Source organism: Dietzia timorensis (assembly GCF_020742175.1).
Lineage (GTDB): Bacteria > Actinomycetota > Actinomycetes > Mycobacteriales > Mycobacteriaceae > Dietzia > Dietzia timorensis_A.
Map to the genome: position 1 here is coordinate 1 of NZ_DYXM01000276.1, position 57,671 is coordinate 57,671.

The 57,671-nt window shown below is 65.1% G+C and carries 53 protein-coding genes (1 of these 53 running past the window's edge); 50 read left to right on the forward strand and 3 right to left on the reverse strand.

Going from position 1 to position 57,671, the window contains the following annotated elements; all coding sequences use genetic code 11:
- The 12 genes from K8V11_RS14190 to K8V11_RS14245 form a co-directional block, all read left to right on the forward strand.
- A partial coding sequence (locus tag K8V11_RS14190; RefSeq protein ID WP_303915657.1) for a pyridoxal 5'-phosphate synthase lyase subunit PdxS occupies window positions 1–642 on the forward strand: 642 nt, incomplete at its 5' end.
- Between the two features lie 18 nt (window positions 643–660).
- A complete protein-coding gene (locus tag K8V11_RS14195) occupies window positions 661–1,482 on the forward strand; it encodes an acyl-CoA thioesterase II (protein WP_303915659.1) in 822 nt (273 codons plus the stop codon).
- Between the two features lie 40 nt (window positions 1,483–1,522).
- The gene (gene pdxT, locus K8V11_RS14200) at window positions 1,523–2,161 is read left to right on the forward strand and encodes a pyridoxal 5'-phosphate synthase glutaminase subunit PdxT (protein WP_303915662.1); all 639 of its coding nucleotides are present in this window, start codon (window positions 1,523–1,525) and stop codon (window positions 2,159–2,161) included.
- A 149-nt stretch (window positions 2,162–2,310) separates the two neighbouring features.
- On the forward strand, window positions 2,311–3,063 hold the full coding sequence (locus K8V11_RS14205; RefSeq protein ID WP_303915666.1) for a YebC/PmpR family DNA-binding transcriptional regulator: 753 nt from the start codon (window positions 2,311–2,313) through the stop codon (window positions 3,061–3,063).
- Between the two features lie 30 nt (window positions 3,064–3,093).
- The gene (ruvC, locus tag K8V11_RS14210) at window positions 3,094–3,708 is read left to right on the forward strand and encodes a crossover junction endodeoxyribonuclease RuvC (protein WP_303915669.1); all 615 of its coding nucleotides are present in this window, start codon (window positions 3,094–3,096) and stop codon (window positions 3,706–3,708) included.
- A 55-nt stretch (window positions 3,709–3,763) separates the two neighbouring features.
- Window positions 3,764–4,375: a Holliday junction branch migration protein RuvA gene (ruvA, locus tag K8V11_RS14215; RefSeq protein ID WP_303915672.1), complete on the forward strand. Its 612-nt coding sequence runs from the start codon at window positions 3,764–3,766 to the stop codon at window positions 4,373–4,375.
- 8 nt (window positions 4,376–4,383) lie between these two features.
- On the forward strand, window positions 4,384–5,484 hold the full coding sequence (gene ruvB, locus K8V11_RS14220) for a Holliday junction branch migration DNA helicase RuvB (RefSeq protein WP_303915676.1): 1,101 nt from the start codon (window positions 4,384–4,386) through the stop codon (window positions 5,482–5,484).
- 97 nt (window positions 5,485–5,581) lie between these two features.
- A complete protein-coding gene (yajC, locus tag K8V11_RS14225; protein WP_303915680.1) occupies window positions 5,582–5,920 on the forward strand; it encodes a preprotein translocase subunit YajC in 339 nt (112 codons plus the stop codon).
- Between the two features lie 312 nt (window positions 5,921–6,232).
- On the forward strand, window positions 6,233–7,795 hold the full coding sequence (gene secD / locus K8V11_RS14230) for a protein translocase subunit SecD (RefSeq protein WP_303915684.1): 1,563 nt from the start codon (window positions 6,233–6,235) through the stop codon (window positions 7,793–7,795).
- Window positions 7,795–8,868 (forward strand): protein translocase subunit SecF, encoded by a 1,074-nt coding sequence (gene secF, locus K8V11_RS14235; protein ID WP_303915686.1) that lies wholly within the window; start codon window positions 7,795–7,797, stop codon window positions 8,866–8,868. The genes secD and secF overlap by 1 nt, the downstream gene beginning before the upstream one ends.
- 50 nt (window positions 8,869–8,918) lie before the next feature.
- The gene (locus tag K8V11_RS14240) at window positions 8,919–9,452 is read left to right on the forward strand and encodes an adenine phosphoribosyltransferase (RefSeq protein WP_303915689.1); all 534 of its coding nucleotides are present in this window, start codon (window positions 8,919–8,921) and stop codon (window positions 9,450–9,452) included.
- A gap of 40 nt (window positions 9,453–9,492) precedes the next feature.
- Window positions 9,493–11,823 carry a bifunctional (p)ppGpp synthetase/guanosine-3',5'-bis(diphosphate) 3'-pyrophosphohydrolase gene (locus K8V11_RS14245; RefSeq protein ID WP_303915692.1) on the forward strand — a complete coding sequence of 777 codons (2,331 nt, stop codon included), beginning with the start codon at window positions 9,493–9,495 and terminating at the stop codon, window positions 11,821–11,823.
- Between the two features lie 90 nt (window positions 11,824–11,913).
- On the opposite strand, the gene K8V11_RS14250 is transcribed toward K8V11_RS14245, so the two are convergent.
- Entirely contained in the window at window positions 11,914–12,939 is a 1,026-nt protein-coding gene (locus K8V11_RS14250; RefSeq protein WP_303915694.1) for a peptidylprolyl isomerase, read from the reverse strand.
- Between the two features lie 212 nt (window positions 12,940–13,151).
- Between K8V11_RS14250 and K8V11_RS14255 the strand changes: the two genes are divergently transcribed.
- Together K8V11_RS14255 and hisS are read left to right on the forward strand one after the other, a co-directional pair.
- On the forward strand, window positions 13,152–13,835 hold the full coding sequence (locus K8V11_RS14255) for an MBL fold metallo-hydrolase (RefSeq protein WP_303915697.1): 684 nt from the start codon (window positions 13,152–13,154) through the stop codon (window positions 13,833–13,835).
- A gap of 83 nt (window positions 13,836–13,918) precedes the next feature.
- Window positions 13,919–15,196: a histidine--tRNA ligase gene (gene hisS / locus K8V11_RS14260; RefSeq protein ID WP_303915699.1), complete on the forward strand. Its 1,278-nt coding sequence runs from the start codon at window positions 13,919–13,921 to the stop codon at window positions 15,194–15,196.
- Here the strand turns inward: hisS and K8V11_RS14265 are convergent.
- Window positions 15,193–16,107, reverse strand: a complete 915-nt coding sequence (locus K8V11_RS14265) for a neutral zinc metallopeptidase (protein ID WP_303915702.1) — start codon at window positions 16,105–16,107, stop codon at window positions 15,193–15,195. The two genes, hisS and K8V11_RS14265, sit on opposite strands and share 4 nt — an antisense overlap.
- A gap of 267 nt (window positions 16,108–16,374) precedes the next feature.
- Here K8V11_RS14265 and aspS point away from each other — a divergent pair, with 267 nt between their 5' ends.
- Window positions 16,375–18,213: an aspartate--tRNA ligase gene (gene aspS, locus K8V11_RS14270; protein WP_303915705.1), complete on the forward strand. Its 1,839-nt coding sequence runs from the start codon at window positions 16,375–16,377 to the stop codon at window positions 18,211–18,213.
- 108 nt (window positions 18,214–18,321) lie between these two features.
- Here the strand turns inward: aspS and K8V11_RS14275 are convergent, their stop codons facing one another.
- On the reverse strand, window positions 18,322–19,695 hold the full coding sequence (locus K8V11_RS14275) for an alkaline phosphatase family protein (RefSeq protein ID WP_303915708.1): 1,374 nt from the start codon (window positions 19,693–19,695) through the stop codon (window positions 18,322–18,324).
- A 187-nt stretch (window positions 19,696–19,882) separates the two neighbouring features.
- On the opposite strand from K8V11_RS14275, the gene K8V11_RS14280 reads away from it, so the two are divergent.
- From K8V11_RS14280 to uvrC, 35 genes are all read left to right on the forward strand, one after another.
- Window positions 19,883–21,298, forward strand: a complete 1,416-nt coding sequence (locus K8V11_RS14280) for a replication-associated recombination protein A (protein ID WP_303915712.1) — start codon at window positions 19,883–19,885, stop codon at window positions 21,296–21,298.
- A 109-nt stretch (window positions 21,299–21,407) separates the two neighbouring features.
- Entirely contained in the window at window positions 21,408–24,068 is a 2,661-nt protein-coding gene (gene alaS, locus K8V11_RS14285; RefSeq protein WP_303915714.1) for an alanine--tRNA ligase, read from the forward strand.
- Window positions 24,069–24,074: 6 nt separating this feature from the next.
- Window positions 24,075–24,551, forward strand: a complete 477-nt coding sequence (gene ruvX / locus K8V11_RS14290; RefSeq protein ID WP_303915716.1) for a Holliday junction resolvase RuvX — start codon at window positions 24,075–24,077, stop codon at window positions 24,549–24,551.
- Window positions 24,552–24,616: 65 nt separating this feature from the next.
- Window positions 24,617–25,786 (forward strand): endolytic transglycosylase MltG, encoded by a 1,170-nt coding sequence (gene mltG, locus K8V11_RS14295; RefSeq protein ID WP_303915718.1) that lies wholly within the window; start codon window positions 24,617–24,619, stop codon window positions 25,784–25,786.
- A gap of 4 nt (window positions 25,787–25,790) precedes the next feature.
- Window positions 25,791–26,633, forward strand: a complete 843-nt coding sequence (locus K8V11_RS14300) for a shikimate dehydrogenase (RefSeq protein WP_303915720.1) — start codon at window positions 25,791–25,793, stop codon at window positions 26,631–26,633.
- Between the two features lie 39 nt (window positions 26,634–26,672).
- The gene (locus tag K8V11_RS14305) at window positions 26,673–27,137 is read left to right on the forward strand and encodes a prepilin peptidase (protein WP_303915723.1); all 465 of its coding nucleotides are present in this window, start codon (window positions 26,673–26,675) and stop codon (window positions 27,135–27,137) included.
- Window positions 27,138–27,183: 46 nt separating this feature from the next.
- Complete coding sequence (gene aroC / locus K8V11_RS14310; RefSeq protein WP_303915855.1) at window positions 27,184–28,392, forward strand: chorismate synthase; 1,209 nt, start codon at window positions 27,184–27,186, stop codon at window positions 28,390–28,392.
- 20 nt (window positions 28,393–28,412) lie between these two features.
- Window positions 28,413–29,006, forward strand: a complete 594-nt coding sequence (locus K8V11_RS14315; protein ID WP_303915727.1) for a shikimate kinase — start codon at window positions 28,413–28,415, stop codon at window positions 29,004–29,006.
- Between the two features lie 70 nt (window positions 29,007–29,076).
- Window positions 29,077–30,138, forward strand: a complete 1,062-nt coding sequence (gene aroB / locus K8V11_RS14320) for a 3-dehydroquinate synthase (protein WP_303915729.1) — start codon at window positions 29,077–29,079, stop codon at window positions 30,136–30,138.
- Entirely contained in the window at window positions 30,135–31,256 is a 1,122-nt protein-coding gene (locus K8V11_RS14325; protein WP_303915732.1) for a Xaa-Pro peptidase family protein, read from the forward strand. Before aroB ends, K8V11_RS14325 begins: the two co-directional genes overlap by 4 nt.
- Window positions 31,257–31,319: 63 nt before the next feature.
- The gene (gene efp / locus K8V11_RS14330) at window positions 31,320–31,883 is read left to right on the forward strand and encodes an elongation factor P (RefSeq protein WP_303915735.1); all 564 of its coding nucleotides are present in this window, start codon (window positions 31,320–31,322) and stop codon (window positions 31,881–31,883) included.
- A 2-nt stretch (window positions 31,884–31,885) separates the two neighbouring features.
- The gene (nusB, locus tag K8V11_RS14335) at window positions 31,886–32,479 is read left to right on the forward strand and encodes a transcription antitermination factor NusB (protein ID WP_303915738.1); all 594 of its coding nucleotides are present in this window, start codon (window positions 31,886–31,888) and stop codon (window positions 32,477–32,479) included.
- 93 nt (window positions 32,480–32,572) lie between these two features.
- Window positions 32,573–33,148 carry a bifunctional pyr operon transcriptional regulator/uracil phosphoribosyltransferase PyrR gene (gene pyrR / locus K8V11_RS14340; protein WP_303915741.1) on the forward strand — a complete coding sequence of 192 codons (576 nt, stop codon included), beginning with the start codon at window positions 32,573–32,575 and terminating at the stop codon, window positions 33,146–33,148.
- A complete protein-coding gene (locus K8V11_RS14345; RefSeq protein ID WP_303915742.1) occupies window positions 33,145–34,083 on the forward strand; it encodes an aspartate carbamoyltransferase catalytic subunit in 939 nt (312 codons plus the stop codon). The genes pyrR and K8V11_RS14345 overlap by 4 nt, the downstream gene beginning before the upstream one ends.
- Window positions 34,084–35,406: a dihydroorotase gene (locus K8V11_RS14350; protein ID WP_303915745.1), complete on the forward strand. Its 1,323-nt coding sequence runs from the start codon at window positions 34,084–34,086 to the stop codon at window positions 35,404–35,406.
- Complete coding sequence (locus K8V11_RS14355; RefSeq protein WP_303915747.1) at window positions 35,403–35,900, forward strand: hypothetical protein; 498 nt, start codon at window positions 35,403–35,405, stop codon at window positions 35,898–35,900. Before K8V11_RS14350 ends, K8V11_RS14355 begins: the two co-directional genes overlap by 4 nt.
- Window positions 35,897–37,108 carry a glutamine-hydrolyzing carbamoyl-phosphate synthase small subunit gene (gene carA, locus K8V11_RS14360; protein ID WP_303915750.1) on the forward strand — a complete coding sequence of 404 codons (1,212 nt, stop codon included), beginning with the start codon at window positions 35,897–35,899 and terminating at the stop codon, window positions 37,106–37,108. The genes K8V11_RS14355 and carA overlap by 4 nt, the downstream gene beginning before the upstream one ends.
- Window positions 37,109–40,474, forward strand: a complete 3,366-nt coding sequence (carB, locus tag K8V11_RS14365) for a carbamoyl-phosphate synthase large subunit (RefSeq protein WP_303915753.1) — start codon at window positions 37,109–37,111, stop codon at window positions 40,472–40,474.
- Window positions 40,471–41,346 carry an orotidine-5'-phosphate decarboxylase gene (gene pyrF, locus K8V11_RS14370; RefSeq protein WP_303915756.1) on the forward strand — a complete coding sequence of 292 codons (876 nt, stop codon included), beginning with the start codon at window positions 40,471–40,473 and terminating at the stop codon, window positions 41,344–41,346. The genes carB and pyrF overlap by 4 nt, the downstream gene beginning before the upstream one ends.
- Before the next feature lie 214 nt (window positions 41,347–41,560).
- A complete protein-coding gene (mihF, locus tag K8V11_RS14375; protein WP_067471040.1) occupies window positions 41,561–41,884 on the forward strand; it encodes an integration host factor, actinobacterial type in 324 nt (107 codons plus the stop codon).
- Between the two features lie 141 nt (window positions 41,885–42,025).
- The gene (gene gmk / locus K8V11_RS14380) at window positions 42,026–42,637 is read left to right on the forward strand and encodes a guanylate kinase (protein ID WP_303915761.1); all 612 of its coding nucleotides are present in this window, start codon (window positions 42,026–42,028) and stop codon (window positions 42,635–42,637) included.
- 17 nt (window positions 42,638–42,654) lie between these two features.
- Window positions 42,655–42,945: a DNA-directed RNA polymerase subunit omega gene (gene rpoZ, locus K8V11_RS14385; protein WP_303915764.1), complete on the forward strand. Its 291-nt coding sequence runs from the start codon at window positions 42,655–42,657 to the stop codon at window positions 42,943–42,945.
- A gap of 5 nt (window positions 42,946–42,950) precedes the next feature.
- Window positions 42,951–44,237, forward strand: coding sequence for a bifunctional phosphopantothenoylcysteine decarboxylase/phosphopantothenate--cysteine ligase CoaBC (coaBC, locus tag K8V11_RS14390; protein ID WP_303915767.1), 1,287 nt, complete (start codon window positions 42,951–42,953; stop codon window positions 44,235–44,237).
- 120 nt (window positions 44,238–44,357) lie between these two features.
- Window positions 44,358–45,569 (forward strand): methionine adenosyltransferase, encoded by a 1,212-nt coding sequence (gene metK, locus K8V11_RS14395; RefSeq protein ID WP_303915770.1) that lies wholly within the window; start codon window positions 44,358–44,360, stop codon window positions 45,567–45,569.
- A 47-nt stretch (window positions 45,570–45,616) separates the two neighbouring features.
- Window positions 45,617–47,695 (forward strand): primosomal protein N', encoded by a 2,079-nt coding sequence (locus K8V11_RS14400; RefSeq protein ID WP_303915773.1) that lies wholly within the window; start codon window positions 45,617–45,619, stop codon window positions 47,693–47,695.
- Between the two features lie 123 nt (window positions 47,696–47,818).
- Window positions 47,819–48,409 carry a peptide deformylase gene (gene def, locus K8V11_RS14405; protein ID WP_303915776.1) on the forward strand — a complete coding sequence of 197 codons (591 nt, stop codon included), beginning with the start codon at window positions 47,819–47,821 and terminating at the stop codon, window positions 48,407–48,409.
- 4 nt (window positions 48,410–48,413) lie between these two features.
- Window positions 48,414–49,361, forward strand: coding sequence for a methionyl-tRNA formyltransferase (gene fmt / locus K8V11_RS14410; RefSeq protein ID WP_303915779.1), 948 nt, complete (start codon window positions 48,414–48,416; stop codon window positions 49,359–49,361).
- Complete coding sequence (locus tag K8V11_RS14415; RefSeq protein WP_303915782.1) at window positions 49,358–50,890, forward strand: RsmB/NOP family class I SAM-dependent RNA methyltransferase; 1,533 nt, start codon at window positions 49,358–49,360, stop codon at window positions 50,888–50,890. Before fmt ends, K8V11_RS14415 begins: the two co-directional genes overlap by 4 nt.
- A 17-nt stretch (window positions 50,891–50,907) precedes the next feature.
- A complete protein-coding gene (gene rpe / locus K8V11_RS14420; protein ID WP_303915785.1) occupies window positions 50,908–51,567 on the forward strand; it encodes a ribulose-phosphate 3-epimerase in 660 nt (219 codons plus the stop codon).
- Between the two features lie 29 nt (window positions 51,568–51,596).
- A complete protein-coding gene (gene ribD, locus K8V11_RS14425) occupies window positions 51,597–52,667 on the forward strand; it encodes a bifunctional diaminohydroxyphosphoribosylaminopyrimidine deaminase/5-amino-6-(5-phosphoribosylamino)uracil reductase RibD (RefSeq protein WP_303915787.1) in 1,071 nt (356 codons plus the stop codon).
- A 5-nt stretch (window positions 52,668–52,672) separates the two neighbouring features.
- Window positions 52,673–53,299 (forward strand): riboflavin synthase, encoded by a 627-nt coding sequence (locus tag K8V11_RS14430; RefSeq protein ID WP_303915790.1) that lies wholly within the window; start codon window positions 52,673–52,675, stop codon window positions 53,297–53,299.
- A gap of 80 nt (window positions 53,300–53,379) precedes the next feature.
- A complete protein-coding gene (locus K8V11_RS14435; RefSeq protein ID WP_303915793.1) occupies window positions 53,380–54,687 on the forward strand; it encodes a bifunctional 3,4-dihydroxy-2-butanone-4-phosphate synthase/GTP cyclohydrolase II in 1,308 nt (435 codons plus the stop codon).
- A complete protein-coding gene (gene ribH / locus K8V11_RS14440) occupies window positions 54,684–55,163 on the forward strand; it encodes a 6,7-dimethyl-8-ribityllumazine synthase (protein WP_303915796.1) in 480 nt (159 codons plus the stop codon). The genes K8V11_RS14435 and ribH overlap by 4 nt, the downstream gene beginning before the upstream one ends.
- A gap of 89 nt (window positions 55,164–55,252) precedes the next feature.
- Window positions 55,253–55,765, forward strand: a complete 513-nt coding sequence (locus K8V11_RS14445) for a PH domain-containing protein (protein ID WP_303915800.1) — start codon at window positions 55,253–55,255, stop codon at window positions 55,763–55,765.
- A 14-nt stretch (window positions 55,766–55,779) separates the two neighbouring features.
- Window positions 55,780–57,671: the 5' portion of an excinuclease ABC subunit UvrC gene (uvrC, locus tag K8V11_RS14450; RefSeq protein WP_303915803.1), read on the forward strand. The gene runs 202 nt beyond the window's last position; the window shows 1,892 of its 2,094 coding nt (coding positions 1–1,892); the start codon lies at window positions 55,780–55,782; its stop codon lies off the right edge, out of view.

Sequence of the window (57,671 nt, forward strand, 5' to 3'; positions counted from 1 at the left end):
GCCCGCATCGGCCACTTCGTCGAGGCGCAGATCCTGCAGTCGCTGGGCGTGGACTACATCGACGAGTCCGAGGTTCTCACCCCGGCCGACTACTCGAACCACATCGACAAGTTCGACTTCACCGTGCCCTACGTGTGCGGTGCGACCAATCTCGGCGAGGCGCTGCGCCGTATCACCGAGGGCGCGGCGATGATTCGTTCCAAGGGCGAGGCCGGCACGGGCGACGTCTCCAACGCCACCACCCACATGCGCCAGATTCGCGGCGAGATCCGCAAGCTCTCCTCGCTGCCCGAGGACGAGCTCTACGTGGCCGCCAAGGAGCTCCAGGCGCCGTACCCGCTGGTCGCCGAGGTCGCGCGCGAGGGCAAGCTGCCCGTCGTGCTCTTCACTGCCGGTGGTATCGCGACGCCGGCGGATGCCGCGATGATGATGCAGCTCGGCGCCGAGGGTGTGTTCGTCGGTTCGGGCATCTTCAAGTCCGGGAATCCGGAACAGCGCGCGAAGGCGATCGTCGAGGCCACCGCGAACTACGACGATCCGGACGTGCTTGCCCGCGTCTCGCGTGGACTCGGCGAGGCCATGGTCGGCATCAACGTCGACGATCTTCCCGAGCCGCACCGCCTCGCCGAGCGCGGCTGGTAGACGGAGGAGAGCGCAGCAATGCCTTCACTTTCTCAGGTCACCGACATCGAGAGGATCGACCGGGACCTCTACCGCGGCGAGCCGATGGATTCGCAGCTGATCCGCACCTACGGCGGACAGATCGCGTGCCAGACGCTCACCGCGGCGGTGCGCACGGTCGAGGACGACCGTTCGGTGCATTCGCTTCACGGATACTTTCTGCGCGCGGGCGACCCGAAAAAATCCACCGTGTTCACGGTGGACCGTGTGCGCGATGGCCGTTCGTTCAGCACGCGGCGGGTATCCGCTCTGCAAGAAGGCGAGGTCATCTTTTCGATGAGCGCCTCGTTCCACGTGGGCGGTCAGGAGGGCCTCGAGCACCAGGACCAGATGCCCGAAGTGGTCGGTCCCGAGGATCTGACCAACATCCGCGACCTCGAGTTCAGCGGCCAGCCCAAGGCCTTCTTCGACGAGTGGACCGAGTGGGACATCCGCTTCATCCCCGCCGACCAGCAGAAGCTGTACCCGGTTCTCGCGGCCCAGCAGCGCGTGTGGTTCCGCTACACCGGCGAGCTGTCCGACGATCCGAACGATCACGTGTGCGCCCTGGCCTACATGTCGGATATGACCCTGCTCGGTTCCGCCCGGGTCCCGCACCCGGGAGTGGAAATTCAGGAAGCCTCGCTCGACCACGCGATGTGGTTCCAGCGCCCATTCCGCGCCGACGAATGGTTGCTGTACGACCAGACCTCGCCGTCCGCGTCGCATGGACGTTCGCTCACCCAGGGGCGCATTTTCGACGCGCACGGAAACGTCGTCGCCGCGGTCACCCAAGAAGGACTCACCCGCACGGGCGGCTGAACCGCCGCGCGGGGGTCCGCGACTTGAATATTAGGAACTCATGCCCCAGGTTTCTCCCGCCCGAATAGGCGTTCTCGCCGTTCAGGGCAATTTTCGCGAGCACATCGCGAGTCTCGACGCATGCGGCGCCGAAACGGTGCGCGTACGCCGCCCGTCGGATCTGGAGGGCATCGACGGGCTCGTGTTCCCCGGCGGGGAGTCGACCGCGATGTCCAACCTCATCCGCCTACACGAGCTGGAAGCGCCACTGCGCTCTGCACTCGCCGGCGGGCTACCGGTCTACGGCTCCTGCGCAGGCATGATCCTGCTCGCCGGCGAGGTACTCGACACCCGCGACGACGCCCTCAACTTCTCTGCACTCGACATCACCGTGCGCCGAAACGCGTTCGGGCGCCAGGTCGACTCATTCGAAACCGACATCCCGTTTGACGGCGGAGACCGCATCCACGCGGTGTTCATCCGCGCCCCGTGGGTGGAGAAGGTCGGCCCCGACGCGAAGGTTCTCGCCGAAGTCGCCGATGATTCCGGCGCCCCGGTGGCCGTTGCGGTCCAGCAGGGGGGCGCACTCGTCACGTCCTTCCACCCCGAACTCACCGACGATCTGTCGGTACACGAACACTTCCTGCAGATGGTCAACTTTCGCGCCGAAGGCCCGGGACGCCGCAGCGCTGTGCCGTAGCCGTGCGCTCGCTTCGGTCACGTTTAGACTGGAGGGAAAGCGTTGCACGGTTTCGCCGACAATTCTGCCCAGGCGGTACGAGGTTTTCGCATCCGGTGCGCGCGCGGACACATTGACTTCTCACGTTCCATTCCTAGAAGGAGGCGCTCATGTCGGGCCATTCCAAGTGGGCAACCACCAAGCACAAGAAGGCCGCGATCGACGCCAAGCGCGGCAAGCTCTTCGCCAAGCTCGTCAAGAACATCGAGGTCGCGGCACGCACCGGCGGTGGCGACCCCGCCGGCAACCCGACTCTTTACGACGCGATCCAGAAGGCGAAAAAGAACTCCGTCCCGCAGGACAACGTCGAGCGCGCCCGTAAGCGCGGCGCGGGCGAGGAAGCAGGCGGCGCCAACTGGGAAACCATCATGTACGAGGGCTACGGCCCTGGCGGTGTCGCTGTGCTCATCGAGTGCCTCACCGACAATCGCAATCGCGCGGCCGGCGAGGTTCGAACCGCTATGACACGCAACGGTGGCAATATGGCCGATCCGGGTTCGGTGTCCTATCTGTTCAGCCGTAAGGGCGAGGTTGTTCTCGACAAGGGCGACAAGACCGAGGACGACATCCTTATGGCTGTGCTCGAGGCCGGGGCCGATGAGGTGAACGACCTGGGCGAACAGTTCGAGGTCGTTTCCGAGCCGACCGATCTCGTCGCGGTCCGTACCGCGCTGCAGGAAGAGGGCATCGATTACGATTCCGCCGAACTCGGCTTCCGCGCCTCGGTTGAGGTCGAAGCCGATGCGGAACTGGCCCGCAAGGTGTTCAAGCTTATCGACGCACTCGAGGATTCGGACGACGTGCAGAACGTCTACAGCAACATCGATGTCTCCGACGACGTGCTCGCCGAGCTCGACGCGTAGCGGTCCACCAGTTTTAGGAGCATGTAAAAGATGCGCGTCATGGGAGTCGACCCCGGACTGACGCGCTGCGGCATGGCGCTCGTCGAGACGGGTAAAGGACGCGACGTCGTCGCGTTGGACGTTGACGTTGTCCGTACCCCCTCGGATGAGCGCCTCGAGCTTCGCCTCAAGTCGATTTTCGAGGCCGCGTGTGAATGGATGGACGTCCACCAGCCCGACATCCTCGCGATCGAGAGGGTGTTCGCACAGAACCAGCGCAGCACGGCGATGGGGACCGCACAGGCGGCGGGGGTCGTGGCGCTTGCCGCCTCGTATCGATCGATTCCGGTGGACTTTCGTACGCCGTCCGAGGTCAAGGCCGCCATTACTGGAAATGGGCGTGCGGACAAGAAGCAGGTCACCACTATGGTTACGCGCATTCTCGGACTCCAGAAGCCTCCACAGCCTGCCGACGCCGCGGACGCCCTTGCGTTGGCGGTGTGCCATGCCTGGCGCGCCCCGGCCGAATCCCTGACCGCATCGCACGCCGGCACGGGTCAGGGGACTTTGTCGGGGTATGAGGCTAAGGTGGCTGCCGCGCTCAGTCAGCGCACCGATGCCGGCGAGTCGGCGGTCAGACAGCGCCCCTCGAATAAGATTCGTTAGCTCGAGGTCAGGTCGGCCTGTCGCACCACGGAACTAGGAAGAGGCACACGTACGAATGATTTCCACGCTGAGGGGCCGAGTCCTCGAGGTCGCATTGGGGCACTGCGTCATCGAGGCCGGAGGGGTCGGAATCCTCGTGCACGCGACGCCTACGGCACTGTCGACAATGCGCCGCGGGGAGGAAGGTTTCCTCCACACCACACTCGTCGTGCGGGAAGATTCGTTGACGCTCTACGGGTTCGAGTCGTCCGCCGCCCGGGAAGTGTTCGGACTCGTTCAGGGAGTCAGTGGTATCGGTCCCCGCATCGCGCTTGCTGTGGTGGCAACGATGGACCCTGCCGACCTCGCGACGGCTGTCGCGAACGAGGACGTCAAGACGATTCAACGCGTGCCCGGAGTGGGCAAACGCACCGCCGAGAGGATGATCCTCGACCTGCGTGAAAAACTCGACGCATACGCCGATAACGGCGCCGCCCCCGACGCCTCGAACGGAACGACTGCCGTGGCCGTCGGCGGCCACGCCGACGTGATCACTGCGCTCGAAGGACTCGGTTTTCCCACCAAGGACGCCGCTGCGGCCGTCGCGAAGGTCTCGGAAGGCGAGCCGGACGTGGACTCAGCTGCCCTACTTCGACTCGCGCTCAAGCAACTTGGACCGGGTAAGTAGGGGAGACCATGACGCAGTTCTACGACGGCGCTGAAAGTGACCCCGAGACCGAGCTCGAGGTCACGGCCACATCGATTACCCCCTTTGATTCCGATGCGGAAACGGCGCTTCGACCGCGCAGCCTCGACGAGTTTGTCGGTCAGGACTCGGTTCGAGAGCAGCTCCGCGTAGTCCTAACCGCGGCGAAGGCGCGTGATGAGGCTCCCGATCATCTCCTATTCGCCGGTCCGCCTGGGCTGGGAAAAACCTCGCTGGCGATGATCGTGGCTGCGGAGGTCAACGGCGCTCTCCGCCTCACCTCGGGCCCGGCGCTGGTAAGGGCAGGAGATCTGGCTTCGATCCTGACGAACCTGCAGCCTGGGGATGTTCTCTTCATCGACGAAATCCACCGGATGGCCCGCGAGGCCGAGGAAATGCTGTACCTCGCCATGGAGGACTACCGCATCGACGTCATGGTCGGAAAAGGTCCCGGAGCGAACTCCATCTCCCTCGATATCGCGCCGTTTACCCTGGTCGGCGCGACGACACGATCCGGATCCCTCACCGGACCATTGCGAGACCGATTCGGTTTCACCGCAACGATGGACTTCTACGAGGATGCGGATCTGGCCCACATCGTTACCCGAACTGCGGGGATACTCGCGGTTCCACTCGAGGAGCGCGCGGCTGTCGAAATTGCCCGACGTTCACGTGGAACACCGCGCGTTGCCAATCGCCTTCTTCGCCGCGTGCGAGATTACGCCGAGGTCAAGAGCGATGGTCGGATCACACTGGAATTGGCTGATTCCGCGCTGCGAGTGTACGAAGTCGATGCAATCGGCCTGGACAAGTTGGACCGGGCCGTTCTGCGAGCCCTCATGCAAATCCACGGCGGAGGTCCGGTCGGGCTCGGGAGCATCGCCGTCGCTGTCGGAGAGGAACGCTCTACTTTGGAAGAGGTCTGCGAGCCCTACCTCGTGCGAGCAGGCCTCATGGCGCGTACCCCGCGCGGCCGGGTCGCGACTCCGGCGGCCTGGGATCATATGGGGCTCCGGCAGTCGGAGTACACACAACGTGCCCCGTCAGACGAAGACCCGAATTCAACCGGCGAGGGCGGGCTATTTCCGTAGTACGTCGCCCTCGCCCTAGTGTGCTGTTGCTCACGCTAAACCGGTAGGCTTTCGCGGGCGTAGGAAAAATTGTCCTTAGATTTGGAGTGAATTACCCATGGAATTGTTGCTGCCGCTTCTCATTGTCGTGCTCTTCGGCTTGATGATCATGCAGATGGTTCGTCAACGGAAGACGATGAAGGAAGTTCAGGGGCTCCAGAACAGTCTTCAGCCCGGCGACCTTGTGATGACCACCGCGGGCCTGCACGCAAAGGTGGTGGCAACTTCCGAGGCGACACTCGATCTCGAAATCGCTCCGGGCGTCGTGTCCACTTGGGATCGCCGAGTTATTCGCGAGCGAATTACTCCGCAGGAGCAGCCTGCGACCCAGGATTTCAATTCCACAGAGTCCCCTGAGACTCCGGACAACCCCACGGGACCCGAGTCCGAGAAGTAATTCCCATCCGCGCCGCGCCGCGCAAAGTGTTTGCGCTCGCTGCATTTGGAGCGGGTAGAGTAAACGGGCCTCGCTTGCCGATAGCTGCTGCGAGTAGGACCCACGAAGTAGCTCCGATTGCCGGGGCGGGCCCGCGGCAATGAGCTGCCTCTCCAAGGGGCTCATCGTCGTTGCCGGCCACTAAGTGCAAGGAAAGACACCTCTACGTTGACTGCACCCAAAACGAACCGACGGAAAGATTCGCGACCACGTCCGTGGTGGTTGATGTCGATCTTCGGCCTTGTCACGATTTTTCTTTACCTACTCGCGTTCATGACGTCTTCGGGCGCGTTCGCACCGAAGCTGGGTATCGACCTGCAAGGCGGCACGCGAGTAACACTTGTACCGCGCGGTGAGCCCGACGAGGAGTCGATGCAGCAAGCCACCGACATCATTCGCGAGCGGGTCAACGGCCTCGGTGTTTCCGGGGCCGAGGTCGTTCTCGACGGAAGTAACATCGTCCTCACGGTTCCGGGCGAAGACGCGACGGCGGCCCGCGACCTGGGTGAGACCTCGAAGCTCACGATCCGCCCTGTGGTGCAGGTCGTCCCCATGGCCGACCCGTTCAATTTCGAACCGACGCCGGACACCGCCGGGGACCAGGCAGCCGCGGAAAAGGCGATCGAGGATGCCCGCGCGGAACGCCAAGGTGATGATCAGGCCGCGCTTCAGCAGAAGCTCAATACGTGGAATTGTCCGGAAACCGATCTGCTCGCCGGCGTCGATAACCCTGACCAGTACCTGCTCGCTTGTGGCGATGGACAGAAATACCTTCTCGCCCCTCAACCCAAGGTCGACGGAGCTCCCGAGGGGCCGGCAGGCTATCTCGACGGCGAGAAGATCCAGCGAGACTCGGTGAGCGCGGGTTTCGACCAGCAGCGCGGTCAGATCCAAGTCGCCTTCCGTTTCAATGGTGGCCCCGTCAATGCGTCGATGACCTGGTCGCAGCTCACCCAGGAGTACCTGAACCAACAAGTCGCCATCCTCATGGACAACGAGGTCATCAGTGCGCCGGTCATCCAGGGCGTCACGCCGCCCGGCTCGCAGACCTCGATCACAGGCCTGGATGATATGGACACCGCTCAGTCGCTGGCATCCAATCTCCGCTTTGGCGCACTTCCGGTCTCATTCGAAGAGCCTAACGTTGACAACGTCCCGGCGAGCCTCGGTCAGGCCTCACTGGAGGCCGGGCTCCTGGCAGGCGCCGTCGGGCTGCTCCTCATCCTCGGATATTCGCTGCTGTACTACCGAGTCATCGGTCTCCTTGCCTTCCTGTCGCTGGTATTCGCAATCGTGCTCACCTACGGCGTGCTGGTACTGCTGGGCAATTGGATCGGGTACACCCTCGACCTCGCAGGCGTTGCCGGCGTCATCATCGGTATCGGCATGACCGCCGACTCTTTCGTCGTCTACTTCGAACGAATAAAGGACGAACTCCGCGAAGGGCACAAATTCAGATCGGCAGTGCCTCGCGGCTGGAAGAACGCCTCCCGCACCATCGTGACGGGCAATATGGTGTCTGTCATCGGCGCCGTCGTGCTCTACGTACTGGCCATCGGTGAGGTTCGTGGATTCGCGTTCACACTCGGCCTCACGACAATCATGGACATCCTGGTCGCGTTCACCATCATGTGGCCGTTGGTGTACCTCGCGTCCACGAAGCCGGTCTTTTCGAAGAACTCGATGAACGGCCTCGGCGCGATGGAAGACCTTCGCGTCAAGGCTGCAGCCGAGCACCGTAGCGAGGCCTCGCGACGAAATACCGCAGCGTCCGAGCAAGCCGCGACCACAGCCGGCAGCACACCTTCTTCTCAGTCCAAGGGGGACGACGCCTGATGAGCACCACAATCGATAAGCCGAAGGGCTCGGCGGACGCTCCCGTACCAGGTGACACGGCGAAAAAGGAAAGCTGGCTCAACCGCCTATACACGGGTACCGGTGGCTTCCCAATCGTCCAGAAGCGCAAGTTCTATTACGCGCTATCACTGATCATTCTCCTCATCTGCCTCGGCAGCATCGTATTCCGCGGCTTCGCTCTAGGCATCGATTTCGAGGGCGGAACCAAGCTGTCGGTCCCGGCTGCGGGGGTGGATACGGAGGTCGCTTCGCAGATCGTTTCGGATGCGACCGGGGAAGAGGTCGCCGAGGCGCAGCTCATCGGCGCCGGCGGCGGCCGCCAGGTCGAGATCCAGATGCCGTTCCTGAGCACGCAACAGATCACGGACGCGAAAAACGCGCTGTTCGAGGAATACCAACCGGTGAACGCTGCCGGAGAAGTCTCACCCAACGCCATCGGTGATTCGAACCGTTCGGAATCCTGGGGCAGCGCCGTCACCAAACAGGCGGTCATCGCGCTGATCGCTTTCGTCGCGATCGTCTTCGTCTACATCATGATTCGATTCGAGGCAGCCATGTCTGCGGCCGCGATGGCATCGATGTTGTATGTCCTCGTGTTCACGGCGGGCATCTATTCGATCGTAGGCTGGGAAGTGACCCCCGCTATGGTCATCGGTCTGCTCACAATTCTCGGTTTCGCCCTGTACGACACCGTCGTCGTCTTCGACAAAGTGCAGGAGAACACTGCGGGCATAAGGCACAGATCGAAGTTCACCTACGCCGAAGAAGCCAACCTCGCCGTCAACCAGACGCTCATGAGATCGATCAACACCACGGTGATCTCGCTGCTGCCGCTCGCGGCGCTCGTCATCATCGCAGTGGTTATCCTCGGTGTCGGCACGCTGCGCGACCTGGCTCTTGTCCAGGTCGTGGGCATCTTCACCGGTACGTTGTCGTCCATTTTCCTGGCGACACCTCTACTGGTCGACATCAAAAACCGCCGCAAGGACATCAAGAAGCACGACGAGGCGGTACTGCGGCGGAGGCAGCAAGCGGAAGCGGCGTCCTCCTAGCTACCGAGCACAACAGGTTCATCAGGCACCACACGAGGATGGTTTCGGCTATGAGCGATTTCAGTGCCGCCAACGCGCTGATCGAACGGCACGCACGCCGCGTGCCCGATTTCCCGACGACCGGAGTCGAGTTCATCGACCTCACGCCGGTATTGGCCGACTCGGAAGCGTTCGACTGCGTTATCGACGCGCTCGGTGGCGAATGGTCGGACATCGACCTCGTAGCGGGGCTGGACGCGCGCGGTTTCCTCCTCGGCGCGGCAGTGGCTATGCACCTGAACACGGGCGTACTCGCCATTCGCAAGGCGGGGAAGCTGCCGCCCCCGGTGTTCTCACGCACGTATCAACTCGAATATGGCGAAGCCACCCTCGAAATTCCCGCCGAAGGCGTCGAACTGGCAGGTAAACGCGTCCTCGTCGTTGACGACGTACTCGCAACAGGTGGCACGGTGGCCGCCGCAGTCGAGTTGCTCGGAGAGGCGGGCGCGGAGGTCGCGGGTATTTCTGTGGTACTTGAGGTCCCCGGATTGGGCGGTCGCGATAAACTCGTCGGACATAACGTTCGCTGTCTTTCCGCCGGATAGGTTGCGAACGAACCACGTCGCCTGAGAGGGGGAGGCCTAAATGACCGTCGCTAATCCCGGTCCGAACCCCGAAGACAGGCGCACTCAACCTCTGCCCGTGGCCAATCCCAAGGCCACCAGAGGCGTCTACGCCCGGTGGGCCCGGAGGATGACGGCGCCGCGCACATCCGCGACACCGCTCGTGCTCGAGCCGCTCCTGCGCGTACACCGGCGCTACCATCCCAAAGCCGACGCCCAGCTTCTCGCTCGCGCCTATCGGCTGGCCGAGCGGAAGCACGAAGGCGTTCTCCGTAAGTCCGGCGACCCTTATATCACCCACCCTCTGGCCGTCGCGACGATCTGCGCGGAAATGGGCATGGACACGACCACGCTCGTCGCGGCGCTACTGCACGACACGGTCGAGGACACCGATTACACTCTCGACCAGCTACGCACCGATTTCGGCGATATCGTCGGCCACCTCGTCGACGGGGTGACCAAACTCGACAAGGTCAAATTCGGCGAAACCGCCGAGGCCGAGACGATCCGCAAGATGATCGCAGCGATGGCCAAGGATCCGCGCGTGCTCGTGATCAAGGTGGCCGACCGCCTACACAACATGCGCACGATGCGGTTCCTGCGCCCGGAGAAGCAGGCGAAGAAGGCACGCGAAACCCTCGAGGTGATCGCTCCGCTCGCGCACCGTCTCGGAATGGCGACCATCAAATGGGAGCTCGAGGATCTCGCCTTCGCGATTCTGGAGCCGAAGAAGTACCAAGAGATCGTCCGTCTCGTCGCCGACCGCGCGCCCAGTCGCGACGTGTACATCCGGACGGTGAAGGACCTACTCACCAAGGAGCTGCGGTCCTCGCATATCCATGCGACCGTCGATGGCCGCCCCAAGCACTACTGGTCGATTTACCAGAAGATGATGATCCGCGGCCGCGCGTTCGACGAGATCCACGATCTCGTCGGCATCCGCATTCTGTGCGACTCCGTACGCGACTGCTATGCAGCCGTCGGCGTCGTCCATTCGCTGTGGGCGCCTATGCCGGGCCGATTCAAGGACTATATCGCCGCGCCACGGTTCGGCGTGTACCAGTCACTGCACACCTCCGTCATGGGTCCGGAGGGCAAACCCCTGGAGATCCAGGTCCGCACGCACGAAATGCACCATGCCGCCGAATACGGCATCGCCGCGCATTGGCGATACAAGGAGACCAAGGGCCGGCACGACGGGGACGCCGCGGATATCGACGAGATGGCGTACCTACGCCAGCTGCTGTCGTGGCAGGCGGAAGCCGAGGACCCGAGTGAGTTCCTCGACAGCCTGCGCTTTGCGATCAATTCAAAGGACATTTTCGTCTTCACCCCGAAGGGGAAGGCAATCAGTCTGCCTCAGGGCGCCACGCCCGTCGATTTCGCGTACGCCGTGCACACGGAGGTCGGGCACCGCTGCATCGGGGCGAAGGTCGACGGCAAGCTCGTCGCGCTTGAGAAACCGCTCACCAACGGCGTCACGGTGGAGATCTTCACCGCGAAGGACTCGGGTGCCGGCCCGAGCCGTGACTGGCAGAACTTCGTCGTCACAGGCCGCGCGAAGACGGCTATCCGCCAGTGGTTTGCCAAGGAGCGCCGATCGGAAGCACTCGAGCGCGGTAAGGAACAGATCGCTCGGGAAATCCGACGCTCGGGCGCCCCGATTCACAGGCTATTTTCCAACGACTCGCTTACCGCGGTCGCCAGGGAATTGTCCTACTCCGACGTCACTGCTCTGTATACGGCGGTGGGCGAGGGGCACCTGTCGGCCACGCATGTGTTGTCCAAGCTGATCGCCGATTTCGGCGGCAGTGAGGAGGTTTCCGAGGAGCTCGCCGAGCGCTCGTCGAACAAGAAGGTGCCGAAGGCCAATCTCAGCGAGCGGACGACGGCTTCCGGCGTGCTCGTCGACGGTCTTGAGGATGTCGTGGTCAAGCTCGCCCGCTGCTGCACGCCGGTGCCCGGGGACGACATTCTGGGCTTCGTCACCCGTACCGGCACCGTCAGCGTGCACAGGACAGACTGCACGAACGCAGCCGAGTTGAAGCGCGAGGCGGAAAGGCTGGTCAAGGTCGAATGGTCCGGCGCCGAACCGGATGGGCTCTACCTCGTCGCCGTGCAGGTGGAGGCTCTCGACCGGCAGCGGCTGCTGTCCGACATCACCAAGGCAATCGCCGACGAGAACGTGAATATCCTCTCGGCGACCTTGCAGATGAAGGACGACAACAGGGTGACCATCTCGAGGTACTCGTTCGAAATGGCCAACCCCGGCCACCTCGGGCAGGTGCTGTCCTCGGTGCGCCGCGTGGAAGGCGTCTACGACGCGTACCGCATCACGAACTCCTCGAACTAGCGCGGTCACTGCAGTCGCCACCGCGAGACGAGAAAACCCGGTCCGAGAAAGAATCTCGGACCGGGTTCTTCGCGAAGGAAGCGATTGCCGCTAGGCCGGAGCCTCGGCCATCTTGGCTTCCTCGCTCAGCTCGGGCTTCTCCGGCTTGGCCGGCACCTCTTCTTCGTCAGAGATGACGGCCTTCTCGATCTTGACTTCCTTCTTCGGCACCTCGGAGTCGGGGTTCTGCGTGTCGTCGCTCTTGGTGCCCTGGTCGGCGATCTTGTCGAGCGTCTTGAGGCCCTCTTCGCCGATGCTGCCGACGACCGAGTATTCTGGGGGCAGGTTCGAGTCCTCGTAGACGAGGAAGAACTGCGAGCCGGCCGAGTTGGGTGCCTGGCCCTTTGCCATTGCCACCGTCCCGCGCGGGTAGACGGCGGTCTGTCCGTCGGCGCCGGGCTCGAGATCCGTCGGCGGTTCGTCCTGCACGTTGTAACCGGGACCGCCCAGGCCGGTGCCGGTCGGGTCGCCGCACTGAAGCACGGACAGTCCGCCGCCCATGGCCGCGGCCTGGTCCGGATCGGTCTTGGTCAGACGGTGGCAGATGGTGTCGTCAAAGTACTTCTGATCCACCAGCCCCAGCAGACTCGCGGTGTTGCACGGCGCCTTGGCGCGGTCGAGAGTGAGGTCGATGTCGCCGCTGTTGGTGGTGATGTCGACGTCCGCGGTGCCGTGACGGTACTGGTCGCCCTCCGGCGGATCGGCGGAGACCTTTTCCTTCTTGGCGATCTCGATCTTGTCGTTGAGATCCTCGTACTGCTTGCGGGTCGCCTCATCCGCCTGATCGATCTGCTCCTGCGGAATCGGTTCCATCTGATCGTCCGCAGAGGGTGCGTAGTCGCACTCCGCCCAGTCGGCGAGATAGGCGTCCATCGCCTCCTGCTCGGCGGCGATCTGGTTCTCGTGCATGTTCTCGCGCACCTTCATCGTGACGCCGGTCGCCACGAGTCCCAGCACGATGACCGAGGCCACCGCCACGAGGGTCATGGTGGTCCGCTTCTCGCGCTTCTTCTGTGCAGCGAGCTCGTCGCGCAGCCGTTGCCGCGCCTCAGCCCGGCGTTCCTCATTCGTGGACACTAACTCTCCCGGTCTGCTCGGCTAGCGAGTTCGCTAGCTAATAGGGTGCAATGAGGAGGTCCGGGTGTCACTCGGAGCCAGCGACACCGCACCTCGTCCAGCGAACCAGCCTAGCGCCAACATGCTTAGTCCCGTGGAACCAAGGGCTATGTTCCGGCAAAGGATCGGGTAATTTTTCTCGCTCGGACGATAAGACAAGGAGAGTGGACGGCATGAAGATCCTCGGTTTCCCAGCGGGAATGTTCCAGACGAACTGCTACATCGTCGTCGGTGAGGACTCGCGCTGCGTCGTCATCGACCCCGGTCAGGACGCCGCACCGCGGGTGCGCGAGCTTCTGGAATCCGGCGGCCTCACCCCTGAGGCGGTACTGCTTACCCACGGGCACCTCGACCACACCTGGAACGTCCGCGAGGTCGCCGATCATTACGAGATCCCGACGCTCATCCATCCCGACGACCGCTACATGCTCACCGACCCGGCCAAGGGGATGTCCGCGGACACCGCGAGCTTCCTCCAGGGGCAGGAGTTCGCCGAGCCGAAGGTCGTGGTGGAGATGTTTGACGGCGAGGAACTCGAATATGCCGGGCTGCGCTTCAGCGTCGACCATGCCCCGGGACACAGCGAGGGCTCGGTGTCCTTCACGACTACCGCCGATATCGAGGCCGAAGGTGGGTCGATGTCCGATGTGACCGTGATGTTCGGCGGAGATGTCTTGTTCAACGGTGGAATTGGCCGAACCGATCTACCCGGCGGGGATCACGAGGTGCTTCTCGCCTCTATCGCGAAGAAGTTCCTGTCCAGGGACGACGACGTCGTGGTGTTGCCGGGCCACGGACCGCAGACGACGATCGGCCAGGAGCGCGCGGCCAATCCATTCCTGCGCGGACTCGGCTAGACCCAGCGCGCATTCTCTCGCACTGACGGTGTACGCTACCTGGTGTTTTAAGGTTATAGTTCCCCCTCCTGGAAAGGTCCTCGGTGTCTGGTTCTGAGTCGAAGGGCAAGAAGACCAAGTTCAGCGCGCCCAAGGGCATCCCGGACTACGTGCCACAGGAATCGGCCGAGTTCCTCGCGGTGCGCGGCGCGATCCTCACCGCGGCCGAACGCGCCGGGTACGGGTACATCGAGCTCCCCATTTTCGAGGACACCACTCTTTTTGCGCGCGGGGTAGGGGAATCGACCGACGTCGTCAGCAAGGAGATGTACACCTTTGCCGACCGTGGGGACCGCTCGGTGACGTTGCGGCCCGAGGGCACTGCCGGCGTGATTCGCGCCGTCATCGAGCACGGGCTCGACCGCGGCCAACTGCCGGTCAAACTGCGCTACGCCGGGCCGTTCTTTCGGTACGAGCGTCCGCAGGCGGGGCGCTACCGCCAGCTCCAGCAGGCCGGCATCGAGGCGATCGGGGTCGATGACCCGGCTCTCGACGCCGAGGTCATCGCCATCGCCGACGAGAGCTTCAAACGGCTCGGCCTCACCGGTTACCGCCTCGACCTCACCTCGCTCGGCGACATGCAATCGCGGGCGCCGTACCGGGAGAAGCTCCAGTCCTTCCTTTCCGGCCTGGACCTCGACGAGGCAACGAAGGAGCGCGCGGCGATCAATCCGTTGCGGGTGCTCGACGATAAGCGCCCGGAGGTTCGCGAGCAGCTCGCCGACGCCCCGCTCATGCTCGACAACCTCTCGGACGACGCTGCCGAGCACTTTGCCGAGGTTCGCGGCCACCTCGACGCGATGGGCGTCGACTACACGATCAACCCGCGGCTGGTGCGCGGGCTCGACTACTACACGAAGACCACGTTCGAGTTCGTCCACGAGGGCCTCGGAGCACAGTCCGGCATCGGCGGCGGTGGCCGCTACGACGGACTCATGGCGCAGCTCGGCGGGCAGGAACTTTCGGGGGTCGGCTTCGGCATCGGCGTCGACCGGACGATGCTCGCGCTGCGCGCCGAAGGCGTCGACGCGGCCCCGGCTGCTCGGGTCGACGTGTACGGGGTCGCTCTCGGAGCCGAGGCGCGGGCGGCGATGGTCCCGCTACTTGCCTCGCTTCGTGACGCCGGACTGCGGGTCGATATGGCTTACGGCAATCGCGGTATGAAGGGCGCGTTCAAGGGCGCGGACCGCTCCGGCGCCGCACACACCCTTGTGCTCGGCGAACAGGAAATCGCCGAGGGCAACTGCATCATCAAGAACATGGCGGACGGTCAACAGCGCACCGTCGCGTTGAACGAGGTCGTCGCGGCTCTCGCCGGCTAGATCTGGGCGTCGAAGGTGTTGCAGGCCTCGACGGAACCATTCTGGTAGCCGTTGACGAACCATGTGCGCCGCATGTCGGAAGATCCGTGGGTCCATGAGCTCGGGTCGACACGGCCCGAGCCGAGACTCTGGATGTGATCGTCGCCGATCGCCTCCGCGGACCGAACGATCTCGTCGATATCCGACTCTGTGAGGGACTCGAGCAGCGGTAGGTCGCCGCCTGGAGCCGGCGTCGTCGTCGCGTAGTGGGCCCAGATGCCCGCATAACAGTCCGCCTGCAACTCCACCCGTACAGCTCCCGAACTCTCACCTTGCGGGTCCTGCTGGGAGCGGCGGATATCGCCGAGCAGGGTCTGCACGTGGTGGCCGAACTCGTGCGCAACCACGTACATCTGGGACGCCGGGGCGTTCGATCCGCCCAGCTGCCCCGCAAGCACCTGGTCGAAGAACTCCGGATCGAGGTAGACGATGTTATCGGCGGGGCAGTAGAACGGCCCCATCGCCGAATCCCCGGTGCCGCAACCTGTGGATATCTGCCCGGAGAACAGGTTCGTATGCGCCTGCTCATAGCGCATGCCGGTCTGCTCCGGCAGCTGCGCGTTCCACACGTCCTCGAGGCTCTCGGTTGTCGCGACGATGCGGCACACGGTGTCCGTATTGGCGACTTCCAGGGTGCACGAATCGATCTGGTCCTGGAATTGCTGTGCCGAGGCGTCCGTGCCCATATTTCCGCCGCCACCGAGGGCGCCGGTGTTGACGCCCAGCTCGGACGGGTTGATCCCGAACATGACGGCAACGAGCACCACCACGATGCCGCCGACGCCTCCGCCCAATGCGACCCCGCGGCCGCGCCCGCCGCCTCCACCGGACACGCCCGAGGTGTCGAGGCTTCCCTGCCTTCTGAACGTCATGGGGTTTCTCCTCGTGTGGAACGTCGTCGCGGGTGCGCGGAATGGAATCGGGCAGGTGACCCGGCGGGTGCTGCCCGCCGTGAAGCGCCGTAGGATTGGCTATTGTACTGAGCGCGCCGCGTGGGTTTGAGTCAAGCTAATTAAGCCACGTCCGGCGTCATAGGAAAACCAGAACACCGAAAAACCAACGACCGTCGACGTGCGGCTGCGGCCGGGCCCTGTGCCGGCCCGAAGCGCGCGCAGGCGGGAGTGAGGAAAGGAAGCCTCGTGCTGCGTACCCACTCGGCAGGACAGCTGCGCGCCGGCGATGAGGGCACCACCGTGACCCTCGCCGGCTGGGTGGCCCGTCGCCGCGACCACGGTGGCGTGATCTTCGTGGATCTCCGCGATTCCACCGGCATCGCCCAGGTTGTGTTCCGCAACGAGGATGTCGCCGACGCCGCGCACCGCCTGCGTTCGGAGTACTGCATTCTCGTCACCGGGACCGTCGAGACCAGGCCCGCCGGTTCGGAGAACCCAAACCTGCCGTCGGGCGATGTCGAGATCAATGTCGAGAAGCTCGAGGTGCTCGGCGAGTCCGCGCCGCTGCCATTCCAGCTCGACGACGAGGTCGGCGAGGAGGCGCGCCTACGCTACCGCTACCTCGACCTGCGTCGCGAAGGTCCGGGCAAGGCGCTGCGCCTGCGCTCGAAGGTCAACGCCGCCGCCCGCGAGGTTCTCGGCGAGCATGATTTCGTCGAGATCGAAACGCCGACACTGACCCGTTCGACCCCCGAGGGCGCCCGCGACTTCCTGGTTCCCGCGCGACTGCAGCCGGGCACGTTCTACGCGCTCCCGCAGTCCCCGCAGCTGTTCAAGCAGCTGCTCATGGTGTCGGGAATGGAGCGGTACTACCAGATCGCCCGCTGCTACCGCGACGAGGATTTCCGCGCCGACCGCCAGCCCGAGTTCACCCAGCTCGACGTGGAGATGAGCTTCGTCGACCAGGACGACGTGATCGCGCTCGCCGAGGACATCCTCGCGAACGTGTGGAAGACCGCCGGCTACGAGATCTCCACGCCGATACCGCGGATCACCTATGACGAGGCGATGCGCCGGTTCGGCTCCGATAAGCCGGACCTGCGTTTCGACATCGAGCTCGTCGAGTGCACCGATTACTTCAAGGACACGACGTTTCGCGTCTTCCAGGCACCGTACGTCGGCGCCGTGGTGATGGAGGGCGGTGCCTCGCAGCCGCGCCGCCAGCTCGATGCGTGGCAGGAATGGGCGAAGCAGCGCGGGGCCAAGGGCCTGGCGTACATCCTCGTCGGCGAGGACGGCGAGCTGTCCGGCCCGGTCGCGAAGAACATCACCGATGCCGAGCGCGCCGGGATCGCCGAGCACGTCGGCGCCAAGCCGGGCGACTGCATCTTCTTCGGCGCGGGAGGCGTGAAGTCCTCGCGCGCCCTGCTCGGCGCGGCACGCGGCGCCATCGCGGAGAAGCTCGGCCTGATCCGCGAGGGCGATTGGGCATTCACCTGGGTCGTCGATGCCCCGATGTTCGAGCCCGCCGAAGAGGCCACCGCCTCCGGCGACGTCGCGCTCGGTAATTCGGCATGGACCGCCGTGCACCACGCATTCACCTCGCCGAAGCCGGAGTTCCTCGACACCTTCGACACCGATCCCGGCTCCGCGCTTGCGTACGCATACGACATCGTGTGCAACGGCAATGAGATCGGCGGCGGTTCGATCCGTATCCACCGCCAGGACGTGCAGGAGCGCGTCTTCGGCGTGATGGGTATCTCGGCCGAGGACGCCCAGGAGAAGTTCGGCTTCCTCCTCGACGCCATGTCCTACGGCGCACCGCCGCACGGCGGTATCGCTTTCGGGTGGGATCGCATCTGCTCGCTGCTTGCGGGCACCGATTCGATCCGCGACGTGATCGCTTTCCCGAAGTCCGGCGGCGGAGTCGACCCGCTCACCGATGCGCCCGCGCCGATCACCCCGGCCCAGCGCAAGGAATCCGGGATCGACGCGAAGCCGAAGGCACGCGGGCCGAAGCCTGCCGAAGGCGAGGCGACGGACCAGGCCGCAGCCTCGGCGGACGGCGCAGAACCGGCGAAGTAGTACCCCGGAGTCCTGCCGCCACTGGCACCTATGACGGCGGAGGCGCGTGAAACCCCAAGGGATCACGCGCCTCCGCCGTCATTTATGTGGGTTTGTGGTGGTCCTGCGCTAGAAGGTGAACGCCTCCGCCGCGGGCGAGGCATCCATGTCCTGCCACGACAGTCCGAACGCGTGAGCCGCGGTCGCGGCGACATCGCGCGTGGTGACCGGGCGGTCGACGACCTGCCCGCGGCGTACAGACGGGTGTCCGCCTGCGATGAAGAACGGGATCGGCAGGGTGACCTCGTGGCCATGGTTGCCCGGGATCGGATTCGACACCGGGGTCGGGTCCGAGAAACGCCACCCGGGATGACATGTGGCGACCAGGTCGCCACCGCGCTCGCCGAGACGAAGCTCGTCGCCGGTATAGACCCGGTTGACGCCCGGGTGCGCGAGTACGACCTCGCGGAGGCGCGCGATGGCTGCGTCCTTGTCGCCCGGGGCACCGAGGTAGGCGAAAGTGTCGGCGCCACCGTTCTGCGAGATACCGAACCGGCCCCGGAGCGCAGGATCCCGATCAGTGAGCTCTTTCGCCGATATCAGGTCGAACGGAGTTGACCAGTCCATCGAATGGTCAGCGAGCACGAGGATCGCGGTGCGGTCCCACGAACCATTCGCGCGCATGAACTGCTCGAGCTCCCACAGCTTGTGGTCGGTGTTGAACAGCGCCTGGTTGCGGGCGAGGCGCCACGAGGTGCCGCTGAAGTCCATGTGGCCGAAGCGGTCGATATCGCCGAGATTGACGAACGTGAACCGCGGGCTGTGATCGTCGATCGTGACCTTGAGCGCCTCGATCGTGAAGTGGTCGAGGGCGTGATCGGTAACAGGCAGGAGCGGGCCGGGCGTCCAGTGCACCGAAGCTTTGCCGTCGAGGATCGTGTACAGGTAATCCTTGCTCACGACCGAGGCGGTGGTGAGGCCGCGCTCGGTGCGGATGCGCTCGAGCACGGTCGGGTAGGTGATGTCGTCCGCCCGGTCCATGGTGCGCTCGTCACCCGCGCCGTGGTCCCAGATGCTGTTGGACGGGACCCCGTTGCGGTCCGGGTAGGTGCCGGTGACCATCGCTGTGTGGTTGGGCAGGGTCTCGGCGACCATGTGCGCCTTCGCGTTGGAATAGCGCGTGCCCTGGGTTGCCCAGCGCCACAGCGTTGGTGTCTGTTCCGCGTTGAGCTCGTCCGGGCGCATCCCGTCACACACGATGACCATGAGATCAAGGTCCTCTGCCGGTAGCGGACCGGGCGCCGCGGACGCCTTCGGAACGGACGATCCCGCAAATTGCACCATGCCCAGCGAGGCGAGGGCGGCGCCGCCCAGCCCCAACGCCGTACGCCTGTCCACCTCGGTCGGGGAGGCGGAGGCCCGCTTGGCGCGGGCCTGACGGTCGTGGTCGCAATCATGAAGGTCGCACATGGAGAGAGTCGAATCCTGTCTCTTAAGGGACATAGGCCGATAGAAATCCAAGCCCAACCTGAGGGAGAACTCAATGGAATGAGCAATTGTTTAGTCAGATGTTCACCTAATACCCCTCGATTCGGTGAGCGAGAAAGCACTCGGCGCGGAGCGCGAGATGTCGCCGGGAACCGCGAACGATTAGCGTGGGGCGAAGCAGACTTTCTTTCCGGAGGTGGAGATGAGTACCCCACGCGGCGCCGATTCCGCCGATTCGGTCGGACTCTTCGCGGTCGACGACCCCGGCACGGACAACTCCGGCGGATCGGAACCGGCAGCACGGGCCCGCGGAGGCGTGAGTCCCGCGAATGAGCCGGTGGATCCGGGCGCGCCTCTCGCCGTGCGGATGCGGCCCCGCACGCTGGACGAGGTGCTCGGCCAGTCCCATCTGCTCTCCGATAACTCTCCGCTGCGCCGGCTGGTCGAGGGACGCGGAGCGAGTTCGCTGATCTTGTACGGGCCCCCGGGGACCGGCAAGACAACACTCGCGTCGCTCGTAGCGGCCGATTCGGATCGACATTTCGTCTCCCTCAGCGCGCTCAGCGCAGGCGTCAAGGACGTGCGAGCAGTGATCGATTCGGCACGCACCCGGCTCGCGCACGGCACTCGCACCGTCCTCTTCATCGACGAGGTGCACCGCTTTTCCAAGTCGCAGCAGGACGCGCTACTCGCGGCGGTCGAGAACGGCATCGTTCTCCTCGTGGCCGCGACGACGGAGAATCCGCACTTCTCGATCATCTCGCCCCTGCTATCGCGGTCTCTGATCGCCGAATTGCAGTCCCTTGATGAGGACGCGATCTCCGACGTCATCCTGCGGGCTCTGTCCGACGAGCGCGGATTCGGCGGCCGGCTGGGCCTCGACGAGGATGCGCGCGACGACATCGTGCGGCTCGCCGGGGGAGACGCGCGCCGGTCGCTCACCATCCTCGAGGCCGCTGCCGGTGCGGCGCGCGGAGAGTCGATCACCGCCGCGGACGTGGAGACGAGCCTCGACGCCGCGCCCGTTCGCTACGACAGGGACGGAGATCAGCACTACGACGTGACCAGCGCGTTCATCAAGTCCATCCGCGGTTCGGACGTTGACGCCGCGCTGCACTATCTCGCCCGCATGCTCGTCGCGGGGGAGGATCCGCGGTTCGTGGCACGCCGGCTCATGGTGCACGCCTCCGAGGACATCGGGATGGCCGACCCGACTGCGCTGCAGGCGGCCACGGCGGCATCGCATGTCGTGGAAAAGGTGGGTATGCCCGAGTGCCGTATCGCACTCGCGCAGGCGACGATCCACCTCGCGACGGCGCCGAAATCGAACGGCGTGATCAAGGCGATCAACGAAGCCATGGGCGACGTGCAGTCGGGGCGTATCGGCCAGGTGCCGAAAGTGCTTCGCGACGGGCACTATAAGGGGGCGAAGGGGCTCGGGAACGGGGTCGGCTACAAGTATCCACACGACTCCGCGCCGGGCGTGGTCGCGCAGCAATACCCGCCGGACGCACTGCTCGATCGCGACTATTACACGCCCACCGAGCACGGCCACGAAAGAGAACTGACGACTCGCGTGGCGAAGCTGCGGGCCATCGTCCGCAAGTTCGCCAGGTGATCCCGCGCTATCGCACGATGCCGGACGGCGGTTCTCGCAGGCTCCCACTGTAGGATTTAGCGGCAGCACGCACCATTAGATCAGCATGCGGGGAAGGTTAGGCAGCACAGTGCAGACCCATGAGATTCGTCGTCGCTTTATCGAGCACTTCACGAAGACCGGACACACCGAGGTGCCGAGCGCGTCGCTGCTGCTGGACGACCCCAACCTTCTCTTCGTCAACGCCGGGATGGTGCCGTTCAAGCCGTACTTCCTCGGCGCGCAGACCCCGCCATTCGATACCGCCGTGTCGATCCAGAAGTGCGTGAGGACCCTGGATATCGACGAGGTCGGCATCACCACCCGCCACAACACGTTTTTCCAGATGGCCGGCAACTTCTCGTTCGGCGATTACTTCAAGGAAGGCGCGATCACGAATGCGTGGTCGCTGCTCACCGGCTCCGTCGACGACGGCGGCTTCGGGATCGATCCCGATCGCCTGTGGGTCACCGTCTACCTCACCGACGACGAGGCGGCGGACATCTGGCGCGACAAGGTCGGCATCCCCGCCGAGCGGATCCAGCGCCGCAGCATGGCCGATAACTACTGGTCCATGGGCATTCCCGGGCCGTGCGGCCCGTGCTCGGAGATCTTTTACGACCGCGGCCCGGAGTACGGCGTCGACGGTGGGCCCGAGGCCGACGAGGACCGCTATATCGAGATCTGGAACCTCGTGTTCATGGAGAACGAGCGAGGCGAAGGTTCCGGAAAAGATTCCTTCGAGATCCTCGGCCCGTTGCCGAAGAAGAACATCGATACCGGCATGGGCATCGAACGTGTCGCGTTTCTCCTGCAGGGCGTGGAGAACGTCTACGAAACCGACCTGCTGCGCCCGGTCATCGAGACCGCAGAGAAGCTCACGGGCGCGGTGTACGGCCGCACGCACTCCGACGACGTTCGATTCCGCGTCATCGCCGACCACGCCCGCACCGGCTACATGCTCATCGCGGACGGAGTGACCCCAGGCAACGAGGGTCGCGGCTACATCCTTCGCCGGCTGCTGCGCCGCATCGTCCGCTCGGCCCGCCTTCTCGGAGCAGAAGGAGAGACGATGGCCGAGTTCATGGCTGTCGTCCGCGACTCGATCGGCCCGTCCTTCCCGGAGACCGTCGATATGTTCGACCGGCTCTCGAAGGTCGCCGTGGCCGAGGAGACCGCGTTCCTCAAGACACTCGAGTCCGGCACCGCCCTGTTCGAGAGGACCGCCGAGTCCACCAAGTCCGCCGGCAGGAAAACGCTCAGCGGCAGCGAGGCGTTCACCCTCCACGACACCCACGGCTTCCCACTCGATCTGACCCTCGAGATGGCCGCCGAGTCCGGTCTTGAGGTCGACGAGGCCGGGTTCCGCGAGCTCATGGCAGAGCAGAAGGCCCGAGCGAAGGCCGATTCGAAGTCGAAGAAGCACGCCCACGCCGACCTCAGCGTGTACCGCCCGTTCCTTGATCTCGGCGACACCCGTTTCCTCGGCTACGACGAGCTCACCGGCGAGGGCGAGATCGTCGGCCTGGTGCGCGATGGACAAGCGGTCAACGAGGTGGCCGAGGGCGATTCGGTGGAGATCATCCTCGACCGCACGCCGTTCTACGCGGAGGCCGGCGGTCAGCTCGGCGACCGCGGTCTCATCACCACAGCCTCGGGCGCCCGCGTCGACGTCGGCGACGTACAGAAAATCGGAAAGCGCCTATGGGTCCACCGCGCCACCGTCACCAGCGGCGGCCTCGAGCTCGGCCAATCCGCGGCCGCCGAGGTCAATCCGCTGTGGCGCAAGGGTGCCAACCAGGCACACTCGGGAACCCACATGGTTCACGCGGCGCTCCGTCAGATCCTCGGGAGTGACGCCGTGCAGGCGGGTTCGCTCAACCGTCCGGGCTACCTTCGCTTCGACTTCTCCTCGACGGACGCCGTCCCCTCGGACGTACTGGCCCAGATCGAGGAGCTGACCAACTCGGCGATCGACGCCGACTACGAGGTCAACACCATCGAAACCTCGCTGGAAAAGGCGAAGAACATGGGCGCTATGGCGCTGTTCGGCGAGAACTACGGCGACGAGGTCCGCGTCGTCGAGATCGGCGGACCGTTCTCGATCGAACTCTGCGGCGGAACCCACGTCGGCTCCAGCGCTCAGATCGGGCCCGTTGTGTTCCTCGGTGAATCCTCGATCGGTTCCGGTGTGCGGCGCGTCGAGGCCTATGTCGGCATGGACGCGTTCAGGCATCAGGCGCGCGAGCGCGCCGTGTTGTCGGGTCTTGCGACCGCGCTCAAGGCACCGGCAGATCAGGTGCAGGATCGCGTCGATTCCCTGTCCGACAGGCTCAAGAACGCCGAGAAGGAGATCAACTCCCTTCGCACGGCACAGCTGGCCGCCAACGCCGGCCAGCTTGTCGACAAGGCTGAACGAGTCGGCGATCTGCTCCTGGTGTCCGAAACGGTGCCCGAGGGCACCTCGGCAGGCGATCTTCGACAACTCGCCCAAGACCTCAAGGGCCGTCTGGGCTCGGAGCCGGGGGTCGTCTTCCTCACCGCGAAGGACGGAGACAAGGTGCCGTTCGTACTCGGCGTGACGAAGGCCGGCCAGGACACCGGACTCAAGGCGGGTGACCTCGTCAAGACCATCGCCGAACCGCTTGGCGGACGCGGCGGCGGGAAGCCCGACATGGCGCAGGGCGCCGGCACGAATCCGGACGGCATCGATGCTGCGATCTCGCAGCTTCGTTCGGTTCTACAGAGGTAGCGGCCGGTGGCTTTGAGCAGAGGCCGTCGTCTCGGCATCGATGTGGGGCTCGCGCGTATCGGTATCGCCGTCTCGGACCCGGACAGCATTCTCGCCACGCCGGTGGAGACACTCCAGGTCAGCGACGGCCCGAAGAACACGGCTGCGCCCTGGGGCAGGGAGATCACCCGCGTGCTCGATCTCGCTCGCGAATACGACGCGGTCGCCGTGGTCGTGGGCCTTCCGGCGAGCCTCGCGGGGCGGCACACCCAGTCCACCGAGATGGCGCAGTCGTTCTGCGAGCAGTTGGCGACCGTCCTTCCCGAGGAGGTCGAGCTGCGCACGACCGACGAACGCCTAAGCACTGTTCAGGCGACCGGACAGCTTCACTCGGCGGGCAAAAACGCGAAAAAGCAACGTTCGATTATCGACCAAGCCGCCGCGGTGGCAATACTGCAAAGCTGGATTGATTCGCAGCGCGCCGCACCAGACGCACTGTCCTGAGAGGAACACAGGTTAAACTCCCAGGAGAATTTTCATCCGAGTTTCGCTGACACGTTAGGGACCCGATGTCTAAGTCAAACGGAGCAGCCCGTACCGCGGGGCCGATTCGCGCGCTGTTGATTGCCGCGTTGATCGGCGTACTACTGGCGGCCGCACTGCTGGTCTATCGCAGCGGAAACAGCGGGAGCTCCGCAGCAGACTACGACGGGGAAGGCGAGGGCATGGTCATGCTCCGGGTCTCCGAAGGCGAGTCCTTGGGCGAGGTCGGCGAAGAGCTAGAGAACCTCAACGTCGTCAAGTCGGCGCAGGCTTTCAACGAAGCAGCGAACCTCAACACGGCACTCAATGGACTACAGCCGGGCTACTACCAACTGCGCGAGGAGATGAAGGGCTCGGTGGCTGCCGCACTGCTCGCGGACCCGAACTCACGCGTCGGCTGGCTGCAGGTACCCGCCGGCTCTCGTCTCAAGGACACCACCGTCGTGGGCGGGCCCGGCGCGCAAGGCATTTACACACTCATGTCCGAGGCGTCGTGCCTCCGCTCCGAGGACGCCAACGAGGCACCCCAGTGTAAGAGCGCAGAGGAGTTCCGCCAGGTCGCCGAAACGGCCGACCCAGCGTCGCTGGGCGTGCCCGAGTGGGCGATCAATGAGGTGTCCAACGCGCCGGATCCGTCCCGCCGCCTCGAGGGGCTGCTGTCCTCGGGCAACCACGACTTCGACCCGACGGGTTCGGCCGAGGAAGTCTGGCGGGAACTCATCGATTCCTCCACCAAGCAGTACGAGGAGTCCGGTCTCGTGCAGTCGGCCGCGAATATCCATATCACCCCCTACGAATTGGTGACGGCGGCCTCTCTCATCCAGCATGAGGCCGGCGCCGCCGACTACGGCAAGGTCGCCACGGTTATCCTCAACCGTCTGGCCGAGCCCATGCGTTTGCAGTTCGACTCGACGGTCAACTACACACAGGATGACCAGGAGGTCGCGACGACCGACGATGCTCGCGGGGAGGAGAACCCCTGGAATACCTACGCCAAGGACGGCCTGCCCTACGGCCCGATCGCCAGCCCTTCGATGGAGGCGATCAGCGCGATGGAGAACCCGGAGCCAGGCCCTTGGCTGTACTTCGTCACCGTCAACGCCGACGGCACAACCGAGTTCACCGAGGACTACAACCAGCACCTCGCCAACCAGCAGGCAGCAGTCGACTCGGGCGTGCTTTCCAGCGGCCGCTGATCGCATGGCGCATTCCGCAACCGCGAAAGCCGCGGTGCTGGGAGACCCGGTCGACCATTCGCTGTCACCTGTCCTGCATTCGGCCGGATACTCGGCCCTCGGCTTAGCCGGATGGAGATACGAGGCGATCCGTTGCCCTGAAGGTAAGCTCGCCGATATCGTCCGTTCGGCAGGGGAGGACTTCCGGGGATTTTCGGTCACGATGCCCGGCAAACCCGAGGCGCTCGCGTTCGCCGACGAGGTCACCGAACGTGCACGCCTCGTCGACTCCGCCAATACCCTCGTGCGCACCGCCGACGGATGGCTCGCCGATTGCACAGACATCGACGGAGCCTACGCTGCCCTGTCGGCGTACTCGGAGCTTCCGCCCCGTCCGGCGATTGTTCTGCTGGGAGCGGGCGGAACCGCAAAGCCATTCATCGCGGCAATAGCACGGATCCCGGGCGCCTCGATCGTCATCGCCACCAGGCGACCCTCCGCCGGCGGGGCTCTGGAATGCGCGGCGCGCTTCGGCGTCGAAGCGACGGACGTTCGCCTCGCCGACCCGGAGCTACCCAACCTGATCAGCTCTGCCGACCTCGTCGTCAGCACAATTCCCGAAGCGGGCGCCCGCGAACTCACCGAACTCGTACGCCCCGCGGCACGGCTCGTCGACGCGCTATACAACCCGTGGCCGACCCCGCTGGGTGCCGCGGTGCGCGCAGGAGGCGGCGAGGTTATCGGCGGCGACACCATGCTTCTAGGTCAGGCGCTCGGACAGTTCGAGCTGTTCACCGGAGAGCCCGCACCAGCCGCGGAAATGGCACGGGCACTTCGGGAGGCGCTCGCCACGCGTTCAGGCAGGTAGCGCCCCCACACCACACTGCCGCCGCTCTACGCTCGGCACGTGCACACCGACGGCGCGCCTCTCGCTTCCCTGGCTGTCGTCCTGCCATGGGCACTGTTCGTTGCCGCGGTGGATATTCGGCACCGGCGGATTCCGGTGCAACTCCAAATTGCGGGCCCGGCCGTCTCGGCCATCGCCGTGGGCGTCAATGTCCTCGCGAATCCTCAGGGGTCCACGCCCCTGGTTCAGGTGGTCGGTGGTGCGCTCGCGCTCACCGCGGCCTATTTCGCGCTCCGCGTGTTCGCTCCGCATCACCTCGGCGGTGGCGACCTCCGCATCGCTCCGGCAATCGGTGCGCTCGGCGGGATCGGGGGAGTCGACGGCATTGTTCTCGTCGCCATCGGACCGTTCGCCGTCACAGCCGTGATCGGTGTTGTCCTACTCGCCGCGAAGGGCACGCGCCACGTCCCGCACGGACCGGCCATGGTGGGTTGCGCGCTTCTGGCCATGGCCCAAGGCGGGTAGAAATCGGCCCAACTACCCGGATCGCCCTCGTACGGGGGTTCGTGGGATACTTGACCTCGTGCTCAAGTGGACTACTGCAGGAGAATCGCACGGCCAGTCGCTGGTGGCCATGGTCGAAGGCATGGTCGCCGGGGTCGGCATCGTGCGCGAAGACATCGCAACCCAACTCGGCCGCCGCCGGCTCGGCTATGGGCGCGGCGCGCGGATGAAGTTCGAGCAGGACGCGTTGCGACTGCTCACCGGCATCCGCCACGGTAAGACGATCGGCTCTCCCATAGCCATCGAAATCGGCAATACCGAGTGGCCCAAGTGGGATCAGATCATGTCCGCCGACCCAATCGATCCGTCGGAGATCGAGGACCAGGCGCGCGCGGCGAAGCTCACACGCCCCCGTCCCGGTCACGCCGATTACGCCGGAATGCTCAAGTATGACTTCGACGACGCACGCATGGTGCTGGAACGCGCCAGTGCCCGCGAGACCGCGTCGCGCGTCGTCTGCGGCACCATCGCCCGGAATTTCCTGCGCGAAATGTTCGGCACCGAGGTCATCTCCCACATCATCTCCATCGGCGAGTCCGCACCCTATGAGGGACCAACTCCCGACCCGTCAGATCTCGCCGCAATCGACGACAGCCCCGTCCGCGCCTTCGGGTCAGAGGCTGAAGCGGACATGATCTCCCGCATCGAGGCCGCAAAGAAGGCCGGCGACACCCTCGGCGGCGTCGTAGAAGTCATCGTCGACTCGCTGCCGATCGGGCTGGGATCGCATATCTCGGGACCCGAGCGGCTCGATTCGCAGCTCGCCGGCGAGCTCATGGGCATCCAGGCGATCAAGGGCGTCGAGGTCGGCGACGGCTTCACCACAGCCAGGCGCCGTGGTTCGCAGGCACACGATGAAATCTACGTCGATGACGACGGAGTGACGCGTTCGACCAACCGCGCCGGCGGTCTCGAAGGCGGAATGACCAACGGACAACAACTGCGGGTACGCGCGGCGATGAAGCCGATTTCGACAGTGCCGCGCGCGTTGTCGACGGTGGACATGTCCGACGGGTCGAAAGCATCGGCGATTCACCAGCGTTCCGATGTGTGCGCGGTTCCCGCCGCCGGCGTCGTCGCTGAGGCCGCGGTGGCCTGCGTCGTTGCCCGCGCCGTGCTGGCGAAGTTCGGAGGCGACTCGCTTGCCGAGACGCGCCGCAATTACGAGGCCTACCGGGAGCGCGTGTCCGAGCGCCTCAACTTCGGCCAAGAGTAGTGGGCCGAAACCTCGCAGCCATGTCCTCCACTCGTTCCTCCCCGAAACGCGACCGTGAGCCGTGGCCCGGACCGTACGTCGTCATCGGCATGCCGGGCTCCGGAAAGACGACCGTGGGCAAACGCCTCGCAAAAGCCCTCGGGGTTTCCTTCGCGGACACCGACCATCTCATCGAGGTCGACCAACGCAGCACCATCCCGGAGATTTTCTCCTCGCGTGGTGAGGACTACTTCCGCGACACCGAGGAGCGCATAGTGGCCGATGCACTCGCTTCCGCCACGGGCGTGGTGTCCCTCGGCGGGGGAGCGATCATGAGGGACGCAACCCGTAAGCGGCTCCACGATTTCACGGTTGTCCACCTGACGATCGGCGTGGCAGAGGGATCGCGTCGCAGCGGGGGAGGGAACCGCCCGCTGCTCGCCGGTTCCGATGTGCTTGCCCGCTACCAGCAGCTTCACACCGACCGGGCGCCACTCTATAAAGAGGTCTCGACCATCTCCGTTTCAACCGAACGCCGCAGCACTGGCAAAGTGGTGAGAGAGCTTGTCGAGTTCCTCGACCCGGCATTGGCGACGGAACTCGCAGAAGAATCGAATGACGACAAACACACATGAGGAGTAGGCGTTGACAGAGCGCGTAAATGAACCAGTCCAGGTTCGAGTCGAATCCGCCCATCCTTATACCGTGACGATCGGCCGTGGGCTGCTGCCGGAGATCATCAAGGCGTGCGGTGCCTCCCGCCGAGTCGCCGTCATTTATCAGCCGCCGCTGGCCGAAACAGCCGAGGGGCTGCGCGAGGCAATCGAAGAAGCCGGATACGAGGCCCATCGACTCGAGATCCCCGACGCAGAGGACGGCAAGGACCTCACCGTGGCCGGCTACTGCTGGGACGTTCTCGGGCAGATCGGCCTCGGCCGCAGGGACACCATCATCGGCCTCGGTGGCGGCGCGGCCACGGATCTCGCCGGCTTCGTCGCCGCGACGTGGATGCGCGGGGTCAACGTCGTGCAGGTGCCCACGACTCTCCTCGGGATGGTCGACGCCGCGGTCGGCGGCAAGACCGGAATCAACACCGATGCGGGCAAGAACCTCGTGGGCGTCTTCCACGAACCCGCCGCAGTTCTCGTCGACACAGCCACACTTGCCACGGTTCCTCCGAACGAAATCGTGTCGGGAATGGCCGAGGTGATCAAGTGCGGGTTTATCGCAGACCCCGAGATTCTCGACATCATCGAACGCGACCCGCAAGCTGCGCTCGACCCGGAGGGCGAGACGATGGTCGAGCTCATCCGCCGCAGTGTCCAGGTCAAGGCCGACGTCGTGGGCAAGGATCTCAAGGAATCGGACCTGCGCGAGATCCTCAACTATGGGCACACGCTCGGCCACGCCATCGAGCGGCGAGAGAGCTACCGCTGGCGCCACGGCGCGGCCGTCGCCGTCGGTATGTGCTTCGTGGCCGAGCTGTCGAGGCTCGCCGGCCGTCTCGACGATGCCACCGCGGACCGCCACGCGGCGATCCTCAAGCTCGTCGGGCTCCCCTCCGGCTATGACGAGGGCGCTTTCTCTCGCCTGCTCGAGCTCATGCAGGGCGATAAGAAGAACCACTCAGGACTGTTGCGCTTCGTCGTCATCGACGGTCTCGGCAAGCCGAGCCGCCTCGAAGGACCGGATCCCACGCTCATGGCCGCGGCGTACGCCGCGATCAGCGAGGGCCACAACACCAGCGGGGGAGGCATTTTCCTATGAGCACCGCCACGCCCGATTTCGCGTCCCGCCGCGCGCGGGTCCTCGAGAACCTCGCCGCCGACTCGTACAGCGAGGACTTCGACGGCCTCCTCATCACCGATCTCAACAACATCCGGTACCTCACGGGCTTCAGCGGTTCAGCGGGTGCGGCGTTCCTCGCCGCCGACGGGCGCACCTTCTTCGCCTCCGACAGCCGTTACGCCGAGCAGGTCAAAACCGAGCTCGATCCCGGCGTGGAAGTCGAGATCACCCGCACTTACTCGGGTAGCGTCGTTTCCGCTGCCCTAGGTACCCGCGGCGGACTCGTCGGCATCGACGACGCCAACCTCACCGTCGCCCAGCTCACCGGGCTGCGCGACGAATTCGCCGCGCTCGCCCACGGCATCGAATTTCATCCCGCCGCCGGACACGTCGAGGAAGCACGACGCATCAAGGATGACGTCGAGGTAGAGATCATCGCCCGGGCATGCGCTGTCGCCGATGAGGCGTGGACCGCGCTGGTCGAGGCGGGACAGATCACGGCCGGCCGCACCGAGCGCCAGGTCGCCGCCGATCTCGAATGGCACATGCGGCAGGCTGGATCGGACGGCGTGTCCTTCGACACCATCGTCGGCTCGGGCCCCAATGGTGCGCTACCGCATTATCACGCAGGCGACCGCGAACTCGTCTCCGGCGACCTGGTGGTCGTGGACTTCGGGGCCTACGTGTCCGGGTACGCCTCGGACTGCACGCGCACAGTGGGGATCGGCCCACTCGGCGACTGGCAGAGGGAGATCTACGAGGTCACCCTCTCCGCCCAGCGGACCGGCACGTCCGCCGTCATCGACGGTTCTTCCTGCAAGGACGCGGACTCGGCGGCGCGTGAGGTGATTTCCGAAGCCGGCTTCGGCGAGTACTTCGGACATTCGCTCGGGCACGGCGTTGGCCTGGACGTTCACGAATCGCCTGGGTTATCTCAGTCCAGCACCAGTACACTATTGCGCGGCGACGTGGTGACCGTCGAGCCTGGCATCTACCTTCCCGGACGCGGCGGTGTACGGATCGAGGACACCATGCTGGTGACCGACGGCGCGCCGCGCGTGCTGACCACCACCTCGAAGGAACTGCTCGAGCTGTAGCGGCAACGGGCATACGAACTAGACAACTGTAGACAGACAACCGGCAAGAGCTAGGAGAAGCTTATGGCGTCAACCGCCGATTTCAAGAACGGGCTAGTCCTCAAGGAAGACAACGAACTCTGGCAGATCGTCGAGTTCCAGCACGTCAAGCCGGGCAAGGGCCCCGCATTCGTGCGGACGAAGCAGAAGAACGTCGTCTCGGGCAAAACCATCGACAAGACCTACAACGCGGGCGTCAAGGTCGAGACCGCCACCGTCGATCGTCGCGACATGCAGTACCTGTACCGCGATGGCGAAGACTACGTGCTCATGGATTCGGAGACGTTTGACCAGATCAACGTCACCCCGACCGTGATGGGCGACGGCGCGCGGTTCCTCCTTGAAAACGAGACCGTGCAGGTGTCCATGCACGAGGGTCTTCCGCTGTTCGCCGAGATGCCGGTCGCGGTGAACCTCGTGGTCGAGCAGACGGACCCGGGCCTGCAGGGCGACCGTTCCACCGGCGGCACCAAGCCGGCGACGCTCGAGACCGGCGCCGAAGTGCAGGTCCCGCTGTTCATCAACACGGGCGACAAGCTGCGAATCGACACCCGCGACGGCAGCTACCTGAGCCGGGTGAACGACTAAGAATGGCCGAGCCCGCACACGGCCCTTCGGCCGACCCCTATCGCCGCCGGGGCACACGTTTTCGTTCCCGGCGGCGCGCGGCATCGCTGCTTTTCGAGGCGGAAATGCGTTCCGTCGATGCCACCGAGCTCGCCCGCGAGCGGCAGGAACTCGGCGCGCTCAACGCCGAAATCGGTGAGGTATCGGAGTTCGCCCGCTCCATCGTCGAGGGCGTCGACGAACACCGCACCACTATCGACGACGCGATCTCCGACCATCTCGACGGCTGGGTCCTCGACCGGATTCCCGCGGTGGACCGCGCGATCCTCCGCGTTGGCGCCTGGGAACTTCTGTACGGCCCCGCCGAGACGCCACGTGCCACGATCATCGATCAGGCGGTGCTTCTGACGGCGGACATCGCAGCCGAAAAGTCGATGGCCTACGTCAACGCCGTGCTCGACCAGATCGCGGGATTGGCCGAGCACATCAAGGCCGCCGAGGCCGCCGTGGCCGCAATGGACGAGTCGTCGGGCGCCGAGCCCGGCGAAGACTCGTCTGCATCCGACGATTCCGCTGAATCGGCCGGGGACGACGACGCACCGACAACGGGCGCCTGATAATCTCGTAATTGCTGGTTCGCCAGCGTCGACTTCAACCGCATCAATTCCTTTAACAAGCCGTCCCGTGAGGCGGACAAGGAGGTGAGGCCGGTGAATGGTGACGTGGAACTGATGTCCGCGCAGGACCTCTCACGCACAATTTCCAGGCTTGCTCATCAAATTATAGAGCGCACGGAGCTCAGCCCCGACGCGGATTCGCTGCCCGTGTTGCTCGGCATCCCCACGCGCGGCGAGCCGCTCGCGCGCCGGCTCGCACAGCGCATCGCAGACTTCTCCGGCGCGAATCCGCCCGTCGGCGTCCTCGACATCACGCTGTACCGCGACGACATCCACTCGCGTCCGCTCCGCGCTGCAGGGCGGACCACGATGCCAAAGACCGGCATCGACGCCCGCACCGTGATTCTCGTCGACGACGTCCTCTACTCCGGCCGCACTGTCCGAGCGGCACTTGATGCCCTGCGCGACGTCGGCCGCCCAGACAGGGTGCAGCTCGCCGTCCTCGTCGACCGCGGCCACCGGGAGCTTCCCATTCGCGCCGACTACGTCGGAAAAAACGTCCCCACCGCGCGCCACGAGGACGTGTCGGTAACGCTCGAGGAGACTGACGGCGCCGACGCGGTGCTGCTCGATCGCGGCGCCGCCGAGACGGAAGGGGAGACCGAATGAGGAATCTGCTGTCCGCCGCGGACCTCGACGCCGACGAGATCCACGCACTCCTCGACGAGGCTGGTGAGCTCAAGGATTCGTTGCTCGACCGCGAGGTGCGCAAACTTCCGACCCTGCGCGGCCGAACGATCATGACGATGTTCTACGAGAACTCCACGCGCACCCGCGTCTCCTTCGAGACCGCCGGAAAATGGCTGTCGGCCGACGTCATCAACGTATCGGCGTCCACGTCCTCTGTGTCGAAAGGCGAATCGCTGCGCGACACCGCCCTCACGCTGTCCTCCATCGGCGCGGACATGCTCATCGTCCGCCATCCTGCCTCCGGGGCTGCGCAGCAGCTCGCCGGCTGGATGGCCGCCGAGGGCACGCGGACAACCATCGTCAACGCCGGTGACGGCATGCACGAGCATCCGACCCAGGCGCTGCTCGACGCGATGACGATCCGCGAGAAGCTCGGCGGTTTCGCCGGCCGCAAGGTGGTCATCGTCGGCGACATCCTGCACTCGCGCGTGGCACGTTCCAACGCGATCCTTCTCGACACCCTCGGGGCCGAGGTCGTGCTCGTGGCACCGCGCACGTTGCAGCCGGTCGGGGTCGATACCTGGCCGGTTCGGATGAGTGACGACCTGGACGCCGAGCTCGTCGACGCCGACGCGGTGATGATGCTCCGCGTGCAGGCAGAACGCATGAACGGCGGTTTCTTCCCCTCGCCCCGCGAGTACGCGGTGCGGTACGGGTTGTCCGCTGCGCGCGCGGCGCGGCTTCCCTCGCACGCCGCCGTCCTCCACCCCGGTCCGATGGTGCGGGGAATGGAGATCGGCTTCTCGGTTGCCGACGCCCCGTCGTCAGCCGTTCTCGACCAGGTGACCAACGGAATCCACCTGCGCATGGCCGTGCTACTGCGCTCGCTGGTCCACTCGGAAGGAAACGCGTAAGTGACTCAACAGAAGTCAGACAATAGTTCGCTCCTGCTCAAGGGAGTCCGCCTGTATGGAGAAGGCGACGCGGTCGACGTGCGCATCGACTCGAGTGTGATCACCGAGATCGGCCCGGGTCTCGCGGCCGAGGGCGCCACCGTCCTCGATTGCAGCGGCCAGGTGGCGCTCCCGGGTTTCGTCGACATGCATACGCACCTGCGCGAGCCCGGACGCGAGGACACCGAGACCATCGAGTCCGGTTCCCGCGCGGCGGCCAGCGGCGGCTACACCGCTGTGTTCGCGATGGCGAACACCCAGCCGGTCGCCGACAATCAGACGGTCACAGATTCGGTGTATCGCATCGGTCGCGAGGTCGGCCTGTGCGATGTGCATCCGGTCGGCGCGGTCACCGTGGGTCTCGAAGGCGCCCAGCTCGCAGAGATGGGCCAAATGGCGTCGGGAGAAGGGAAGGTCAAGATCTTCTCCGACGACGGCAAGTGCGTGCACGAGCCCATGATCATGCGACGCGCTCTCGAATACTCGGCCTCGCTCGGAGTGCTCATCGCCCAGCATGCCGAGGAACCGCGGCTCACCGTTGGCGCAGTCGCACACGAGGGCCCGAATGCGGCGCGACTCGGACTTGCCGGGTGGCCGCGCGCCGCGGAGGAATCCATCGTCGCGCGCGATGCGCTGCTGGCCCGCGACGCCGGCGCGCGCGTCCACATCTGCCACGCCTCGACGGCGGGCACCGTTGAACTCCTCAGGTGGGCGAAGGCCCAAGGTGTCGATATCACCGCGGAAGTGACGCCGCACCACCTCATTCTCGACGACTCCAGACTCGACACCTACGACGGAGTCTTTCGCGTCAATCCGCCATTGCGCGAGTCCAGCGACGCAGCCGCGCTGCGCCAGGCACTCAAGGACGGCGTGGTCGACTGTGTCGCCACAGACCATGCTCCCCACGCAAGCCAGGAGAAATGTTGCGAGTTCGCCCAGGCGCGTCCCGGCATGCTCGGCCTCGAGACAGCGCTTCCCATCGTGGCGCAGTTGTTCGTCGAGTCCGGCGAGTGCGACTGGCGGTGGGTCGCACGCGTGATGAGTGAGCGGCCGGCGCAGATCTCCGGTCTAGCCGATCAGGGCAGGCCTCTTGCGGTGGGCGAACCCGCCAACATCGCCGTCATCGACGACAAGCGGGAATGGACCGTGACTCCGGATGGCCTGCAGAGCCTGTCGGAGAACACCCCTTATGCGGGCATGACCTTCCAGATGACGGTGTCGACGACGATTCTGCGCGGCAAGGTCACCCATCAGCGCGAGAACGAAGTGAGGCAGGAACGATGACTCAAAATACGTGGACCGCGATCATCGCGGCCGTCATCGTCGTCGTCGCGGCACTTCTCATGTGGAAGGGCTGGAACACGAGGAAGAAGACGCAAGACGGCGCCCTCGGCACCCTTCCGACCGTGCCGACCACGCTCGGCGAACCGATTCTCGAACCACTCAGCGGGGTGTACGTGGGATCGACGACCGCCGGACATTGGCAGGACCGCGTCGTGCAGGAACCGCTGGGCTTCCGCAGCGCAGGCAACCTCATCGCCTACCCGGAGGGCATCTTGCTCAACCTTGACGGCGGACAGATCTGGATCCCTCAGACGGACCTGCGCGCCGTACGCACCGATTCTCGCATCGCGAACAAGGTCGTGCCCGGCAAGGGAATCCTAGTTTTCACCTGGACCGCAGAAGGCAACGGCGATCCCATCGACATCGACACCGGCTTCCGCGCGGACGAAAAAGACAACTACTCGGCTTGGACGGAATTGAAGGAGAGCAAATGAGCAGCCTCACGCAGGCAACGGGCGGTGGCTTGATCCCCGATCCGGCCGTATTGGTACTTGAGGACGGCAGCATCCATCGCGGCTTCACCTACGGCGCGCAGGGCGAGACCCTCGGCGAAGCCGTGTTCACCACAGGCATGTCCGGATACCAGGAGACGCTGACGGATCCCTCGTACTGCCGGCAGATCGTGGTCGCCACGGCGCCGCAGATCGGTAACACCGGATGGAATTCCGAGGACGGCGAGTCCCGTGTGGACGGGGCCACCGATTCCTCCGGCAAGGTCTGGGTCTCGGGATTCGTGATCCGCGACAGCTCCCGCCGGGCTTCGAACTGGCGCTCGGAGCGCACACTCGAATCGGAACTTGCCGAACAGGGCATCGTCGGTATCAGTGGCGTGGACACCCGCACGATCGTGCGCCGTCTCCGCGACCGTGGATCGATGAAGGCCGGGATCTTCTCCGGTGAGGCGCTCTCGGGAGGCGACACCGACGCGCTCTTGGAGAAGGTACGTGGCCAGGAGTCGATGGCCGGCGCGAACCTCTCCGCGGAGGTGTCGACAACGAAGTCCTACGTGGTCTCGCCGGAGGAGACCAAGCTTCGCGTCGCGGCACTCGACCTCGGTATCAAGTCGAATACCCCCCGCATGCTCGCGAAGCGCGGCATCGAGGTTCACGTGCTTCCGCACGATGCCACGCTCGACGACATCAAGGCGATCAACCCCGACGGGGTGTTCTTGTCCAATGGCCCCGGCGATCCGGCCACAGCTGACGCCGCCGTTCAGCTCACCTCACAGGTGCTGGGGGAGAAGATCCCGTTCTTCGGGATCTGCTTCGGCAACCAGATCCTCGGCAGAGCGCTGGGTCTCGACACCTACAAGATGCAGTTCGGGCACCGCGGAATCAACGTTCCGGTCAAGGAGCTCTCGACCGGCAAGGTCGCGATCACCTCGCAGAACCACGGCTTCGCGCTCAAGTCGCCGGAGGGCGGCGAGTGGGATTCCCCGTTCGGTAAGGCGCACGTCACCCACGTGTGCGCGAACGACGACGTCGTCGAGGGTGTCGCGCTCGTCGATGGCAGCGCCTTCTCGGTGCAGTACCACCCGGAGGCTGCGGCGGGTCCGCACGATGCCTCCGATCTGTTCGACAAGTTCTTCGATCTCATGTCCGGACGCAAGGCTGCGACCGGAACCGGAAAGGCGGCCCAGTAAATGCCACGTCGTGAAGACATCAAGCACGTCCTGGTCATCGGCTCCGGGCCGATCGTCATCGGACAGGCATGCGAGTTCGATTACTCGGGCACCCAGGCCTGCCGCGTGCTTCGCGAAGAGGGAATCCGCGTCACGCTCGTCAACTCGAACCCGGCGACGATCATGACCGATCCCGAGTTCGCAGACCACACCTATATCGAACCGATTACTCCCGAGTTCATCGACAAGGTCTTCGCCAAGGAAGCGGAGGAAGGCACCCCGATCGATGCCGTCCTCGCGACGCTCGGCGGTCAGACCGCACTCAACGCCGCGATGCAGCTCGATGCCCAGGGGATCCTCGACAAGCACGGCGTCGAACTCATCGGCGCGGACATACCCGCGATCAACCGCGGCGAGGACCGGCAGACGTTCAAGGACATCGTCGCCAAGGTCGGGGGAGAATCCGCCCGTTCGCGCGTGTGCTACACCATGGACGAGGTCTACGATTCGGTCGCCGAACTCGGACTCCCCGTCGTCGTCCGGCCCTCGTTCACGATGGGCGGGCTCGGCTCCGGGCTCGCATATACCAACGAGGACCTCGAAAGGATCGCCGGCGGCGGTCTCGCGGCGTCCCCGACCGCGAACGTACTCATCGAGGAGTCGATCCTCGGGTGGAAGGAGTACGAGCTCGAGCTCATGCGTGACGGCAAGGACAACGTCGTCATCGTCTGCTCCATCGAAAACGTCGACGCACTCGGCGTCCACACCGGCGACTCGGTGACCGTCGCCCCGTCGATGACACTCACGGACCGCGAATACCAGCGCATGCGTGACCTCGGAATCGATATCCTTCGGGAGGTCGGCGTCGCCACGGGTGGCTGCAATATCCAGTTCGCCGTCAACCCGGAAGACGGCCGCATCGTCGTCATCGAGATGAACCCGCGCGTATCCCGCTCCTCGGCGCTGGCGTCAAAGGCGACCGGATTCCCGATCGCGAAGATTGCCGCCAAGCTCGCCGTCGGCTACACGCTCGACGAGATCGACAACGACATCACCGGCGAAACCCCCGCCTGCTTCGAGCCGACACTCGACTACGTCGTGGTCAAGGCCCCGCGGTTCGCGTTTGAAAAGTTCCCCGGCGCAGACACCACACTCACGACGACCATGAAATCTGTCGGCGAGGCCATGTCCATCGGACGTAACTTCCGCGAGGCGCTCGGCAAGGTGCTCCGCTCACTGGAGACGAAGCCGACGGGATTCTGGACGCTCGACGACGAGCGGGTCGCACCGGGCCGTTCCGACGATGCCGCCGCTGTGCTCGACGATCTGCGGACCCCTACCGAAGGCCGTATCTACGATTGTGAGCTCGCCCTCCGTCTCGGCGCGAGCGTTGAGCAGGTTCACGAGGCTTCGGGGATCGATCCATGGTTCCTCGAGGAGATCGCCTACCTTATCGAGCTGCGCGCGGCTCTACTCGAAGCGCGCGTGCTCGACGAGGACCTTCTGCGCTTCGCCAAGCACAACGGGCTGTCCGACGCGCAGATTGCTGCGTTGCGTCCGGAGTTCGCGGGTGCCGACGGCGTGCGCCAGCTTCGCCACCGCCTCGGCATCCGGCCCGTGTACAAGACGGTCGACACCTGTGCGGCCGAGTTCGAAGCCAAGACGCCGTACCACTATTCGACCTACGAGCTCGACCCCGCGGCCGAGACCGAGGTCGAGGCGCAAACAGAACGGCCGAAGGTCATCATCCTCGGCTCGGGCCCGAACCGCATCGGCCAGGGAATCGAGTTCGACTACTCGTGTGTCCACGCCGCACAGACGCTGTCGGCCAAGGGCTACGAGACCGTCATGGTCAACTGCAACCCGGAAACGGTGTCCACCGACTACGACACCGCGGACCGCCTGTACTTCGAACCGCTCACGCTTGAGGACGTCCTCGAGGTCTATTACGCGGAAACCGAGTCCGGCACCGTCGAGGGCGTTCTCGTGCAGCTCGGCGGCCAGACCCCGCTGGGGCTCGCCGCAGCGCTACAGGAGGCGGGTGTGCCCATCCGCGGCACTCTGCCCGAGGCTATCGACCTCGCCGAGGACCGTCGCGAGTTCGGCGAGGTGCTCACCGGTGCCGGCCTTCCCGCCCCGGCATTCGGCACGGCGATCTCCTACAACGAGGCCAAGGACATCGCAGCGCGGATCGGCTACCCGGTCCTCGTCCGCCCCTCCTACGTACTCGGCGGCCGGGGCATGGAAATCGTGTTCGACGAAGCCTCGCTAGAGTCCTACATCGACCGCGCCACGGATCTGAGCCCCGACCATCCGGTACTCGTTGACCGCTTCCTCTCCGACGCCATCGAGATCGACGTCGACGCACTCTACGACGGTACCGAGATGTACCTGGGCGGAGTGATGGAGCACATCGAGGAGGCCGGCATCCACTCCGGCGACTCCGCGTGCGCGCTCCCGCCGATCACCCTTGGTCGCGAGGACATCGACCGGGTGCGCGAATCGACCGAGGCCCTCGCCAAGGGCATCGGCGTACGGGGCCTGATGAACGTCCAGTACGCGCTCAAGGACGACGTCCTCTACGTGCTCGAGGCCAATCCTCGTGCCTCCCGCACGGTGCCGTTCGTATCCAAGGCGACCGGGGTGCAGATGGCCAAGGCATGCTCGCGGATCATGATGGGCGAGTCGATCGCCGATCTCAAGGCCGACGGCACGCTGCCGAAGTCCAGCGACGGCGGTTCCATCTCCGCCGACGCACCGGTGGCGGTGAAGGAAGCGGTCCTCCCGTTCAATCGCTTCCGCACGCCGTCGGGCCGAATCGTCGACTCGCTGCTTAGCCCGGAGATGAAGTCGACAGGCGAGGTCATGGGAATCGCTTCGGACTTCGCCATTGCCTTCGCCAAGGGGCAGCTCTCCGCTGAGGGCTCACTGCCTCTGTCGGGCAGCGTCTTCGTCTCGGTCGCCAACACCGAGAAGCGTTCGGTGCTGTTCCCCGCGAAGCGTCTGGCAGATCTGGGCTTCACCGTTCTCGCGACGGAGGGCACTGCGCTGATGTTGCGCCGCCATGGCATCGAGTGCACGGTGGTTACCAAGCTGACCGAATCGGGCTCCGCACCCCTCGATGACGAGGGCAACCCGAAGCCCACGATCATCGACTACATCAACAACGATGAGGTCGATCTGGTCATCAACATCCCCGCGAACACCGGCGCCAACCGCGCCGACGGCCACGAGATCCGCTCTGCAGCGATCGGCCGCAAGGTCCCATGTATGACGACGGTGCAAGCGGTTACCGCATGCGTACAGGGCATCGAAGCCATGCAACGTGGAGAGGCGGGCGTGAGCCCCCTCCAGGAGCTTCATTCGATCGGATATGCCGACAAATGAGTGACTCGACAATCGTAGAGTCGTACGGGAATAGGGTGCGGGACGCTGTCGCCACGCGCGGCTCCCTATGTCTGGGCATCGACCCGCACCCAAGTCTCCTCGCACAATGGGGTCTTGCCGATGACGTCGGGGGAGTGCGGGAATTCTCGCATCGAGTTCTCGACGCGGCAGGGGATCTTGCCGCCTCCATCAAGCCGCAGGTCGCGTTTTTCGAGGCGTACGGCTCGGCGGGCATGGCCGTACTCGAGGAGGTCTGCCAGCGTGCCACCGACACGGGCGCGCTCGTCATCGCCGATGCCAAGCGCGGCGACATCGGCTCCACCCTCGCCGCGTATGCGCGGGCATGGCTCGCGGCGGACGCTCCCTTCTATTGCGATGCGCTGACGCTGTCCCCGTACCTCGGTGTCGGTGCATTGTCGCCCGCGTTCGACCTCGCCGCGGAGACGGGCAAGGGGCTCTACATCCTCGCCGCGACGTCCAACCCGGAAGCCGTGAATCTGCAGAACGCGACTCTCACCAGCTCCTCAGAAAGTGGGGGAGCAGCCACGGTGGCACAGGCGGTCGCGGACGAGGTTCGGCAGCGCAATCTTGCGGTGCGCGGAGGCTCCGAACCATCGTTCGGGCTGGTCATCGGAGCAACCGTGCAGAACCCCCCACATGTGACTTCGGAGCATGGCCCTCTGCTGGTCCCGGGCTTCGGAGCGCAGGGCGGCACGGCCTCGGACGTGAGGCGTGTATGCGGGTCGAATCTAGGTGCCGCAATGGTCAACGTCTCCCGCGCCGTCTTGAGCGAGGGGCCGGATGTGGAGAACTTGAGAGCCGCCACGTCCGACGTCATAAAAGAACTTTCCCAGTTGGGAAATTCCGACTAACCCGCGGCTTTCTCCTGGTAAATCTTGATTCGCCAGGTACCGTGTACCCCGACGAAGTTGTTTCGGTTCCTGGCAGAAGCGCTTTTCCGCCGTCTGGCGGGATATGCTTCGCATCATCGCCGGGGGCGATTAACTTTGACCGGTGTGCATGCCTTACCGTTGGCAGTCGCACATCAACGACAACGAACGAAACACTCGAACTTACGGAGGAATTGTGGCCCTTCCCCAGCTGACCCCAGAAGAGCGCGCTGCCGCTTTGGAGAAGGCGGCTGCTGCCCGTCGCGCCCGCAAGGAGCTCAAAGAGAGCCTGAAGCGAGGCGGTACCGACCTGAAGCAGGTGCTCAAAGATGCCGAGACCGATGAGATCCTCGGCAAGATGAAGGTGTCCGCCCTTCTCGAGGCTCTCCCGAAGGTTGGCAAGGTCAAGGCCCAGGAGATCATGCAGACCCTCGAGATCGCCCCGACGCGCCGTCTGCGCGGACTCGGCGATCGCCAGCGTCGTGCCCTCCTGGAGCACTTCGACTTCGAGGTCGACTAAGACTCGTCCGCGCTGGGGCGGCTGCGACACGCAGAGGCACTTTGCCTTCTGCCACCTCGCAGCCGCCCCAGCTGCTTGTGAAGACAGCGGATGCGCGCAGCCAACAGAGATGCTCGGCGCTCCCATAGTGAAAGGATCGGTGTGGCTAGCCAAGAAGGCCAAGGTTCCGCCGATCCGGCCCGCACAAGGGGCCGGCTGGTTGTACTGGCCGGCCCCTCTGCCGTTGGTAAATCCACGATCGTGGCCGGATTACGCGACCGAATCGACAACCTCTACTTCAGCGTCTCGATGACGACGCGCGCGCCGCGCCCGGGGGAAGTGGACGGTCGCGATTACTACTTCGTGAGCAAGGACGAGTTCGAGGCGGCGATCGCCTCCGGACGAATGCTCGAATGGGCGGAGATCCACTCCGGCATACAGCTCTCCGGCACGCCTGCGGCGCCCGTCGAAGAAGCGCTTGACGCCGGACGTCCCGTGCTCGTCGAGGTGGACCTGGCGGGGGTTCGCGCCATAAAGTCCACCGCGCCCGATGCACGGTTCGTGTTCCTTGCCCCGCCGTCGTGGGAAGAACTCGAACGCCGGCTTCGCTCCCGGGGCACCGAGACTGCGGAGGTCGTCGAACGGCGGCTGGCCACGGCGCGGGAGGAAATGGACGCCCAGGACGAGTTCGACATCATCGTCGTCAACGACGACATCTCTGAATCCGTGGACGAACTGGTAGAGTTGCTAGTCGGTCCAGGCCTGGACAAGTAATACGCAGGAGGAAATTCGTGGCTGCTTCCGGTGATGAGACCAACAACTCATCCGCACCGCTGTACGACACCCCGGTGGGCATTACCAACCCGCCCATCGACGAGCTGCTCGAGCGCGCCTCGAGTAAGTACTCGCTGGTGATCTTCGCAGCAAAGCGTGCACGTCAGATCAACGACTACTACAACCAGTTCGCCGACGGCATTCTGGAATATGTCGGCCCGCTCGTGAACCCCTCGGCGCAGGAGAAGCCGCTCACCACGGCGCTGCGCGAGATCCACCATGACATGTTGGAATACTCCGAGCAGTAGCTGAAATGGTGGATCAGCCGGGTTGGGAAGGCGGCACCAAGGGCCGCGTCATCGTCGGCGTCGGCGGCGGCATCGCCGCGTACAAGGCGTGCCAGCTCGTCCGGCATTTCCGCGAGCGCGGCCACCACGTTGTGGTCATTCCCACCGAATCGGCGCTCCGCTTCGTCGGGGCAGCCACATTCGAGGCGCTTTCGGGCAACCCGGTCTCCACCGACGTGTTCTCCGACGTCCCATCTGTGAGACACGTCAATCTGGGTAAACAGGCGGACCTCGTCGTGGTCGCCCCGGCGACGGCAGATCTACTCGCCCGTGTCGCCCAGGGCAGGGCAGACGACTTGCTCACCACGACGCTGCTCACTGCGACCTGCCCCGTCCTCTTCGCCCCGGCGATGCATACGGAGATGTGGGAGCACCCCGCGACCAGACGGAATGTCGCGACCTTGCGTGCCGATGGCGCTACCGTCATGCCCCCGGCTTCCGGTCGACTGACCGGATCCGACACCGGTGCTGGTCGGCTGCCCGAGGCCGATGAGATCGGCCGCCTCGGCGAGCTCTTGTTGGACATCCCGTCCGCGCTACCCCAGGACATGATCGGGCTTTCCGTACTCGTCACCGCCGGCGGCACGCTCGAAGAGCTCGACCCGGTTCGCTATCTCGGGAACCGGTCCTCCGGCAAGCAGGGCCACGCCATCGCTGCGGTCGCCGCCGCGCGGGGAGCCGAGGTCACGCTGATAACCGCGGCACAACATCTTCCCGACCCGGCCGCCGTGAACACCCATCGGGTGATTTCCGCGCGCGAGATGCAAGAGTTCCTGATGGAGAAGGCGCCTGGCGTGGACATCGTCGTCAAGGCCGCGGCAGTCGCGGACTTCCGCCCGGAGTCGGTATCCGAGTCGAAACTCAAGAAGGGCGCGGACGACGAGCCCGAGACGATCCATCTCCGACGCAATCCCGATTTACTTGCCGGATTGGTGAATGCCCGTTCCGAGGGCGCAATTCCCTCCGACGTCACACTTGTCGGTTTTGCCGCGGAGACCGGGGATGCCAACGGCTCGGTGTTGGACCATGGTCGCGCGAAGCTCACGCGAAAGGGCTGCGATCTGCTCATTGTGAACAAGGTCGGGCGCACCGAGGCATTCGGGCAGGACACCAACGCCGGATGGGTTCTGCGTCGCGGCGGTGGGGAAGAAGCGATACCGACCTCCGGGAAGTATTCGGTGTCCGCGCGGATCTTCGACGCCGTGCTCACGTTCCGCCGGGAGCAAGCCGAGACCACCTCCGACACGGAGTAGACAGTTCCGTCTAGGCTGTTATTCGTAATGCGATAGCGCGCACCTAGGTGCGACGGCTAGTCAATGGCTAATGAGGGCGAATTCATTCGGATTCGTCAAGCGTAGGAATAGGAGTCGGGAGTGGATCAATCACGCCGCCTGTTTACCAGTGAGTCTGTCACCGAAGGTCACCCGGACAAGATCTGCGATGCGATCTCGGATTCGATTCTCGATGCGATGTTGGAACAAGACGCAAATGCCCGCGTCGCCGTGGAGACGATGGTCACCACCGGCCAGGTCCACGTGGCAGGTGAGGTGAAGACGACCGGTTACGTCGAAATTCCCGATATCGTCCGCAAGCGGATCCTCGAGGTCGGCTACGACTCCTCGGAGAAGGGCTTCGACGGCAACACGTGTGGTGTGTCCATTTCCATCGGAGCTCAGTCGCCGGAGATCGGGCAGGGCGTGGACACCTCGCACGAGGCGCGCACCGAGGGAGACGCCGAGGATGCGATCGCGAAGCAGGGTGCCGGCGACCAGGGCCTGATGTTCGGCTACGCCTGCTCCGATACGCCCGAACTGATGCCTCTGCCCATCGCTCTTGCGCACCGCCTGTCGCGTCGCCTCACCGAGGTGCGCAAGGACGGCACGCTTTCCTACCTCCGCCCGGATGGCAAGACCCAGGTCACCATCGAGTACGACGGCGAGAAGGCTGTTCGCCTCGACACGGTGGTCATTTCGACTCAGCACGATCCCGAGATCGATCTCGACACGACGCTCACCGACGACCTCACCGAGAAGGTTCTGAAGCCGGTGCTCGCCGATGCGGCGGACAATATCGATACCTCCGACTACCGTCTCCTGGTCAATCCCACCGGACGCTTCGTGCTCGGCGGACCGATGGGCGACGCCGGTCTGACCGGACGCAAAATCATCGTCGACACCTACGGCGGCATGGCCCGCCACGGCGGTGGCGCGTTCTCCGGTAAGGACCCGTCAAAGGTCGACCGGTCCGCGGCATACGCAATGCGCTGGGTGGCGAAGAACATCGTCGCCGCCGGTCTGGCCGAGCGGGCCGAGGTGCAGGTTGCCTACGCCATCGGCAAGGCGAGCCCGGTGGGCTTGTTCGTCGAAACCTTCGGCACCGAGACCGCACCGGTGAAGGACATCCAGAACGCGGTGTCGAAGGTGTTCGATCTTCGCCCCGGCGCGATCATCCGTGACCTCGATCTGCTTCGCCCGATTTACTCGCAGACCGCGGCCTACGGCCACTTCGGCCGCACCGATGTCGATCTTCCCTGGGAGCGCACGGACCGCACCGACGAGCTCAAGGCCGCTATCGGTAACGGATAGAAGTAGCGGCGCCCGCCACCGGCGGCGCCGTGCTACAACTACACACGATGGCAAAACCCAGTTCAACGCGCGCCCCGGCTTCGGACAAGCCGGTGGCGCGCGTTTTGCCACTTCTCGGGCTGCCGCAACTTGATCGACTCTTCGACTACCGCGTCGACGAGAAAGACACCGAAAGTGTGCAACCTGGTGTTCGCGTGCGAGTTCGATTCGCCGGCCGGCTTGTCGACGCATTCGTCTACGAACGGACCGACTCGTCAGATCATCCCCGCGAGCTGCACTACATCGACCGCATCGTGTCCGACGAGGTGGTCGTCACCCCCGAGATGTTCGCGCTCGTCGATCGAGTTGCCGCGCGTTGGGTCGGTGCCAGGTCTGATGTGTTCAGGCTCGCTATCCCCCCTCGCCATGCGACCGCAGAACGCTCCGTCGCCCCGGCCGAAACGGCAACCAGCGACGGCGAGGAAGCACAGGACGAAGGCCAACCTGATCGGCCTTCGCTACCGGAGAGTTGGTCCGGTTATCCGCGTGCCGCGTCGTTCGCATCTGCGATGGCTTCGGGCAAACCGGTGCGTGGAGCGTGGACACCCGCGCCGGGCGAGGATTGGGCCGCGCGGCTGGCCGAACTCGCATTCTTCGCTGCGACCGGCGACCGACAGTCGATCATCGTCGTTCCCGACCAGCGCGATGTCGATGTCGTTTCGTCCCGATTGAAAGACGCGGCAGGCGACTTCGGGCGCGCTCCGGGCGACATAGTCGAGCTCACCGCGAGCCTCGGGCCGCAGGCCAGGTACACGCGGTGGCTCAAGGTGCTTCGCGGGCACGCGAAGGTCGTCGTCGGCACGAGGAGCGCGGTCTGGGCGCCGGCGAGACATCCGGGAATCATCATCGTCTGGGACGACGGCGACGATTCGCTCTCCGAGCCGCGCGCGCCGTATCCACACGCCAGGGAAGTGGCGACCTTGCGCTCGTCCCTTGCTCACGCACCTTTGGTTCTGGCGGGTCCGATTCGTACGCCAGAGGTCGCCGCTCTCGTCGAAGCTGGTTGGGCGCCGGAGATCACCGCTGCCCCGGAAAGCAGGAGACGCCTTCCGAGGATTGTCGCCGTCACCAACGCGGATCCCGTGCAGGCTCGCGATATCGCGGGCGGACATACCCGACTGCCGACCGTGGCGATGACGATGGCTCGCCAGGCACTCGACCGAGGTCAGCCGGTACTCGTCCAGGTACCGCGTAGAGGCTATATACCCCGGCTACTCTGCCAAAAGTGCCGAACGCCCGCCCGTTGTCGGCGCTGCCATGGCCCATTGGCGATAGGGGAGGCGAACACCGACGGTGCCGGCGCTCTGGTGTGTGGCTGGTGCGGTGTACACGACGTTGCCTACAGCTGCCCAGAATGTGGTTCGCGCAGGTTGCGCGCCGGTGTTGTCGGTGCCTCCAGAACTGCGGAAGAGCTCGGGCGCATGTTTCCCGGCACCAGGATCGTCCGGGCATCGGGGTCCGAGACATTGTCCGACGCCCCCGAAGGTCCGATGCTCGTGGTCTCGACCCCAGGGGCCGAACCGACTCCCGAACATGGTTATGGGGCGGCGCTCCTTCTCGATGCCTGGACATTGCTGAGTAGACCGGACCTGCGCGCCACCCAGCAGGCGTTCCGCCGTTGGGTCGGTGCGGCGAGGCTCGTCGTTTCGCACTCCGATGGCGGCGAGGTGTTCTGCTCCGCCGAGGCGTCCACCGATATCGCGCAGGCGCTGATCCGCTGGGACGTCGATGGTTTCGCGCACCGTGAACTCGCGGAGCGTCGCGAGGTCGGGTTTCCGCCCGCCGCGCACCTGTTCGCCATTGACGGCGCCTCCTCCGACGTCATGGCTGTGTCCGACTATGTGGAGGACCATGGCGCAGAGCGTCTTGGCTTCGTTCCGGAGATTTTGGGCCCGGTGGACGTGCCGTCGGCGGAGCCGCTTCCGGGGGCGGCCCCTGACGAGGTTCCCGAACGCGTGCTCGTGCGGATACCGCGCAACCAGGTGGACCAGGTCTCGCACGCGTTGCTCGCCGCGGTGATCTCGCGAGCAACCCGGCGGGACGGCAGCCCTGTTCGGATCCGTCTGGACCCGCTGCACATCGGCTAGGCCCAAACCATTGGGAAGTCTGCCGACACCGAGTGGTGGTTTGGCCAGGCCACGGCAATAGAATGGGCGCTAACGTCGCGACCGTGATCGCGCGCCTGACAAGGAAGGGACGTACCTACGCACATGGCTATTCGACCGATTCGGCTCTTTCCCGACGCCGTCCTGCGCACACGTGCAGATGAGGTGCATGAGATCGACGCGGGCGTGCGCAAGCTGGTCACGGACATGTGGGACACGATGGATCATGCCGAAGGGGTCGGTCTGGCCGCACCGCAGGTCGGTGTGTCCCGCCGCGTTTTCGTCTACGACGACAGAGACGGACACCGCGGTGCGTTGATCAATCCGAGCTACACCGTTCCCAGCTCGGACAGCGAGTTCGATTACGAGGGGTGCCTGTCGGTGCCCGAAATCGGCGGAGAGATCGACCGACCGCTGGAAATCGATGTCACCGGGACCGATGAAAACGGTGACGAGGTTCGTTTCCACGCCGATGGGCTTCTCGCTCGCATTTGTCAGCACGAGATCGACCACCTCGACGGGATAATGTTCATGCAGCGTCTGACCGGGGACGCCCGAAAAGAGGCGATGGCCGCGATACGCAGTGCCGAGTGGTTCGGCATGCCCGCCATCCTCGGGGATCTCGTGTTCGAGGAAATCGGCGCGGCAGAAGTCGAGGCCGGCCAGCTCTCCGTCGCCGAAGCTCAGGATCGATAGACCGATGAGAATCGTATTCGCAGGTACGCCGGAAACCGCGGTGCCGTCCCTCAAAGCGCTCATCGACAGCGATGCACACGAGGTGGCCGCTGTGATCACTCGTCCCGATGCGCCGAAGGGGAGAGGCCGCACCCTGCACCGTTCGCCGGTCGGCGAGGTCGCACACGCCGCCGGGATCGAGGTACTTACCCCTTCGAGCGGACGAGACCCCGAACTGGCAACCGCGCTCCGCGGCCTCGATATCGAGGCCGCAGCCGTGGTGGCCTACGGAAACATCCTTCCTCAGGACGTGCTCGACATTCCTCGCCATGGGTGGGTCAACCTACATTTCTCTCTCCTGCCGGCTTGGCGTGGCGCGTCTCCGGTCAACGCGGCAATCGCCGCGGGCGACGAGATCACCGGCGCAAGTACGTTCCGGCTCGAGGCGGCAATGGATACCGGCCCGGTATACGGCACGATCACAGAACCCATCAAGGCCGAGGACACCGCCGGCGCGCTTCTCGAACGACTCGCTGACTCCGGGGCAGGCCTGCTTGTCGCCACTTTGGACGGAATCGAATCCGGCGAGGTCGTCGCCGTAGAGCAGCCGGCAGACGGGGTCTCCTACACTGGGAAGATCAGCTCCGCCGACGCACGAATCCGGTGGGACCTGCCGGCCTTCGCCGTCGACCGGCACGTCCGCTCCATCACGCCGGCTCCCGGAGCGTGGACCGAGCTTGACGGCGAGCGCTTCAAAATCTGGGCCGTAACTCTGCCTTCGGGAGATCCCCTTCCTGAGCAGTCGGGCGGGCTCGCCGCAGGTGAGCTCAACTGGACGAAGAAAACTCTATTCGTCGGTACCGCCACCGGCCCCATCGTGATCGACCGGCTACAGCCGCCAGGGAAGAAGCCGATGAACGCCATGGACTGGGTACGCGGTAGCCACATCGAACCGGGAGCACAATTCGCATGAGCGACGACAACCGCAATCGCGCAGGCACCGGTTCCGCCGGCGGGCGCGGGCCGAAAAATCAGGGTTCCGGTCCCAAGAAAGGCAGCTCCTCCCGGGCGAAGGGTGGAGAGCGCGGGCAAGGCCGCGGAGCGGACAGGGCACAACGTCAGCGTCGACAAGGCCCCGGTGCGGACACGGGGCGGCGACCGCAGCTCAAAGATCCGCGCGCGGTGGCGCTGGCGCTTCTCACGGCTGTGCGCGAACGTGGCGCTTATGCAAATCTCGAGCTTCCCTCCCTGCTCCGGAAGGCAAAGCTCGACGAGCGGGACACCTCGCTGGCGACGGAACTGTCGTATGGCACCGCGCGCGCCCAGGGGCAGTTGGACCGAATCATCGCCAAGGCTGCGGGCCGATCGCCGGCCAAGATCGACGCAGATGCTCTCGATGTGCTCAGGCTCGGTGCCTATCAGCTCCTCTACACTCGTGTAGCGCAACATGCTGCAGTCGATACAACTGTAGAGTTGGCGAAGCGGGAAGGGCTCATTCGTGCGGCCGGGTTCATCAACGCGGTGATGCACAAGATCACCGCTCATGATCTGGCCGGCTGGACACACATCCTGCAGGAGGGGATCTCGGATCCGTTCGAACGCATGGCGATCGGAACCGCACACCCGGAGTGGATCGTGCGCTCCTTCGCAAACGCGCTCGGGAAAGATGCCGCGGAGCTCCCGCAGCTCCTTGCTGCGGATGATTCCCGACCGAAAGTGCATCTCGCTGCGCGACCAGGTGCGATCACCGCCGAGGAGCTGGCACTCATCACCGGTGGGGACGAGGCGGAACTGTCCCCGTACGGCGTATATCTTCCCTCCGGGTCGCCGGGGGACCTCGAGCCCGTGAAAGAGCATCTCGCCGCCGTGCAAGACGAAGGCAGCCAGCTCGTGGCGCTCGCCGCCGCGAATATGCCGCTCGACGGTGAGGACACCGGCCGTTGGCTCGACCTATGTGCCGGGCCGGGCGGCAAGGCGACGATGCTGGGCGCGCTCGCAGATATCGCCGGCGCCGAGGTGACGGCGATCGAAGTTGCCGCCCATCGCGCAAAGCTCGTCGACGGCGCCACCAACGGGCTTCCCGTGCAGGTCAAGGTCGCCGATGGACGCAATCCCGGCTTGGAGCCCGGGTTCGACAGGGTACTCGTCGATGCCCCGTGCACCGGTCTCGGCGCGCTACGGCGGCGCCCGGAGTCCCGCTGGCGTCGGTCCCCGGACGACGTGACCGAGCTGACTGCGTTGCAAAAGGAATTGCTCGCGAGCGCGCTCAAACTCGTCCGCCCGGGCGGAGTCGTCGTCTACGCCACCTGTTCTCCGCACCTGCCGGAGACGGTCTCGGTAGTAAACGACGCTGTCCGGCGTCATTCTGCGGAGATCCTCGACGTTCGCGAGGGCCTCCCCGAGGCGCTTTCCGGGGAAGAGGGCCCCTGGGTTCAGCTGTGGCCACACCGCCACGGCACCGACGCGATGTTCATGTGTGCGCTACGGCGCGCCGACGCCTAACCAATACGATGGGAACCATGAGCCGACCAGTAGTGATCGCCCCGTCCATTCTTTCCGCTGATTTCGCCCGACTCGACACCGAGATCCAGCGCATCCCGGACGCCGACTGGATACACGTCGACGTCATGGATGGCCATTTCGTGCCGAACCTGACCATCGGCGCCCCGGTCGCGAAGGCGATCAAGAGGGTGACCGACAAGCCACTCGACTGCCACCTGATGATCGAGGACCCGGGCCGTTGGGTCGGCGACTACGTCGACGCCGGTGCCTCGAACGTGACCTTCCACGTCGAGGCGACGAACGATCCGGTCTCCATCGCACGCAAGCTTCGCGAGTCCGGCTGCGGGGCCGGGCTCACGTTGAAGCCCGGCACTCCGGCGGACGATTATCTCGAGATGGTGCCCGAATTCGATCTCGTGCTCATCATGAGCGTCGAGCCCGGCTTTGGCGGCCAATCGTTCATGCCCGACATGCTCGACAAGGCTCGCGCATTCCGGGCGGAGATCGACCGTCTCGGCCTCGATACTCGACTGGAGATCGACGGCGGAATCTCGGCCGACACCATCGCCCAGGCCGCGGCAGCCGGATGCGACACCTACGTAGCCGGCTCGGCCGTCTACGGCGCCGAGGATCCGAACGAGGCCGTCCGCACGCTGCGCTCGATCGCCACGAGCTGATGTCTTCGCGATCCGGTCCGCCACAATCCGTGCGGGAGCGATTTGCGCCCTACATGGACCTGGCGGCGCGGACTGCAGAGAAGCAGTGGGGCACGACCCGGCCCAATCCGACCGTCGGCGCGGTCGTGCTCGATGCCGACGGCAACGTCGTCGCCACCGGGGCGACAGAACCGGCGGGCGGGCGACACGCGGAGATCGTCGCGCTCGATGCGGCAGGCGACCGCGCGCGAGGCGGCAGCATCATCGTCACGCTCGAGCCGTGCAACCACACCGGGCGCACCGGGCCTTGCGCCTCGCGAATCCTCGAAGAGGGCCTAGCCACCGTCGTGTACGCGGTCGGCGACCCCAATCCCGTCGCCTCCGGCGGGGCGGAACGCCTGGCCGCCGGAGGGATCGAGGTCCATGCGGACGTCGGTATGACGGCGGACGGCCGAGGCGCCGATGTTCTTGTCGGCCCCCTCGGGTCCTGGTACCACCTCGCCCGGACCGGGCTTCCGCAGGTCACCTGGAAATACGCGGCGTCCCTCGATGGTCGCTCCGCCGCCGCAGACGGCACCAGCCAGTGGATCACGGGGACCGAGGCGCGCGCGCACACGCTCGCCCGTCGCTCGCTGCATGACGCGATAGTCGTCGGCTCCGGCACCGCGCTCGCCGACGATCCGGCGCTCACGGCGCGCGATGCCCAGGGCCGGCTGCTCGAGCGGCAGCCGTTGCGGTGCGTCATGGGGGAGAGCGAGGTTCCGTCCGGAGCGCGCGTGCGGGGTGACGATGGCCGGTTCCTACCTCTGCGGACCAGAGATCCGCTCACCGCGATTCGAAGTATCGCGTCCGCCGCCGGACCGGGCACCGAATCCATACTTCTCGAAGGCGGCCCCCGACTAGCCGGAGCATTCGTGCAGGCGGGGATGGTGAACCGAATCGAAGCGTATATTGCGCCCGCCCTACTCGGTGCGGGCACATCGGCGCTAGTCGGGGCTGGGGTGGACACCATCGAGCAGACGCACAGGTTTACCATCGAAGCGATAGAAATGATCGGATCGGACCTGTTCGCGGTCCTCACGCCGCGTCTGCGGGGCCCGATCGAGCAAAGAGAAGGATGACGGACGTGTTCACTGGCATCATTCGCCAAATCGGCGAGGTCACCTCCATCGAGACCGATGCAGATATCGTTCGCATGCGCATCCGCGGATCGGACGTGCTCGGCGACGCCTCGCTGGGGGACTCCATCGCGACCTCGGGGGTGTGTCTGACCATCACGGAACTACCGGGCGACGGATCTTTCGTCACCGAGCTCATGGGGGAAACCATGGAACGTTCGGCGATGTCGCAGGTAAAGGTCGGTTCATCGGTCAATCTCGAACCGGCGGCGCAGCTCCATTCCCGGCTCGACGGGCATATCGTGCAAGGCCACGTCGACGGGACCGGGGCTCTTCTCCACCGCAGCAGTGGAGACAAATGGGATGTTCTTCGTTTTTCCATCCCCGCCGAGCTCGCCCCGCTCGTGGTCGAGAAGGGGTCGATCGCCGTGTCGGGTGTCTCGCTCACGATCTCCGCGGTCAGCCCTGCCGACTCGAAAGAACACTGGTTCGAGGTTTCGCTCATCCCGGTTACCCTCTCCGACACGACCCTGGGACAATTACGGGAAGGGGACGCCGTGAACCTCGAAACCGACGTTGTGGCCAAACACATCGCACGGCTCACCGAATTCTCCACAAACATTAGACAGAGCTAGCCACCATCCACTCGAACCCGGCGGGAGCGCGGAAGATGCGCGCCCGACAACGCAACCGAAAGTCGAGGTTGACGCACACCGTGACGCCTTCGCAGCCCGCCACCGACTCGGTCGACGGCTCCCATGACGGGGTCCCGTTCGACTCGATCGAACGGGCCATCTCCGATATCGCCGCCGGCAAGGCCATCATCGTGGTCGACAACGAGGACCGCGAGAACGAGGGCGACCTCATTTTCGCCGCCGACGCAGCGACTCCCGAACTCATGGGCTTTCTCGTGCGCTATTCCTCGGGCTATGTCTGCGTCGCTCTCCAAGGACCCGACTGCGACCGCCTGGGCCTCCCGCCGATGGTCAAGAACAACACCGACCCCCACGGCACCGCGTACACCGTCACCTGCGATGCCGCCGAAGGAATAACCACCGGGATCTCAGCCACCGACCGCGCACGCACCGCACGGGTGTTGGCCGATCCCTCCGCAACCGCTGCACACCTGTCGAGGCCCGGACACCTCGTTCCGTTGCGGGCCCGTGACGGCGGAGTTCTCGAGCGCCCCGGCCACACCGAGGCAGCGGTGGATTTCGCCCGACTGGCGGGTCGCGCCAGCTCCGGCGTCATCTGCGAAGTGGTGTCGGAGGAGGATCCGACGACCATGGCGCGCACCCCGGAGCTGCGTCGCATCGCCGACGAGCACGACCTTGCGCTCGTCTCGATCGACGCGCTGCGTGCGTGGCGCAGGAGAAACGAGACCCAGGTCGAGCAGGTCGCGGCGGCATCGCTGCCCGTGCCTGCGGGAAACCTCACTGCCATCGGCTTCCGCGATTCGATCACCGGTGTCGAGCATGTCGCGCTCGTCGCGGGAGAGCTCACCGACGGACGTTTCGTCGGTCCCGAGCCCGTCCTTGCACGGCTGCACTCCGAATGCCTCACCGGCGACGTGTTCCATTCGCTGCGCTGCGACTGCGGTGCGCAGCTCGAAGCGGCCGTCGAGGAGATCTGCGCCGCGGGCAGGGGAGCGATCGTCTACCTCCGCGGGCACGAGGGACGCGGGATCGGCATCGCCGCGAAGCTTGCCGCATACCACCTGCAGGACGGCGGAACCGACACCGTCGATGCGAACCTCGAGCTCGGGCTTCCTGCCGATGCACGCGATTACTCGGTCGCCGCGCAGATTCTGCGTGAGCTCGGCGCCGAGAGCGTCCGGTTGATCACGAACAACCCGAAGAAGGTGTCCGCCTTGGAGCTCGGCGGGATCGTCGTGTCCGAGCGGGTTCCCAGCCCGGTCAACCAAACGCCGGAGAACACCCGATACCTGCAGACCAAGCGGGATCGGATGGGGCATCTCCTGCAGGATCTCGCCGACGGTGAAGGACGGGGGAACGCGCGATGAGCGGAACGGGACGTCCGGAATCCACGGTTCCCGATGCAGGCGGGCTGACGATCGGCATCGTTCGCACGGCTTGGAACGCCGAACTCACCGAACAGCTTCGCCGCCGCGCCCTCACGGTTGCCGAGGCGGCGAATGCGACAGTCGTCGAGGCACAGGTCGCCGGGGCCGTCGAGCTTCCCGTCGTCGCTCAGCAGCTCGCGCGCCAAACGGACGCCGTCGTCGCACTCGGCGTCGTGATCCGCGGGGAGACCCCGCATTTCGACTACGTCTGCGATTCGGTGACCGATGGGCTCACCAGAATCGCGCTCGACGAATCCGTTCCCGTGGCCCACGGTGTACTTACGGTCAACTCGTACGAACAAGCCGTCGCCCGGGACGGCCACCCCGGCTCCGCCGAAGACAAAGGCGGCGAAGCAGTCTCCGCTGCTCTCGGCGCGGCGCTCGAGCTACGCAGGCTTCGCGAGCTCTCCAGATAGCGGGGCTGTCGTACCACTGGACTATCGTGGCCAATGGGTACCTCGCACACCCGATCATTTGGTCCTATGTTTTTTCGAAGGAGCTGCACGTGAGCGGCGAAGAGCAACAGTCGAACTCCGACACCCGCAATTCGGAATGGGAGCTCGAGTTCCGCCCGAAAAAGCTCCGCGTGTGGACCGTCGCCATCGCGGTGGTCGTGCTTATTCTCCACATCATCTGGGCACTCACGCTCACCGCGGGCCGCGATACCGGGGTCCATATCGGTAGCGCCGATCAGCTCGCGTTCGTTGCCATCGGCATCATCCTGGCAGGATTGATTCTCCTGCTGCTTCGTATCCGGATCCGCGCCGGATCCTCGGGCGTGGAACTCGCAGGCCTGCTGGCAACGAAACTCTACCGCTGGGAAGACATCGTCGGCTTCACCTTTCCTCTGTCGGCGCAGTGGGCGCGACTCGAGCTTCCCGCGTACGAGCACGTGGGCATTCCGGCGATTCAGGCGATGGACGGCGATTCCGCCGTGACCGCCATGCACGCACTCCGCGACGTCGCACTCAAGTACAAGCCCAGCGCCGCGGACCCCGAAAACGTCGCCGACCGATAGCCTGCGGAGCCACTATGGATCCACAGAGCTACCGCCCGGCCACGGGGACCATTCCCACGGACCCCGGCGTGTACCGATTTCGCGACGAACACGGACGAGTGATCTACGTCGGCAAGGCCAAGAACCTTCGCTCGCGGTTGGGAAACTATTTCCAGGACCTCACGCTCCTGCACCCGCGCACACGCCAGATGGTGACGTCGGCGGCATCGGTTGTCTGGACCGTGGTGGGCACGGAGGTCGAAGCGCTCCAACTCGAGTACACCTGGATCAAGAAATACGATCCCCGATTCAACGTCCGCTACCGCGACGACAAGTCGTACCCGATGCTCGCCGTCACCCTTAACGAGAAGTACCCGCGACTGTTCGTCTATCGGGGGCCGCGGCGCAAGGGAGTGCGCTACTTCGGTCCGTACTCGCACGCGTGGGCGATCCGCGACACGCTCGACACGTTGACGAGGGTCTTTCCCGCGAGAACGTGCTCCGCCGGGGTGTTCAAGCGACACGGACAGCTGGGAAGGCCGTGCCTGCTCGGCTACATCAACAAATGTAGTGCGCCGTGTGTCGACCGCGTGAGCGCCGACGAACATCGCGCGATCGTGATGGAATTCTGCGACTTCCTATCCGGCAATACGCGGCCGATCGTCCGGCGCCTGACCAAGGAGATGTCCGCCGCGGCCGAGGATCTGGATTTCGAGCGTGCGGCCCGGCTTCGCGACGATCTCAGTGCCATCGAGCGCGCGATGGAGAAGCAGAACGTAGTTCTCTCCGACGCGGCCGACGCCGACGTGGTCGGTATCGAGATCGACGAGCTCGAAGCCAGCGTCCAGGTGTTCCACGTACGCTCCGGTCGTATCCAGGGCCAGCGAGGCTGGGTGGTCGAGCACTCCCACGGCGTCGGGCCCGATGGGGAGTTCCGCCAGGAAGATGCGGCGCCCGACGTCATCGCCGACTTTCTCGGCCAGTTCTACGGCACGGAGGCCGAGCAGGTTGCCACGGCCGACGAGCCGGTGGGCGTTGCCGTTCCCCGTGAGGTTCTCGTGCCTGCACTCCCAGCGGAGGCAGAGCCGCTCTCCGAGGTGCTTACGGAGCTCCGTGGATCGAAGGTCTCGCTGCGTGTTCCGCAGCGAGGGGAGAAGAAGGATCTGGCGGAGACGGTCCATCGCAACGCGATGGAGGCACTCAAGCAGCACAAGCTCCGCAGGAGCGGTGACCTGACAACCAGGTCGGAGGCGCTCGCCGAGATCGCGGAGAATCTCGGTCTCGACCAGGCGCCCCTGCGCATCGAGTGCGTCGACATCTCGCACACCCAGGGCACGGATGTCATGGCGTCGCTCGTAATCTTCGAAGATGGTCTGCCGAAGAAATCGGACTACAGGACCTACCGGATCACCGAGGCCGCAGGGGACGGGCACTCCGATGACGTCGCGTCCATTGCCGAGGTCACCAGGCGGCGGTTCCGCAGGCACCTTCACGCGCCCACGGACACCCCCGACGACATCTACGAAACCGCCGAGGGCGGTGCTGTAGTCGAAGACCAGGTTCCCGAGTCGTCATCGAGAAAGTTCGCCTACCCTCCGCAGCTTTTCGTGGTCGACGGCGGGAAGCCGCAGGTCGAGGCTGCACAGGATGTTCTGGACGAACTCGGGATCACCGATGTGCCCGTCGTGGGGATCGCGAAGCGGCTCGAGGAGATATGGGTCCCGGGGGAGGAATTCCCCGTGATTTTCCCGCGACAGGGGCAGGGTTTGTACATGCTCCAGCGGCTTCGAGACGAAGCGCACCGGTTCGCTATTCGCGCGCACCGAGGAGCGAGAAGCAAACGCATGACCTCCTCGCGTCTCGACGAGATCCCAGGTCTCGGGCCCACGCGACGAAAGGCGCTGATCGACAAATTCGGCTCGATCGC

Bases quoted from the DNA above. Each gene is read 5' to 3' on its own strand.
- carB (WP_303915753.1), top strand. From the start codon at position 37,109: ATGCCACGTCGTGAAGACATCAAGCACGTCCTGGTCATCGGCTCCGGG.
- rpe (WP_303915785.1), top strand. From the start codon at position 50,908: ATGAGCCGACCAGTAGTGATCGCCCCGTCCATTCTTTCCGCTGATTTC.
- secD (WP_303915684.1), top strand. From the start codon at position 6,233: ATGACGTCTTCGGGCGCGTTCGCACCGAAGCTGGGTATCGACCTGCAA.
- K8V11_RS14255 (WP_303915697.1), top strand. From the start codon at position 13,152: ATGAAGATCCTCGGTTTCCCAGCGGGAATGTTCCAGACGAACTGCTAC.
- K8V11_RS14275 (WP_303915708.1), bottom strand. From the start codon at position 19,695: ATGTCCCTTAAGAGACAGGATTCGACTCTCTCCATGTGCGACCTTCAT.
- K8V11_RS14400 (WP_303915773.1), top strand. From the start codon at position 45,617: ATGGCAAAACCCAGTTCAACGCGCGCCCCGGCTTCGGACAAGCCGGTG.
- nusB (WP_303915738.1), top strand. From the start codon at position 31,886: ATGGCCGAGCCCGCACACGGCCCTTCGGCCGACCCCTATCGCCGCCGG.
- pyrF (WP_303915756.1), top strand. From the start codon at position 40,471: ATGAGTGACTCGACAATCGTAGAGTCGTACGGGAATAGGGTGCGGGAC.
- yajC (WP_303915680.1), top strand. From the start codon at position 5,582: ATGGAATTGTTGCTGCCGCTTCTCATTGTCGTGCTCTTCGGCTTGATG.
- K8V11_RS14345 (WP_303915742.1), top strand. From the start codon at position 33,145: ATGAGGAATCTGCTGTCCGCCGCGGACCTCGACGCCGACGAGATCCAC.
- K8V11_RS14195 (WP_303915659.1), top strand. From the start codon at position 661: ATGCCTTCACTTTCTCAGGTCACCGACATCGAGAGGATCGACCGGGAC.
- K8V11_RS14265 (WP_303915702.1), bottom strand. From the start codon at position 16,107: ATGACGTTCAGAAGGCAGGGAAGCCTCGACACCTCGGGCGTGTCCGGT.
- ruvB (WP_303915676.1), top strand. From the start codon at position 4,384: ATGACGCAGTTCTACGACGGCGCTGAAAGTGACCCCGAGACCGAGCTC.
- K8V11_RS14240 (WP_303915689.1), top strand. From the start codon at position 8,919: ATGAGCGATTTCAGTGCCGCCAACGCGCTGATCGAACGGCACGCACGC.
- secF (WP_303915686.1), top strand. From the start codon at position 7,795: ATGAGCACCACAATCGATAAGCCGAAGGGCTCGGCGGACGCTCCCGTA.
- fmt (WP_303915779.1), top strand. From the start codon at position 48,414: ATGAGAATCGTATTCGCAGGTACGCCGGAAACCGCGGTGCCGTCCCTC.
- mltG (WP_303915718.1), top strand. From the start codon at position 24,617: ATGTCTAAGTCAAACGGAGCAGCCCGTACCGCGGGGCCGATTCGCGCG.
- pdxT (WP_303915662.1), top strand. From the start codon at position 1,523: ATGCCCCAGGTTTCTCCCGCCCGAATAGGCGTTCTCGCCGTTCAGGGC.
- K8V11_RS14355 (WP_303915747.1), top strand. From the start codon at position 35,403: ATGACTCAAAATACGTGGACCGCGATCATCGCGGCCGTCATCGTCGTC.
- coaBC (WP_303915767.1), top strand. From the start codon at position 42,951: ATGGTGGATCAGCCGGGTTGGGAAGGCGGCACCAAGGGCCGCGTCATC.
- K8V11_RS14325 (WP_303915732.1), top strand. From the start codon at position 30,135: ATGAGCACCGCCACGCCCGATTTCGCGTCCCGCCGCGCGCGGGTCCTC.
- carA (WP_303915750.1), top strand. From the start codon at position 35,897: ATGAGCAGCCTCACGCAGGCAACGGGCGGTGGCTTGATCCCCGATCCG.
- ruvA (WP_303915672.1), top strand. From the start codon at position 3,764: ATGATTTCCACGCTGAGGGGCCGAGTCCTCGAGGTCGCATTGGGGCAC.
- K8V11_RS14415 (WP_303915782.1), top strand. From the start codon at position 49,358: ATGAGCGACGACAACCGCAATCGCGCAGGCACCGGTTCCGCCGGCGGG.
- K8V11_RS14280 (WP_303915712.1), top strand. From the start codon at position 19,883: ATGAGTACCCCACGCGGCGCCGATTCCGCCGATTCGGTCGGACTCTTC.
- efp (WP_303915735.1), top strand. From the start codon at position 31,320: ATGGCGTCAACCGCCGATTTCAAGAACGGGCTAGTCCTCAAGGAAGAC.
- K8V11_RS14300 (WP_303915720.1), top strand. From the start codon at position 25,791: ATGGCGCATTCCGCAACCGCGAAAGCCGCGGTGCTGGGAGACCCGGTC.
- K8V11_RS14245 (WP_303915692.1), top strand. From the start codon at position 9,493: ATGACCGTCGCTAATCCCGGTCCGAACCCCGAAGACAGGCGCACTCAA.
- def (WP_303915776.1), top strand. From the start codon at position 47,819: ATGGCTATTCGACCGATTCGGCTCTTTCCCGACGCCGTCCTGCGCACA.
- K8V11_RS14315 (WP_303915727.1), top strand. From the start codon at position 28,413: ATGTCCTCCACTCGTTCCTCCCCGAAACGCGACCGTGAGCCGTGGCCC.
- ruvC (WP_303915669.1), top strand. From the start codon at position 3,094: ATGCGCGTCATGGGAGTCGACCCCGGACTGACGCGCTGCGGCATGGCG.
- K8V11_RS14205 (WP_303915666.1), top strand. From the start codon at position 2,311: ATGTCGGGCCATTCCAAGTGGGCAACCACCAAGCACAAGAAGGCCGCG.
- ribH (WP_303915796.1), top strand. From the start codon at position 54,684: ATGAGCGGAACGGGACGTCCGGAATCCACGGTTCCCGATGCAGGCGGG.